This is a genomic window from Streptomyces sp. NPDC002787, assembly GCF_053592095.1.
This window is the reverse complement of record NZ_JBSFVC010000014.1, coordinates 57672-114571: the sequence shown is the minus strand read 5'-3', so window position 1 is coordinate 114571 and position 56900 is coordinate 57672. Positions and strand designations below refer to the sequence as shown.

Genomic DNA, 56900 nt, shown 5'->3' with positions numbered 1-56900 from the left:
TGCATGCCACTCGCAACGATCTCCTGCTCGTCCTCGGTGTCACCACCCAGGCCGTCGTCCTCGCCCTGGTCACCGACCCGGCTCGGTGACCGGACGCGCTTGGCTGCTGCTGCTCGCCGCACAGATCCCGATCATGTGGCGGCGGCGCCATCCGCTGCCGATGCTGGTCGCGGAGACCGCCCTGCTTTTGCCGTACCACGCCCTTGACAACAATCACACCGCCCCGCTGCCCGTCTCGGTCGTCACGGTGTATGGCGTCGCCGTCACCTGCCGGCCCCTGTCCACCCTGCTCACCAGCGGCATGGCCTTGGCCGTGGCGCTGAGCACCATGATGGTGGTCAACAGGCAACAGGCAACAGGCCGCGGAGGCGCTGCAGGCCGCCGGCTGGGTGATCTCCGTGGTCTTCATCGGAATCACGTTGCGCTTCTACCGGCAGTACGTCGCCGCCGTTGTCGAGCGCGCCGAACACGCCGAACGCACACGCGAACATGAGGCCCGCCGACGGGTCGCCGAGGAACGGCTGCGCATCGCCCGCGACCTCCACGATCTGCTCGCGCACAGCATCACCCTGATCGGCGTGCAGACCTCTGTCGCCGCGCACATTCTGCACGCAAACCCCGAACGCCTGGACCGCGCGGCCGTCGCCAAGTCCCTCGACGACATCGCCGAGACCTGCCGCACCGCCCGCGGTGAACTGCGCACCACCTTGGAGGTGCTGCGCGCGCACGGCGCCCAAGATGTCCGTGGCCTGCTGCCCGACCTGCACGGACTGGAAGGCCTCGCAAATGCCGCCCGGAGCTCCGGGGCCGAGGTGGATCTGACGGTTACCACCGACGACGTACCGCCCGACGTCGGAGCGGCCGCCTATCGGATCGTGCAGGAGGCCCTCACCAACGCCGTACGGCACGGCGGCCGGCAGAACGTCGGTATCCGGATCGAGGCGCGTGCCGCAGGGGGCGCCCTGCGGGTCACCGTTACCGACGACGGGATCGGCACGGGCGGCGGCACGCCCCGCTTCGGGCTCGTCGGCATGCGCGAGCGGGCCCGCGATGTGGGCGGAACGCTGGACGCCGGGAGGCTTCCCGGTAAGGGTTTCGAGGTCAGTGCCGTACTGCCGCTGGAAAGGAACCCGTGACCGTCCGGGTACTGCTCGCCGACGACCGGTCAGGAATCTGAGACGTTGGACGGCAGTTCCCGTGGAAGACGGTCATGGCCAGACGCCCCATGGCGACGGCGTCCCGCCCCCGCGGTTAGGGCGTGTATCGACAGTGCCTGGTGAGGATGGCGGAGAGCCCATTGATGATCCAGAATGATCGGATGGTCACGCTTGAGACTCCTCGTTTGATTCTGCGTCGCTGGCGCGAGGAAGACGTTGCGCCCAGCGTGCAGCGTAGTCGCGGGCCCATGCGCTCGTGAGTCTCGGCCAGAGCGGGAACGACCACGGTGGTTTGGCGACTGGTGAGTTTTACGACCGTGAGGAACCGTGACTTCTGGTCGACCAACGTGGCGACCTGGCTGTTGTTCGAGTCGATCACCAGATCGCCTTCCAAATGCCCGAACTCGCTGCGGTTCTCCGCCGCCTGAGGCCGGTCCTCGATCGGTCGCGCATCGGTGATCTGTGAGCGCCACTGTCCCTTCACCGTGTGGCGCTTGTTCTTCCGGATCGGGCGGCCAGTTCGCAGGCGCTTGGACAACTCGCAGGGGTCACTTTCCATCGGGTGGTGTAGACCGATCGGTAGATCGTCTCGTGGCTGATCTCCATCCCCGGGTCGTCACCATGATGCCGACGCAAGTGGCCGACGATCTATGCCGGCGACCACTCCTCCCTCAGCAAGAAGCAGCACCGTCTCCCTCAGCGCGGGCCTGCGGGCAAGCAGGCACTGCTTCGGCCGCCGGGCGCGGTCAAGTGCACGTTCCTGCGCGGCGATTGCCTGGTAGACGTCGCGTCCGCCGTTGTTGCTGACTTCACGGCCGATCGTCGACACCGCACGGCACAGCAGGCCGGCGGTCGCCCGGCAGGAATCGCCGGCACGTCGCCGACTCCATCGCGCCGCGCTACCGGGTGCTCGTGCTTTTGGCGGCCTTCACCACGCTGCGGTTCGGGGAATTGGCGGCCCTGTGGCGTCGGGACATCGATCAGGAGGGGCTGACTGTCACTGTTCGCCAAGCTCAGGCTGAGTCGCAGAGCGGTCGGCTCTTCGACAAGGCGCCGAAGTCTGCGGCCGGGGTGCGTACTGTCTTCTTCCCGGCCGAGCTGCTCGACGAGGTCACGCGTCATCTGGAGCAGTTCGCCGCTCCTGGCCCTGACGGTCACGTCTTCGTCGGGCCGCAGGGCGGGCAGCTACGGCGGAGCAACTTCCGGGATGACTGGGTCAAGGCGAGGACGGCGGCCGGTGTCACGTCTGAACTGCACTTCCATGATCTTCGGCATACGGGCAACACGCTGGCCTCGACGGCTGGTGCCAGTACGCGGGAGCTGATGACGCGGATGGGGCACAGCAGCTCCCGGGCCGCGTTGATCTACCAGCACATGACCAGAGACCGTGACCGGGCATCGCCGACCGGCTCGGGGCGGTGATCCGCGAGGGCGGGGGAGAGGCTCCCGGCTAGGCGATGTGGACTCTAGTGGCACGCGTGTGGCACGCCCCCGAGAACGACGAAGGGCCAGCCTGGGAGGAAACCCCGCCTGAGCTGGCCCTTCTGGCTGTGCCCCCGGCAGGATTCGAACCTGCTAAACCCGCTTTAAGGAGTTTTCCCCGGGCCGGGCTGTGACCTTCGAAAATATGGACAGCAGCGGGTCCGGCCTGGGGAAACACTCCTTCGTAGTTCTCACGTTTTCGCGGCGCTTCCCGTTCCCGTGTGTGCTGCATACGTGCCGGTGGATGCTGTCCGACGAGGGCACGGGTTGTTCAGGGGGCGGCGAGTGGTCGGAGTGAGGTACAGGCGGCGTCTCGTCATCGTCAGACCTTCTCGACTCGCACGGCGTGCCCCGCGAGGAGTTGATTCATGTCGTCGGTATCGGAGGTGAAGACGGTCGCCTGAGTCCCCTCCACGGCTTCCCGCCCTGCTACGGCCGCCAGAATGGCGTCGATGGCGTACTTGTGCCCATGCAGGCCTGCTGCCTTCAGCATGTCGCGTGCCATGGCGATCACCTGGTCGTCTGTGTGCACGATGCGGATCCGGGACAGCGTCCAGTTCCACAGTGCCTGCCTCGACGTTTCGCGAGGGTCCCACGCCTCCAAGGTCGTGAGCGCCGAGGTGACGATCGGGATGTCCAGCCGCGGAGCCGTCTTGATCAGTGCAGCCATCTCCCGGTCGCCCTGAACCGCCTTGGAGAGAGCCTCGGAGTCGAACACGAAGACGCGCTGCCGCGGCCGGTGCAGTTTCGCTCGGGCGGTGCGGCTCACGCGGCCTCGTCCGAGTGTGATCGCTGTTCGTCATGCCAGCCGTCAATCGCGGCGATGCGGTCCAGCGCTGCTTGCTGCTCGTCGTCCGTCACGGCGCCGTGCTCTTCTTCGATACGTTCGGCAAGCTCGCGCAGTCGGTCCATGGCGTCCTGATGAGCGGCAGCGGCTGCGATGTAGCCGGACACCCCGCGCGCGTCGACGCGTTCCTTGATTGATTCCACCAGCTCTTCCGGCACGGTGATGGTGATCTTCCGAGTTGCCATACTTCAAGTATGTCAGATCTCGTCCGGCGCGGCTGGCCTCCTGGGGTCCTCGCCTGCCCGGGCCGCCCGGCCGCCCTACCGACGGATACCGCGCAGGTCTGCGAGAGGCGCGTCTGGGGTTCGCATGGGGATGTGGACTCTCTGTGGAATCCCGGCGCGAGGAAGGCCCCCCGTTCGAATGGAACGAGGGGCCGGGATCTCTCTTACCTGTGGTGCAGGTGGTGCCCCCGGCAGGATTCGAACCTGCGACACCCGCTTTAGGAGTTTTCCCTGGGCGGGGCCGTGACCTGCGGAAACGTCGACGGCAGGGTGCGTGGCCTGGGAAAACACCGCTCCGTAGTTCTCACGTGTTCACGGGGTTTCCCGGCCTCATGTGTGCTGAATCCGTTCCAGATGACCAGGTAATGCCTGCGGGCAGGTAGCGCCGGACGGCCGTAACGGTAGTCGTCGTCGATGGAGGGGACGCTCAGCTACTCGCGCCGGGATGGTCTCTGGATGTTCACCCTGATATGGATGCTGCCGACCAAGGATGCTCCGCCAGCGATCGCGGCGACTGCTGCGGCAGCGGTAGTGGCGCCAGCCCATGCAAGGATCGATGCAGCGATGATAGCGATGAGACCGGTGAGCGCGGTGATCCAGTTCAGGGCTGCGGATGCGGTCATACGTCGATTGCGCGTTTCAGTCGATGGCACGGTAAAAAACCGGTCCTTCCGCATCGCAGCTCCCAGCCCGACAGCATTGGGCTACGCCTGTCTGACGTTCCTCCTTGCTGACGTAGCGCTTCAGTCGTGGCACGAGATCCTGCTCATTGAGTAGATAGCGCGCCTCCTCAGAGGGGAGGACCCGACATGGACGGGCAACTTCATCGTTTCCGTTCGTGAAGGCCGCGAGGTCCAGCAGGAGTTGCTGTGGAGTCGGAACGCTTGCGCGCGGTGCCAGGTCGAAACGGTTGGGTAGATGGAAACGCGGCTGCGGCTCCTGTTGCTCGCGTCCAGCCGGGATCAGGTGCATTTCCCAGCCGCTGCGATCAGACGGCGAATAGACCCTGTTGCTCCAATAGAGCTGGTGGAAATCACAGCCATGCTCGTCACGGAAGCTGCCATCGAACCAGATGCCGCCCCATCGATCTCCTGCCGTTCCGCCGGCCCTCCAGCCAATGACGGGGACGCCGTGCTTCGCCCAGTGGGTGGCAACGGATCGAATGTAGGGGTGGTGGAGTGCGTTCCGCTGCCCATTGGCTGGGGACGGCCTGCCCGCCCTGCGAGCGACGGAGTACGGCTGGGTCTGCTCAGCCTGCATACGTCGCGCAGCGCGCTTCCTGGTGGCGTGTCTGACCATCAGTTTCCGAACCGGCAGTTACCCACACCCTGCCTGCACTGAGCGCCAACCAGTGTTGCGCGATCCACTAAGGATTTTGGCCAGGATGATACGACGTGGTGTGGGCACGACGTATTGGCTCGGGCGGCGCTGCTGCCAGGGCACCAGAGTAGCAACAGTCCGCGGTGGGCGTAGGTGACTTCCAAGCAACTGCCCTTTGAGAGAGGGCTGCCCGTTGTTTCTGTCTCGACGACCTGGGGAACTTGATCGAGTTCAAGCTCCTGAGGCTCCGGCCTTGACTACGAAGGTCCTCCTGTCCGTCGGACGGAAGGATTTATGACCAGGTGTTTCTCTGTGCCCCCGGCAGGATTCGAACCTGCGACACCCGCTTTAGGAGTGGGATCGAATCCTTGCCGGGGGGGGGCCTGGCGCTGCCGCGCGGTGCTGTTTTCCCTGGTCAGAACCGCGCGGCGAGCCACTTGATCCGGCTCATGCCGCCCTGTGCCGGACCGTCCGCTCACGCATTGCTCACGCGCTGTTGGCTGCCGAGCAGCGCCTGGTCAGACCTGCCCGAGGTCGATCTCCACCGGGAACGGGGCCACTACCTTGAGGACGCCGGTGAACACGTCTCCGTCCCGGTAGGTCTTCGTCGCGGGGTCGAGAACGTAGGTGTACACGAGAGGAACGCCTGTCGCGGCCTGCTCGATCCGCCAGTAGAAGCCGATGCCTGCCTTGGCGTACTGGTCAACCTTCACGATCCGGTCGGTGGTCTCCGAACCTGGCGACACCACCTCCGCGACCAGCAGCACGTGCTCGGGGCGGGTTGGGGTGATGTCAATGGTGTCTGCTTGGTACACGACGACGTCGGGGCGGCGATTGGTGAGCGGGACGTCCTGAAGCCGGACGTCGAAATCGGTGTCGGCGTTCCACTCCGGGCCCGCGGCGGCATCCAGGGCGTTCGCCAGAATCCGGGCCAGACGGTTGTGCCGCTTGGACGCACTCGGACTCACGACGACCATCCCGTCCACGATCTCGATACCGGCGCACTGCTCCTCGGACCACGACTCGTACTCCTCCGCCGTGATCTGCTCATGCATCCACGCCGGGGCCATCATCTCGGCCGTCATGAAGCACCTCCCGGACACTGTGCCGCGGGCCCGATCCCGCTGGATTCAGCGTACTGTCTGCCGTCCGCGCGGCATGCTGATCTCGCTCACGCCCACTCTCCGTCGACCGGCAACGACGCGAGCCTCCGACAGTCAGGAACCGGCCGGTCGACTTGTCATCAGGAGATCGGAGCAGACCAGCGGTGCCACTGATCTGGTGGCCACACCGGTGAACGCCGCACCACTCGGCGACGTGAACCGTCGCGGAACCCCGGACCGCGGGAGGCACCGAACGCCGAAGCGCGGTCGGATTCGACGGTTCTGGCGTGAACGGATCAGGCTGACTGGAGGACTGGGCCGAGATCCGTTGGCTGCACCGGGCCCAGAAGACACCGAGCCCAGAAGATGCCGCTCGCCGCCGTGATGGCGGCGCGAGAGCCACTCTTACGGCGTCGCCGAGGTGCCTGGGCCGTCCGATGCCGCGCACCCACTTCGCTGGCGCGCGGCTGCAGCTTCTGGATCTGGGACTCGTCCAGTGTGTTGCGCACGATGCGCCAGGGAGCGGACAGGTTGAGGTCCGGCATTGCCTCCTCCTTCGGGAGGGTCGGCACTTCACCTCGTCCGGCGAACTGTCCTGTCGTGCGATCCCCGGCTCCACACTCCACCACCACTGGGCCATCGCAATCGCCCGAGCCGTCCCCGCCGACTACCGCATCCGCTACGTCCAACTGGCGCCCCGGACATGCAACGTCGCCTCCTCCCCCCCCCGCCTGGCGGCGGGGGAGGACATTGGTCTTCTGCCTCACCGACGTGGCCCCCCGTCCGCCCGACCGTCAGTCCAGGCAGCTCTCCACACCTTCCAGCAACGCAAGTAACCGTCCCCGAGCTGCTTCGACGCAACACCGAACCAGCAGGCCACGATCGGCCCACACCAGGCTGCGGAGCGGACGACGAGTTGAGCGCTCGGAGTGCCTCAGCCATGCAGCATCAGCGGCCTCCGTATCGACCTTCTTGTCATAGTGACAGGAATTGAAGTAGCTTAAGCCGTATGCAAGTTGACGTGTGGTCACCCACACCCGTACTACTGACGGTCGATCTCGTGATCCTGACGCTGCGGGAGGGGCGACTGTGCGTCCTGCTCGTGGAGCGGGGCGAAGATCCTTTCCAGGGCATGCAGGCTCTGCCTGGCGGATTCCTCAATCACGCTGGTGAGGAGATCCTGGACGCCGCCCACCGTGAGTTGAGTGAGGAAACCGCTCTGGGTGCCGGGTCGGTGCATCTTGAGCAGTTGGCCATCTACGGGGATGCAGCCCGTGATCCACGGGGACGAGTCGTTTCCGTGGCCCACTTGGCGATCGCACCGGGACTCCCCGAACCGGTCGCGGGAACGGATGCCGTGGATGCCGCGTGGGTTCCCGCGGAAGCCGTCCTGTCCGGCGAGGTGGAACTGGCCTTCGATCACTGCCGGATCGTGACGGACGGAGTCGAACGCGCGCGTACCAAGCTCGAATTCTCGGCGCTGGCCACGGCATTCTGCGGAGAACTCTTCACCATAGCCGAGTTGCAGAAGGTGTACGAGGCGGTTTGGGGCACCGAACTCGACACCCGTAATTTCTACCGGAAAGTCCAGGCTGTAAAGGGATTCATCATCCCCGCCGGTTCGGGACGCAGGACCACTGGAGGACGGCCCGCTCGGCTGTACCGGGCCGGGCCGAAGACGGTGCTATCCCCACCGCTGATCCGACCTGTGCCGTCTGGGTCGGAAGAGGACACGGGAGAGGAAGGGGAATAGATGTCGAATGACCTGGTGGTGATTCTCACCGCCCTCAATCTCGAGTACGAGGCTGTGCGCCGGAAACTGGCCGGTCCACAGCTTCACCGTCATGAGCGTGGGACGCGGTTCGAGGTGGGAACCGTGCAGGGCACTTCATGTCGTGTCGCGCTCGGTCTGGCGAACAAGGGGAATCATTCCGCCGCGGTGATCGCTGAGCGTGCGATTCAGGAGTTTTCGCCGGTGGCCGTGTTGTTCGTCGGCGTCGCAGGTGCCCTGTGGGACACCGCCAGGCTGGGCGACGTGGTGATGGCGACGCACGTGTACGCCTACCACGGCGGGACCAGCGAGGACGACGGACTCAAGGCCCGTCCCCGGGTGTGGGAGACGGCGCACGGTATCAGCCAACTCGCCTCGCATCTGGCTCGCGTGAACGACTGGGCAGACTACACACCCGGTCATGGGCGCGCGCCGCAAGTGCACTTCGGCGCGATCGCCGCCGGCGAGGTCGTGCAGAACTCGACGATCTCGGCCGAGGCGCGGTGGATCCGGCGGCACTACAACGACGCGCTCGCGATCGAGATGGAGGCCGCCGGTGTGGCGCAGGCCGGCCATCTCAACGGGGCACCGGTGGCCATCATCCGGGGAATCAGCGACTGGGCGGACGGTACGAAGGGCAGCGCGGAGGACCGTAATTGGCAGCCACGGGCGGCGGCGAGCGCGGCGGCATTCGCTACACGACTGGCCGTGGAACTGGTGGGAGAACAGGAGCAGATCGCGATGTCCCAGGCAGACAGGGCCCGTACGGCCGACGGACTCAAGGAGCACGTCAGCAATACCGCGCACAACAGCACCGTTGGCATCATGGCCGGCTCGGTCACCGGGAGCAGCGTCTATGTGAACGCGGACCCGAAGGTGACCAGCCCGGCGGACTTGGTCGCGGAACTGGACGGATTCCGGGAGCATTTGAAGCGTCACCACGCCGAGGGCGCCCCCGACGACGACACCTACCGAGAGGCACTGGCCGAACTGGGCTTTGCCCGCCGGGCGGCAAGGGAGAACACGCCCGAATCGTCCAAGAGAGCGACCATGGCACTCAAGAGGTTACGCGGTCTGATCGCGGAGTTTCCCGAGCTGGTGGCCAGGCTGGCACCACTGGTTGTCGCGGCGGGTGACTTGTCATGATCGACGGCAGCGGTGTCACGCACAATTCGGCCAGCCACTCCACCGTCGGAATCCAGGCCGAGACCGTACACGATTCCAACATCTACTTCGTCCATCCTGATGCGTCGCCTCAGGAGAAGTGCAGCGTCGGTGTGCGGTTCCTGGAGGATGGCATCCCCAGCCGTGCCCGCGACATGATCAGTGACGCGATCGCCCACGGATACGACAACGCGGAGGTCCGTTTCCACTGGGTGCTCGCCATGCTCAGTGGACGCGCCTACCACGACCTCAGCACCGAAGAACTCCATCGGCTGCACCATGCTTCCGGGCTCGTACGGAACTACGCCGACGGAGAGTGGAAAGACGCTCTGCGCATCGCTTTCGAACTGCTGGCGATGCTCAGCACCGCGGATGGCGAGACAAGACGCGTACTGGAGCGGCTGCGGGCCCTGTCACCTCGTCGGCGTGACGTGATCCTCCGCCACTTCGACCTCGTACTCACCGGAGGGCTGAAGGACGGCCTGTGGGCCGAGAACCGCGAGCGGGCCGAGACAGATCGCTTCGCCAACGAACGGGTCAAACGGGTCTGGGCCTATTTCGAACCCGACCCGATCGGGGCACGGGCCATGCCGCCCCGTCCGAGCACCGCCGCTGCCGCCCGAGCAGCCCTTCCGATCCGAGCCGGACTGTTCGCCGTCAGCAGCGCATTCCTCTGGATCCTGGCGCTGATCGCGAATCCGGCCGCGGCCGTCATCGAGTTGCTGGTGGCGCTCGGCGCGGGCCTGGCCGCGGCTCTCTTCGGCAGCCGGTGGTGGTACCAGGAGCATCAGCTGAAGGCCAAGAACGCTCAGCCCCACATCCCGCACACACGCGATGCCGCCTCTCCCGGGGACGGGTTCACCAACCGCGTCCGTCATTCGTTCGACCATTACTTCAGTGTCCGCGCGCCCCATGGATTCGCCCCGCAGGAATGGCTCGGTCATACCGTCCACATCCGTAATAGCCTCGTCGCCGAGATCGCGCCTCTACCGCGAGAGCCGAATCAGCGTGGACCGGGTCAACTGGCTGATCCGCTATCTCGCCGAGGATGCCCGAGACCGCCACAACAGAGGAACTCTGTTCGATCAACGCCACCAGAACCAGACGGCTGCGGTGGCGCAAGGGCTGTGCGTGATTGCCCTCATCGCTCTCGGCGTCACGACTCTGGGCCTGCTCGGAACAGTGGCCGCAGGTTCCGGTGAATCGCTGCTGCTGGCTGTCCTGGCCGTAGTCGGTGCGGTCTGGTCCGGACGCGCGGCCGCTTTCTCGTGGCTGGAGGCCCGAGGCGAAGAGCGCCGAATGGCCGAGGAAGCCCAGCAATATCAAGAGCAGTTGACCGCGCGGCAAGTCGCGTACCAGAACTGGAAGTCGTTCCTGGACACCACGCGACCCAGTGAGCTGGAAATGGAGAACTGGCTCACCTGCGACAAGACGCTGTTCGTCGACGAAGCACTCCGCCACCACCAGCTCACCTGGCGCGACCTGATCACCCACGCCATCCTGATGACACCCGCACGCCCCTACAAGCGAGGGCGTGTGAAGGGCGGCCCTTGGCGATACTCGCGCTACAACTTCCGTCTTTTCCTGGTCACTCAGGATGGCGTTCGTGAAATCAGCACGGAATTCGATTTCACCGACGCAAAACGCGAGAAAGAGCAGCGAAGCAACTACCGGTTCGACGCGTTTTCCTCCGTGCAGGTCACGGAACGCACCGATGTCGGCTACGACCTGGAGCTCATCCTCACCAACGGGCCGGCCAGGAACATTCGTGTCAAGGACGCCGACACCCATCAACTGGCACCGGACGAAAACGCCCGGGAAATCGCCGAGATCAACCTCGCTTCGGCTGGTTTCACCCACACCTTCCGTCTCTTGGAAGGAATCGCGGCGGACGGAAAGGGTTGGCTCGAACGAAACAACCCCAACAACCTGCCGCCCTTCCGTGCTGCCGACTGAGTCTTCCGGGCCCTCAGGGCGGGCAGGGGCCGGAGCGCCGGAGCCCTGCCCGCCCACTCATCAGCCCAGCCGGCACCCGAGCTTAGGAATGGCCGTGGCCGCACCAGAAGACGTCACCGAGAGCAGACTGCTGCTGGCCGAGTACGACCGCATCAAGGAGGAGCAGAAAACCCGGATAGGATTCCGTGACAACCTGCTCTACTTCACGCTCGCCGCGTCCACCGCGGTCCTGGCGATCACCGTCCAGAGCAGGCAGGCTCAACTACTGCTCGCCATCCCTGTGATCTGCCTGGTCCTGGGCTGGACCTACCTGGTCAACGACGAGAAGATCTCGGCGGTCGGCCGCTACATCCGCGACCAGCTGGGACCGCGGCTGGCCGAGCTCAGCGGCGCTCACGGCGCAGTGTTCGGCTGGGAGATCTACCACCGCGACGATGCGAGCCGCAGCACGCGCAAGCGACTACAGACCGCTGTGGATCTGTTCACGTACTTGGCCTTGCCGATGATCTGCGTGACCGCATTCTGGTGCTCTCCCGCCGTCCAGCCTTTACTCGTGATCGTCTCCCTCGCACAGACACTTGCCCTGGCCGTACTGGGTTGGCAGTTCCTTCGCTATGCGGAGCGGTAGTGCTGCACTGTGGCCCCGCTTCACGTTCAATTCGCCTTCCCGACCGGCACGGCCGAGTACGGTAACCGCCTCCGCGGGCGCTGAGCTGCCCGTTGTGTGGCCCGGACCGTGCACCAGCTGCCGGCACCAGGTAGTACGAGGCCCGGATACAGCCGGCTGGGGGCGCGTGTGCTGGGTGTCCGTCGGCAGAATCACCGCCGTGGTCGGCTTCCCGACCGAGAGGCGTGCCAGCCCGAAGCTTGCAGCAGCGCGAGCATGGTCTGGATGTCTGTGTTGGCAGGGATGTTGCTCAGCCTCACCGGACAGCCGAGGGCGGCCGCAGCGGCCACCAGCGGGAGCGCTACGTTCTTGGAGCCGTCGACTGTCACGGTGCCGGTGAGTGGTGTGCCCGGACGACGGCGATCACCTCGGCGGCCACGCCGGGGCGAGAGTGGTCGGCATCAGCAACCCCTCTGTGAAACAAGGGAGGAACACGATCTGCTGGTCAGGGCTGGCGGGCAGTGCAATCTCGGCCCAGCAGCACTTCCCGACTGCCGTCGGCTCGACGGTACCGGTCTGCGACAAGGGGGACGAGAAACAGACCCCGGCCGCTCTCGCTGTACCGATCCGGGAGACCTGGCCGGGCCAGCTCCGGGCAGTCGTCGCAAACTTCGATCCGCAGTGCCTGCTCCCCGAAGCGGACCTGGCGATCGCCGAGGCCGCGGCCCGGCTCGTACCGCGAGGCCCGCCTCCGAGAACACCGCTCCCGAAGCGAGCCCGAGCCCTCCGGGGCCGGAGCACCCCGACACGGAATCCGTGCCGAACGGTGCTGATCCGTTGGGAGACGCTCGGGAGATCAACTCCCCGTCCGCTCACGCAAACGGCCCCGGACGAGGAGTCCGAGGCCGAATAGAGTGCTTCCCTGGGGGAGGAACCCCAGGTCAGCGGCGTAACGCGCTGTGCCCCCGGCAGGATTCGAACCTGCGACACCCGCTTTAGGAGAGCGGTGCTCTATCCCCTGAGCTACGAAGGCGGGGATCTGTCGGAAGCTACAGCTGTCGGTCGACCAAGCATGCGAGTTCGAGCGTGCAGCTTTCCCACAGAGTGGTGGTGGCGCAGCTGAAGAGGGCTGAGCCGCCGCGGACAGTGTAGCGGGTGGGTTGCGGTCCGCACTTGGGGTTGTCGCGGTGGCGGTTTCAGGCTCCCCGTAGCGGACCCGCGGTGGCTCGTGCCTCCGCCGCCCGGTTCGTTTACGACTCACTCACGCACCCCCGAACCGGCCCGACTCCGGTCGGTGGAAACGGGAAGCCCGCTCTTTCAGGGACGGGCGGACCGGTGAGGACAGGCCGGGGAACGGCGTCGGGGGGCGTCCGCTCCTCGGGTGGCCGGCTGGGGTCGGCAGGTGGTGCCGGGGAAGGTGTTGTTCGTCGCCGTCGCCCAGACCGTGGCCAGCGGGAGCCACTGGGCGAGGGTCTGGGCGGCTCCGGTGCCGGAGTTCAGGGAGAACCGGTACCGGGCGTAGCGGTCCGCAGAGGCAGAGGCAGAGGCAGAGGCAGAGGCAGAGGCAGGAGGGGATACCGATGCCGGTGTGGATGCCGGAGCCGGAGCCGGAGCCGGAGCCGCAGCGGAAGCCGGTACCGGAGCCGATGTGGGCGTCGCCGTTGCGGCCGGTGTCTGAGTGGGCGGGGTCGGCACCTGGTGCTGCCTTTCGTCGGGGGTGCCCCACGCCCCCGCCGGGTCGGGCAGGGGCGCTGGGCGGGAAGGGTCAGCCGTGGACCGGGCGTACGGCCGGCCACAGCAGGGCCGCCGAACCCCAGGTCAGGCCGCCGCCGAAGGCGGTGAGGAGTACCCGGTCGCCGGGCGTGAGCCGGCCCCGGTCCGCCGCCCAGGCCAGGGCCAGCGGGATGGACGCGGCGGCCGTGTTGCCGACGTCCTCGATGTTGGCGATCACGCGTTCGGGCGGCAGGCCGAGCCGTTTGGCCACCGACTCCAGGATCCGGAGGTTGGCCTGGTGGCCGACGAACGCGTCGATGTCTTCGGGCTGCCAGCCGACCGCTTCCGCGACCCGGCGGGCCGACTCGACCATCGTCGGGACGGCCCGGGTGTAGACCTCGCGTCCTTCCATCCGCAGGTACCGCTCGCCGGGTGGCACGGTGATCAGTTCGCCGCCGGTACCGTCGCTGCCCAACTCGGTGTGCAGGACCGCGCCTCGCAGGACCGTGCCCTGGCCGTCCGGTTCCCCGTCGCGGTCGTGCAGGACCGCGCCCCGGCCGTCCGGCCTCCCCTCGTCTTCGTGCGGCACCGCGCCCCGGCTGTCCGGCCTCCCGCCGCGTTCGAGCAGCACCGCGCCCGCGCCGTCTCCGAAGATGACGGCGGTGCCGCGGTCCTGGGGGTCGATGATCGCCGAGTAGCGTTCCGCGCCGATAACGAGGGCGCTGTCGCACGTACCGGCGCCGATCATGGCCGCGGCGACGGACAGCCCGTAGACGAAGCCGGAGCAGACGGCCGACAGGTCGAAGGCGGCTGCGCCGGTCAGGCCCATGGCCGAGGCCGCCTGCGGGGCGGTCGCGGGGCAGGCCCGGTCCGGGGTGGTCGTGGCGAGGAGGACCAGGTCGCAGGAGGACCGGCCGGCCGACTTCAGGGCCGCCGCCCCGGCGGCCGCCGCCAGGTCGGCGGTGCCCGTGCCGGCGTCCACGACGTGGCGGCGGGCGATTCCGGTACGGCTGTGGATCCACTCGTGCGAGGTGTCCAGCCGCTGTGCCAGGTCGTCGTTGGTGACCGTCCGGCCGGGCAGGCAGGTGCCCAGGCCGGTCAGTACGGCGGGGATCCGGCTGTCGCTCATGTGCCCATCACCAGTACGCAGTTGGAACCGCCGAAACCGAAGGAGTGGCTGACCGCGACCGCCGGGTTCTGGTGCCGTTCCTTGCCCACCACCAGGTCCAGGTCCGCGAGTTCCGGGTCCACCGCCGGGGTGTGCGCGGTCGGCGGCACGATGCCCGTGGTCAGGGTCCTCAGGGTCAGTACGGCCTCGATGGCTCCCGCCGCGCCCAGGCTGTGCCCGAGCAGTCCCTTGTTGGCCGTGACGCTCGGCCGGTGCGGGAAGAGGCGGTTGATCAGCATCCCCTCGCTACGGTCGTTGTACGGGGTCGAGGTGCCGTGCGCGTTGACGTGGTCCACGTCCGACGGGGTGAGCCCGGCGTCCGCCAGCGCGGTCCGTACCGCCGCCTCAGCGCCGGCGGCGTCGGGGTGCGGGGCGACCGGGTGGTGCGCGTCGGTGGTGAAGGCGTACCCGAGGACGCGGCCCCGGGAGGTCGCGCCGCGCTCCCGTGCGGCGTCCTCGCGCTCCAGTACGAGGGCGGCGGCGCCCTCGGAGAGCACGAAGCCGGAGCGGTCCGCGGCGAACGGGCGCGAGGCGTCGTCCGCCGCGCTGTCGGTGAGCGCGCCCATCGTGGCGAAGCCCGCGGCGATCACGGGCACCACGCCGGCGTCCGTACCGACGGCGATCACGAGGTCGCAGGTGCCGGCGCGGATCAGGTCGCGGCCCACACCGACGGCCACCGCGCCGGAGGCGCAGGCCGCGACGACGGTGTGGCCGGGGCCGGTGACATGGTGGCGGATGGCGATCATCCCGGCGGCCATGTTGATGAGCGAACGGGGATGGAGGTACGGCGAGACGGCGTCGGGGCCGCGTTCGGCCAGGCGGCTGTGTGCCGTGCTCAGGGTGGCCGCGCCGCCGAGCCCGCAGCCTACGACGATGCCGACCCGGCTGCCTTCCCAGGCGGCGGAGTCGAGACCGGCCTCGGCGATGGCCTGGTCGGCCGCGACGAGCGCGAACCGGATGAAGGGGTCCAGGTTCGCGGTGCCGCGGCCGGGCAGCAGCTCGGTGCCGAACGGTGCCACGGTGCGGCACCGGAGGTCCCGGGAGACCCCCGGGGTGGGGGCGAGCCCGGCGCGGGACTCGCCGCGCCGGATCGCGGTCCAGGTCGAGTCCGTGTCGGTGCCGACCGGCGTGATCATGCCGGTACCGGTCACGACGACGGCCGGTGCGCTCATGCGGACGTCTCGCCGTCCAGCGTCGTGGTCACCAGCTGTGCGAGAGCGGGGATGGTCAGCTCACCGAGGCTGGTCTCCTCGTTGCCGAGGTCGGCGCCCGTCTCCTCCTTGATACGGATGACCAGCTCCGCGATGGCGAGGGAGTCCAGGTCGAGGGCGGCGAGGGTGGACTCGTCGGTCAGACCGTCGGCGTCGGCCTCCAGGTCCTCGACGACGATCCGGGTCAGGGTGGCGTGTAGGGATGCGGTCATGGTGTTCCTCCGTCAGGTGGATCGGTGGGCGAAAGGGGCGGATGGGGCGGGATGGGGCCCCACCGACCCCGGGGTGGGCGGGACGGGCCCGGCCGGCTTGGGTCGATCCGCCGGGTGTCTGTCGGGCCGCTGGGGTCGGCTTGGGTCGTATCCGCCGGGTGTCCGTCGGGCCGCTGGGGCGGGCCTGGGTCGTACGCGCCGGGTGTCCGTCGGGCGGCTGGCGCCGGGCCGGGGCGGGCCCGCCGGGCGTCTGTCGGGCCGCTGGCAGCGGGCCGGGTCGTACCCGCCGGGTGTCCTCAGACAGTCGGCGCCGGCTCGGGTCGGACCCTCGGGCGTCCGTCGGGCGGCCGGCGCCAGCCCGGGCTGGGCCCGCCGGGTGTCCGTCGGGCCGCGGCCGGCCCGAGTCGGATCGGGTGTTCGTCAGGCCGCCGGTGCCAGGCCGGGGGAGTGCTGGCGCGTGGTGATCGCGTTGTGGCTGCGGCCCTCGCCGAGGTCGTCGAGGACCGGCCGCAGGTCGGCCAGTGCAAAGGAGCGGCGCAGCCAGCGGTCCGCGCCGTCGTAGCGCGGGGTGAAGTCCGTGCGCCCATGCACCGTGCGGCGGTTGTCGAGGATGATCAGTTCGCCGGGTTCCAGCACGATGCCGCGCAGGCAGCCGAGTACGGCGTCTTCCAGCGCGGCGAGCGCCGCCCGCGCCGCGGGAGTCGTGCCGACCGTGCCGTGGAAGTCCACCCGCAGGTCCGGGTTGGCCTCCGCACCGGAGAGCACCGGTACCGGCGGGGCCAGCACCTCCTCGTCGGTGTCGTGGACGAAGGACGTGCTGAACTTCGTACGGAACTCCGGCCGGCGCAGCGCGGCGACCGTCTCCCCGTCCAGGTACGGCAGCACGTCGCCGATGCCGCCGGTCACGGTGGCGGCGAGCCCGTCCCGGTCGCCGCGCAGGCAGATCAGGCTCAGGAAGTGCGGGGCGGCGGGGTGGAAGCCGTCCTCCGTGTGGAGTTCCAGCAGGATGGAGCCGCTGTTCTCCTGACGGTTCTCGGCGCCGCGCTTGGGGCTGACGTCCTGGACCAGGTTGCCGTTCTTCTCGTCGCTGTACGAGATCGCGCGGCCCAGGACCGACATCACCATCAGCTGGCTGAGAGTCGCCACTGGTACGGCGGTCCAGTCCGGCTCGTCCTCGGGCCGGTCGGGGGTGGCCGGCAGGGTGCCCAGCGGGAGTCCGCGCAGCAGGAGGGTGCCGCTCGTGTTGCCCTCGTCGCGGAAGGAGATGAGCGCGCGGCGCACCTCGCTCGGCAGCGCTGCCGCCGCGAGTTCCACGGTGTGGAGGAGGTCCGTACTGTGCAGCGAGTATTCCGCGTACTGCGCGGCTATCTTCAGTGCGGCGGCTTCGATGATCTCGGACTCGGTCTCGCTCAGCACGATTCCGGTCGTGCGCGCGTCGGCGTACGCGAATTCTTTTCTCATGTGGGGGCTTCCTTTCTGCGGTTCGTGCCGCGCGCTCTGGAGCCGCCGTCGAACGGCGGTCGGTGGGTCGGGCGGTCGAGCGGCGAGGAACGGGGCATGGTCATGCGGCCGGTGCGGGACGGGTCATGGTCATGCGGTCGGTGTCGGACGGGCCATGGTCATGCGGCCGGTGTGGAACGGCGGCCGAGCCGGTACACGGGGGCGGGGCTGAATCCGCGCCAGGCCTGCTCGCGCGGGAGGTGGTTCAGGAAGCGGGCCCTCTCCCAGTGGCGGGTGACCCGGTCCAGGACCCGGCGCCCGGGCGTCAGGGCGATGTGGTGGACGTCGACGGCGACCGTGCGCGGCACGTCCTCGCCCGCCACCAGCTGGTTGACCATGTGGACCGCGAGCGAGCCGAACTGGGTCGCCGCCTCGGTGAGTTGCGGCACGCTGTAGTCGGGGCGGCCAAGGCCTCGGCGGAGCTCGCGGTACATCTCGCCCGGGATGTGCGACCGGGGCGCGATGCGGAAGATCACTTCCCAGGTGCTGAGCACGTCGACGTCCTCGGCCAGCAGCTGGCCGTCGAAGATCCGCCGGACCAGCCGGTAGTCGAAGCACTGGGCCGCCAGCATGCCCGCCATGTCCCAGCCGGTGACCAGCGGCTTGCGCTGGCGGCACGCCTCCTGGTGCAGGGCGATCTTCGCGCGCAGCCCGGACGGGGTGGTCACGTCGACCCCGTCCACGACGACCTCGGCCCGCCGGACCAGTTCCCGGACGTTGTCCCGCGTGATGCCCACCGGCACCACCTCGGCCCGGACGTGCGGGTTGATGGCGCGCAGGGCGTCGGCGCCCACCTCGGCCTTGTTGCGGCCCAGGTCGTCGACGGTGGCGTGCTGGCGGTTGAGGTTGTTCAGCTCGTAGGTGCCGACGTCCGCGAGGACGAAGTCCCGGTATCCCATGCGGCCCAGCGGCTGCACGGTGGCACCGCCGATGGAGCCGCAGCCCGCGATGAGCAGGGGGGTGTGCCGGATCTGCTCCTGGAGCGCCGCGGGGATCAGGCCGCGGTTGCGCTGGGTGAGGGAGGCGTAGTAGAGCTCCTCGTCCAGCTCGCGGGCTTCCGCGGGCGTGCCGACGTCCGGAGGGCTGACGTCGGACGTGTCTACGTTGGGCGGGCTGACGTCGGGCAGGCCGACGTCGGGCGGGCCGCTCCGGTCCGTGCTCCGGCTCATGCCCTGGCCTCCTTGAACGCGGTCAGCCGGGCCGCGACCGACCCGGTCTCCCCGGACGCGAGGATCGCGTCGAGGTGGGTCAGGGTGGGGCGCAGCGCGTTGTCGTCGGTGAGGACGAAGGGGTACGACCGCTGCTGCTGGTCCCACATCGGTGCGAACAGGTCGGCGGGGTCCGGCTCGCGTGCGGGCACGTCGAGGGTCCGGGCGCGGAAACCGAGCAGGGACAGCTGGAGGATGGCCCCGTTCGGCTTGCCGTCGCCGACGATCGCGGCCCCGTCCTCGGCCAGGGCGCGCAGGCAGCCTTCGGCCCAGCCCCGGTAGACCCACCAGGGAACGGACACGGCGGCCTGTGAGCGGTCCATGGCGTAGTCGCGCATGAGCCGCTTGCCCTCCCACACCCGGTTCGCCGGGGTGGTCGTGCCGAGCTCGTCGGCGAGCCGCAGGCCGTAGTCGCGTTCGACGACGAACGGCAGGTGGGCGTCGTCCCCGAGCAGGGTGTGTTCGGGGCTGCGGGTGTGGGCCAGCGTGCCGTAGCCGCGCAGCCGCCCGGTCTCCTCCTCGACGACCAGGGTGTGCTGGTCGTGGAGGGCGTGGGCGTCGTAGGGCTCGGCGGTGATGTCCGCCGCGGCGGCGAGCTCTTCGTTGAGCCAGCCGCGCTTGAGGTACTGGGCCAGCCGGAAGCGGTAGACGTCGTGGAGGTAGGCGGCGGGCAGCTGCGCTCCGCGCACGGTGAAGGTCAGCAGACCCTCGGGACTGGCGGAGCGGAACAGCGGCTCGCCGTCCACGTGGCTGTCCAGGTCGGGCAGCCTGATCCCGGCGGTGTCCCGCAGCACGCGCTCCCGGTAGGCGCTGGTGGCGGCGGGGGTTTTGGCGGGGGCGGGGGCGTTGGTGGGGGCGGCGGCGGTCACCGGACCTCCGGGACGCCGAACAGCTCGCCGGTGATGACCAGCGCGAGCGCCTCCGGGCTGCCTTCGTAGATCCGGGGGCCGTAGGCGTCGCGCAGGACCCGGTCCATTCCGTCCTCCCGCTGGAAGGCGGCGGCGCCGATGAGGCTCATGGCGGCGTCGGCGTTGTCGATGGCGGCGCGGTCGGCGACCATCTTGGCGACGGCGGGCTCGTAGGCCGGGGTCGGGATGACGGTGTCGGCCTTCAGCACGGCGTCCAGGTACAGGGCGCGCGCGGCGGACACCCGGGCGGACATGTCGGCGAGCTTGCGGGCGGACATCTGGTGCTCGAAGAGCAGCCGGCCGCCCTGCCGGCGGGTGCCGGCCCACGCGACCGCGCGGTCCAGGGCGTGCCGTGCGATACCGGTGGCGACGGCCGCGCAGGTGACGCGGGTGAGGTTGCCGATGGCGACGTTGAGGTCCCAGCCGCCGCGCTCGTCACCGATGACGTTCTCCTCGGGCACCCGGGCGTTGTCGAGGATCAGCTCGCCGGCGGGGGCGGTGCGGTAGCCCACCTTGTCGTGGATCTCGCCGCGGGTGACGCCGTCCTGCTCCAGCTCGGTGACGAAGCAGGTCAGGCCGGTCGAGCCGGGGGCGTCGGCCAGGTTGGCCATGACCGTGGCGTAGGTGGCGACCGGGGCATTGGTGATGTAGCGCTTGGTGCCGGTGAGCAGGTATTCGCCACCGGAGCGGCGGGCGACCGTCATGTCCTGCGCGTAGGGCGCCTGCTGCGGCAGCACCAGGTCGGTTCCGTTGCGCTCCTCGGCGACCGCGTTGCAGGCGAGGACCGGCTCCGGGCCGAGGAAGGCGGGGAGGTACTTCTCCTGGAGGCGCGGGTTCTCGCAGATCAGCAGCGGGGTCTGGAACAGGCCGGTGGCCCCGAAGATCAGCGCCATGCCCGGGTCGGCGGCGGCCAGTTCCTCCAGGGTCAGCGCGAGGGCGAGCTGGCTCAGGCCGAGTCCGCCGAAGTCGCGGGGGATGGCCATTCGCAGCAGGCCGAGCGTGTGGCCCTTGCGGACGGTGTCCCAGTCGACCTGGCCCTTCTCGATCCCGTCGCGCTCGGCGGCACCGGGGGCGACCTCCTCGCGGGCGAAGGCGACGACGTCGTTCAGGAAGCCGGACTCGAAGGAGTCGAGCAGCGGGTGGGCGGCCGGGTTGTGCGTGTACGTCATGGTGGGTCCTTGTCTGGGCGTTCAGCGCTGGAGGGCGAAGGTCGTCAGGGCCTGCCCGACGGCGAACGTCTGCATGACCGGGCCGTGGGAGGAGACACGGCGGCTGGTGACGGTGCGCAGGAAGGTGCGGCGGCCCGCGGTGAGGTCGGCGAGGTCCGCGTGGCTGATGCGGAACACGTGGGTGGGTTCGGCGTCGGTCAGGGCGCCCTGGGGGTCCAGCGTGAGCTCGGTATCGGGCTCGGAGATCACGAAGCGGACGGTGGCACCCGCGGCCTGCCAGGCGGGGGCGGCCTTCGCGGCGGCGGACAGCGTGTTCGAGAGCTCTTCGGGTGAAATGGCCATGCGAATTCCTTCGCGTTTGAGGGTGGGGTCGCGTAATGAATACCGGTCGCAGGGCAGGCGGTGAATTGCGTGCGAACTCTTGGTGAATTACCGACGGGAACAGGGTGCGGGCGGAATCGGGAGCCGATCTGAATACGGTCCGGACAGCTCCTGCCGGGGTTTTTATTTCTCGGCACCGGGCAACCGGTCGGTAATTAAGCTACCGATATTCGAGCGGCCCTGTCCATGAATTCAACTGCCCCTCCACGGGAGTGGAACGCGCGCTCCAGCGGGCGGTAATCGGCCGTCCATTGGGGGACGATACGGGCTGGTCGGAGCCGGGTGGACAGGCGACCGAAGCCGGTTCGAGGGGCCGACCGGAGCGGAGTGGACGGGCGACCGAAGCCGGTTCGAGGGGCCGAGTGGATGGGCTGGCCGGAACTGGGTGGAGGGCCGGTCTGCGGGTCCGCCGGGCCGGCCCGTAGGTCCGCCGGCTGTCGTGCGCACGGTTCGGTGGGTGGGCCTGTGGGGTGCGCGGGCTGTCGTGCGCACGGTCCGCTGGGTCGGCCTGTGGGTCCGCCGGGCCGGCCCGTGGGGTCCGCCGACTGTTGCGCGCAGGGCCCGCCCGGCATGCCCGTAGGGTCCGTCGGCTGTCGCGCGCACGGCCCGGACAACGCGAAGTGGGCTTGCAGTCGGGGGAGGCTGCAAGCCCACGTTCAGGGGGGACCAAGTGGTTTCGCGGGGCGGACCCGGACGCCTGGCCCGGCCGTTCGGCGATGCCGTCGCCCGGCCTCAAGGGCCCGCCGACGGTCGGTTCGCGGGCGGACCCGGACGCCTGGCCCGGTCGTCGGCGGCGCTGCCCGTAGCCCGGTCTCACGGGCCCGGCGAGTGCCCCCGGCGCTGCCCGTAGCCCGGTCTCACGGGCCTGCCGAGTGCCCCCGGCGCTGCCCGTAGCCCGGTCTCACGGGCCTGCCGAGTGCCCCCGGCGGTGCCGTCGCCCCGCCTCACGAGCCCGGCGACGGCCGGGAACCGTCAGGCGTCGGCGCCCTGGGGCGCACGGGCCAGCGACCGCAGCACGAGGGCGATCACGATGGCGATGCCGGAGCACACGGCCAGGGCGAGGAAGCCGTCGCCGACACCCGTGGTGGTCGCGTCCGCGACCGAACCGCCGTCGTCGAGACGGCTGTCGACCGAGGTCGCGAGGATGGTGCCGATGACGGCGATGCCGAGGGCCGCGCCGGTCTCGTTGAAGGTGTTCAGCAGACCGGAGCCGACGCCGGACTCCTCCAGCTTGACGTGCGAGGTGCCGATGCCGAACAACGGGACGAAGCAGGCGGGCAGACCGGCGCCGATGACGGCCAGGGCGACGATGGTCAGCGGAACGCTGTCCGTACCGGTCGCCAGGATGCCGGTGCCGACCAGCTGCAGCGCGGCGCCGACCGCGTACATGCCGCCCAGGCCCAGGGCATTGGCCAGGGCAGGCGCGACCAGCGCGACGACGAGGGCGGCCAGGCCCATGGGGAGCAGTGAGAGCCCGGTGACGAAGGCGCTCATCTCGTGGACCCGCTGGAAGTACATGCTGGCCAGGAACGAGCTGCTGATCATCACGCTGGCCACCAGGAGCAGGCCGATGCTGGACAGCCAGTAGGTGGGCTTGCGCAGCAGGTGCAGCGGAAGCAGCGGGTCGGCCTGGCCGATCTCCATGAAGGTCACCGCGGCGAGCAGGACCACGGCGGCACCGATGCTGATCCAGGCGTTCCGGTCGCCGAATCCCTCGTGCAGCCGGATCAGGCCGAAGGACAGGGCGGCGAGTCCGGCGGTGGACACGACCGCCGACGGCAGCCGCAGCTTGCGGCCGCTGCTGGTGCGCAGGGCGGGCATGCTGCGCAGGGCGCCGATGAAGGCGGCGATGCTGACCGGGATGTTGATCAGGAAGGCCCAGCGCCAGCTGATCGCCGTGACGATCAGACCGCCGAGGACCACACCGATGGTGGCGCCGATCACACCGAGGCCGCTCCAGGCGGTCAGCGCGATCTTGCGCTGCTCCTCGTCCTGGTAGACCGCCAGGATGATGGACAGCGCCGCCGCGGAGAGCAGCGCGGCCCCGGCGCCCTGGATGGCGCGGCCCGCGACGAGCAGCTCCTGGTTGCCCGCGACGCCGCAGAGCACGGAGGCGACGGCGAAGACGGAGAGGCCGGTGAGGAAGGTGCGCCGACGGCCGAAGACGTCGGAGACGCGGCCACCGAAGAGCAGCAGGCTGCCGAGCATCAGGACGTACGCGCTGATGGTCCACTGCAGGGCGGTCTGATCGGCGGGCAGCTGGGTCCCGATCGAGGGGAGGGCCACGTTCACGACCGTCGAATCCAGCATGACCATCAGCTGGGCGACGCCGACCACGACCAGGGTGGTCCAGGGGGCCTTGCCGGGGGCCTGCGCGGGCGCTTGTTCCGCGTCCCGCTCGGCGGGCTGGGGTGCCAGCGTCTGCTCGGTCACCACGTCTCCTTCGTCTGAACGAATGCGTCTACGTAACTATGCATGTGAATGAATCAACTCAGGCGGCACACTACATGCATGTGTATGCATCGACAAGCGGCGGCGGCGAACCTACGATGAGGGGCGTGACAGAAACAGCTCTGACCGATCGATGGGTGGCCGTGACCCGCGCTTGTGCGCAGATCAACCAGGCCGCTGAGCGCGTGCTGGCCGAGAACCACGGCCTGTGCGCCAGCGCCTTCGAGATCATGGATGTGATGGCGCACACGGATGGCTGGATCCGTGCGGGTGACCTCAGCGCTCGCGTGTCCCGCAGCCAGCCGCAGGTCTCACGGCTGCTCGCGCAGATGGTCGGCGCCGGCTATGTCGAGCGCAGGCCGTGCTCCAACGATCGCCGGGGCTTCGATGTTCAGCTCACCCCGTCCGGCCGGCAACTCTTCTCGCAGTCCGCCACCACCATGGAGGCGGTGCTGCGGGAAATGGCCGAAAACAGCGCAGGCGTAAGGGACGTCATGGGGCTGGCCGCTACTCACCAGTAGAACTACCTGCTGGTGCCATTGACCTGTCTGATAGCGTCCCAGGTAATTCACGGTTTCTTTGACTGCCCATGCATTCCTTGCAGGCAAGCAAAGGTGGCTGACCAGGGGGGCGGCCGCGCAATCGCGATAGCGGGCTCCGCGCGCCTGCGTGCCGGGCCGTCCCCCCTGATGGCAGTCGGATACGGGGGGAAACATGCTCAACCAGACGGTGCCGCGAATAAGTACCCACGGCCTGGCGATCCGCCGACCACGTACGGCGCCGCAGTCCGGCTCAGGGATCGCGGGGCCCACACGCGCCAGTTCCGGTCCGCTCGGTGAGGTCCGGCCGGCGACCCCCGCCCACCCGGGCGTGTCCTTCCGGCTCCTCGGGCCACTGGAGATCGTCACCGCGACCGGACCGCTCCCGCTGCGGGGCATGAACCAGCGCGCCATCCTCGCCTTCCTCCTGCTCCACGCCAACCAGGTGGTCGCCACCAGCGACCTCATGCAGGTCCTCTGGCCCGACGGGGACGCTCCGGCAACAGCCCGCAAGGTGCTCCAGAACACCATCTCGGCGCTGCGCGGCGTGCTGGCACGCGGGGGCATACCCGCCCCTGTCGCCTCCCTGGTCAGCCAGGCCCCGGGCTACATGCTGCGGATGGCGCCCGAAACCCTGGACCTGGCCCGGTTCCGGATCCTCGCCGATCAGGGACGCAACGCGCTGGCCGCCGGACAGCCCGAGAGCGCCGCCCGCTTCCTGCGCGCCGCGCTGGGCCTGTGGCGGGGCCGGGCCGGGCAGGAACTCGCCGAATCCGGTATCGACTGGCCCCAGCTGGCGGTGGTGGACAGCGCCCGGACCGCCGCCCTGGAAGACTATTGCGACGCTGAACTCCGCAACGGACGGCACCGCGAGGTGATCGACTGCCTGGAGGCCGCGTCGGCCGCCGAGCCCTCCCGGGAACGGTCCTGCCACCTCCTCATGCTCGCCCTCTACCGGGCCGGCCACCAGGCGGAGGCCTTGCGGGCGTACGAACGGCTCCAGCAGCAGCTGAGCGACGACTTCGGGGTCCAACCCAGCCGCGAGGTACGGGACCTGCACCAGGCGATCATCAACCAGGACCCCGCCCTGCTCCCCTCCGAGGGGCCTGACATCCGCGACATCGACTTCAGTTCCCAGTCCGACGCCGAACTGGATCTGCTGTTCGCGCTGCTGGCCCTGGTGCAGCGCCGGCGGCGCCCGCACGTCGTGACGCTCGCCGGAGGCACGGGCGGAGACCAGGGCCGGCTCCTCTCCGAACTCACGCGCAGGCTCCGCCAGGACGGCCAGGTCACCGTCTGGCACGTCCGCACCGGGCCGGACGGCGCCGCACTCGGCGACGAGCTGCGCGCCGCCCTGCGCCGCGCCACCCCGCACGGCCCGCTGGTCGTGGTCGCCGAGAACCTGCACGACGTCAGGGGCGCGGTCCCGGACTGCGTCGGCGAGGTGCTCCGCGCGGCGGGCCGCACCCCGCTGCTCGTGGTGCTGACCGCCCGCGCCGAACCCGAAAGCCTCTGGCCCGGCTGGAACGCCGCCGTGCCCTGGTCGACCACCGTCCTGGTCTGACACCCGCCGCGTCACACGTACTCTGACACCCGCCGCGCCACATGTACGGGGAGCGGCGCCGCCCTCGGCCGGCGATGCGCGGCGCCGGGCCGGGCCCCGCACCGACCGATGCGCAAGCCCCGTACGCCGCCGATGCCCCTCCGCCACCAGAAGGAGGGGCATCGCCGTGACGCGGCCGCCGTGACGCGCCCGGAGGAGACCCTTCCGGCGGCGCGCTGGTGCCGGGGTGGCACTGCCGGCGCAGGGCCACGGGGAAGCGGAGAGCGGGCCCGCCGGGGCCGCCATATTCGTTTCTCCCGGCTGCCTCGCGGCCCCTAGCATGGCCGCCGTTGTGTCGAATGATGTTCGGAATCCCGAACCCGAGGGGTGCGATGCCATTGACTGCGGTGATCGAGGCGCGCGGGCTGTCCAAGGTGTTCCAGACGACCGTTCGGCGACCTGGTTTCGCGGGGGCGCTCAGGTCGCTCGTCAGTCCGCAGCGCGTCGCCAAGGTCGCGGTGCAGGACGTCGAGTTCAGCGTGGGAGAAGGGGAGTTGCTCGCGCTGCTCGGTCCCAACGGGGCCGGGAAGTCCACCACGATCAAGATGCTCACCGGCATTCTGACCCCCACCTCCGGCGAGGCGCTCGTCGCGGGCGTCGTCCCGCACCGGGACCGGGAGCGCAACGCCCACAACATCGGGGCCGTGTTCGGGCAGCGGACGCAGCTGTGGTGGGACCTGCCCGCCCGCGAGTCGTTCGAGATCCTCCGGGACATCTACGGCGTTCCCGAGTCCCAGTTCCGGGCCAGGATCGAGGAGTTCGACGGACTGCTCGAACTCTCCGGGTTCTGGGACACCCGCGTCCGGCATCTCTCGCTCGGCCAGCGGGTCCGCTGCGATCTCGCCGCCTCGCTGTTGCACGACCCGCCCGTCGTCTTCCTCGACGAGCCCACCATCGGCATGGACGTGGTCGTGAAGGAGCAGGTACGACGGTTCCTGCGGCACCAGGTCGAGGAGCGCGCCCGTACCGTCCTGCTCACCACGCACGACATGACCGAGGTGGAACGGCTCGCCGAACGGGTCGTGCTGATCAACCACGGCCGGATCGTGCTCGACGGCCCGCTCCAGGAGATCCGGCGCCGCTTCGGCGGCACCTGGCAGGTCCGTGCCACCCTCGCCGACACGGCCGACGTCGAGGAGATCGAGCGCGCTGAGGGGGCGGGAACGGCGGGGGTCCCCGTGCAGCTGCCCGGTCTCGCCGGTATCGGAGTGCTGCGCCGCGAGGGGCCGAGCGTCGTGCTCGGGCCGGTCGGCGAGGACGCCCCCACCGTGCACGAGGCACTGAAGGTGATCATCGGGCGGTTCCGGGTCGCGGACATCGCGCTGGAGGAGAACGACCTGGAGGACGTCATGCGCGCCGCGTACCTCAGCGACATCCCGGCACAGGAGCCGGCTACCGTCACCTCCACCGCCGCGCAAGGCGGTTGAGCCGTGGCCGCCACGACCGGGACACCCGCCCCCACCGCTCCCGCAGCCCCTACGCCTCCCGCAGCCTCCACCCTCGCCGCCGCCCTCTCCCGCACCCGCCGCGTCGCCTGGATCACGCCCCGGGGCGAGCTGCTCGCCCCGCCCCGGATGACCGCCACCGCCATACGGCTCTTCGTCCAGGTCTGCCTGGTCGTCTACCTCTGGCGGGGGCTGTACGCGAACACCGACTCCAGCGCCGGACTGAACGAGACCCAGGCCGTCGGCTACGCCGTACTCGCCGTCCTCGCCAACCGCATCCGCGGCCTCGACCGGAGCGCGGGCCGCGACACGGTGATCCAGCATCTGCACTTCGGGACGATCGTCTACTGGTACCTGCGGCCGATGAAACCCCAGCGGTACTACGCGCTGCGCGCTCTCGGCGACCAGCTGTACGGCTTCGGCTGGGTCCTCGCCGGATACGTGCTGTGTCTCGCCGTCGGAGTCGTCCCCCCGCCCGCCTCCCCCTCGGTGGCCGGGGTCTTCGTGGTGAGCATGCTGCTCGGCCAACTGGTCCTGTACTACGTGATGATGCTGGTCGACCTGCTCTGCTTCTGGACCCTGCGCAACGAGGCGGCCCTGCTGATCCTCGTCTTCGCACAGAACCTGCTCTCCGGTGTGTACGCGCCGCTGTGGTACTTCCCCGACTGGTTCATCACCCTCAGCGCGTTCCTGCCGTTCCAGGCGACCCTCGGCGTGCCGCTCTCCATCTACGTCGGACGGATCGGCGTCGACGACGCCTTCGGGCAGATGGCGGTCCAGGCCGTCTGGATCGTGCTGCTCGCCCTGCTCACCCGCCGGCTCTGGGACCGGGCCGGCCGACGTGTCGTGGCCCAGGGAGGATGACCATGACGACTTCACCGAGCACAGCGCCGGCGCCTGCCCCGGCCGCCTCCCCGCCCGCCCCGTCGCACGGGCCCGCGCACGCCTGGCGGGTCGTCTGGCGGATCACCCGGCTCAACTTCAAGGCCCAACTGGAGTACCGGGGCGAGTTCCTGATGAGCGTCGCCGTCGGGGCGATCTGGCAGGTCTCGATCGTCGTCTTCGCCTCGGTGCTGCTCACCCGGTTCCCCGGACTCGGCGGCTGGTCCAGCTCCGACGTGCTGCTGATCGCCAGCATGCGCATGCTGGCCCACGGGCTGTACGTGCTGTTCCTGGGCCGCGTCCAGTACATGAACATCCTCGTCCAGGAGGGGGTCGTCGACCCCTGCCTGATCCGGCCGATGCCGGTCTACCGGCAGATCCAGCTGACCTTCTTCCCGGTCAACGCCATCGGCGACCTGGTCGTCGCGGTCGGCCTGTTCGTCGCCGCCCTCCAGCGCAGCTCGCTCGACTGGACGGCGGGCCGGATCGCGTACGTGGTGGCGGGCGTCCTCGGCGGGATGCTGGTCGAGGCCGCGCTCTTCACGGCCCTGGCCGCCGCCGCGCTCCACTTCCCCGCCACCTCGTACTGGAGCCAGTGGCTGGAGGAGCTGATGGGCACGTTCGGCAGTTACCCGCTGAGCATCCTGCCGAAGGCGGCCTCCGCCGCGTTCACCTTCGTCGTGCCGCTCGCCTTCATCGCCTACTTCCCGGCCGGCGTACTGACCGGGCACGGCGACGCGATGGGCGTACCGGAGGCGCTCGCGGCGGCCTCACCGTTCATCGGCCTGGCGGCCTTCGTGCTGTCCCGCCTGCTGTGGAACTGGAGCCTGAGCCGGTACACGGGCGTCAATGGGTAGGGCGGCAGGGCTAGTTGGAGACGCGCACCGGCTGACGCCGGTTCACTTCAGGCGCGTCTCCAACCCGTCCAGCACCCGGTCGAGCCCGTACTGGAACCCCTCCTCCCGGGCCGCCCGCGGATCCACCCCTCGCTGGTCGGCGTAGCCCTCGCGCAGCAGCGGGTAGTCCTGGGCGGCCTCCTCGGCGGCCGGCCACAGCCGCTCGACCATGGTCTGCTCGTCCTGGCCGCTGCGGGCGAGGACGTTGAGCCAGGCGGCCTCGCTGGTGGCCATGCCGGTGACGTAGGCGACGACGGTGGTGAGCGCCCGGTCGGCCTCGTCGGCCGGGAAGCCGGCGGTGGTCAGCAGGCGCAGCATGGCCTCGGAGATCCGCATCCAGTTCGGGCCGAGGTAGGACATGCCCATCTCGCCGAGCACGGAGGCCAGCCACGGGTGACGCAGGATCGTGGCGCGCAGGCTATGGGCACAACGGGCCGTGTCGGTACGCCAGTTCGCCGGGTCGGGGGCGGTGGGGACCTCGATCTCGGCGTAGATCTCGTCGACGACCAGTTCCAGCAGTTCGTCCTTGTTGGCGACATGGCGGTAGAGCGAGGTGGCGCCGGCGCCCAGCCGACCGCCGAGCTTGCGCATGCTCAGCGCGTCGATGCCCTCCTCGTCGAGCAGCCGCAGCGCCTGGGCCACGATGTGCTCCCGGCTCAGCACGGGCTGCTCGCGCCCGACCCGGGGCCGGGTCCACACGGACTGAAAACCCTGCTTCTCGGCGGCCATGGGACGCTCCTCCTCTACCTTGCGCACGTCTGACGCGCCCAGCGTACGTCTGACGCGCCAGCGTACACTGTTCGCGCGGACGTACGGTGTTGGCGCGTGCCGGTCGCGCAGGACGGCTACAGGACGGAGCACACCCGGAGGCGGACGGGGCGTCACACCCCCGCCACGCGCCGAAACCTCCCCGCCACCCGCAACTCCCCCTCGATGCGCGCCACCGCCGCCCGCAACTCCGGCAGGACTTCCCCCACACACTCCTCAACAGACCGCCGACTGCTGTGCATCGCCACGTTCACCGCGGCCACCACCCGCCCACCCCGCCCCCGCACCGGCACCGCGATGGACCGCAACCCCTCCTCCAACTCCCCGTCGACAAGGGCGTACCCCTCCCCGCGAACCCGCTCCAGCACGGCCAGCAACTCCCGCCGGTCCGTGACCGTGTGCGGCGTCAGCCGGACGAGCCGCTCCGGCAGGGAGACCTCGGGCAGCAGATCGGCGAGCATCACCCGCCCCAGAGACGTCGCGTACGCCGGCAGCCGCGTCCCGAGCGTGATGTTGACGCTCATGATGCGGCTGGTGGCGACCCGCGCCGTGTACTGCACCTCCTCCCCGTCCCCCGTGAGGATCGCGAGCGACGCCGAGTCATGCACCCGCTCGGAGAGCTCGGCGAGGTGCGGCGCGGCGATCCGGGGCAACGCGAGCATCGACAGCGGCGGAAACCCCAGCCCCAGCACCCGGGGCGTGAGGCGGAAGACCCGGTCGTACGACTCGACGTACCCGAGGTGTTCGAGCGTGATCAGCGCCCGCCGGGCCGTCGCCCGGGCGAGCCCGGTGGCCCGGGCGACCTCGGTGAGGGTCAGCTCGGCCCGCCCCTCCCCGAACGAGGTGATGACCGTGAGCCCCCGCGCGAGCGACTCGACGAACTCCCGGCCCAGTTCCTGCTTGGAGGCACCCGTCCAGGCGGCCAGCCCGGACGGCACCGAGGAGCCGTCGGCCGCGGCGGCGACCGCGGCGGGCTCGCGCAGCTCCCGCTCCATCTCCGCCACGGTCGCCCGCAACCGTGGCAACAGCACCGACCGCAGCGACGTGGCCGTGTGCCGACTGGTGTGGCTGACGACGCTCGCCACACACGCGACCCGCCCCGTACGGGGATCCCGCACGGGTACGGACACGGCCACCAGCCCCGGTTCGATCAACTGGTCGTCCAGCGCCCACCCTTGGGCGCCCGCCTCGGCCGTACGCGCCTCGAAGTCGTCGTACGCGCCGTCGCGCGGCGGTACGGCGGGGAAGCCGCGCGCCTCGGGATCGGCCGCGCGCCGTGCCCGCCACCGTGCCCAGTCCGCCGGCCCCCACTCGGTGGCGAACAGCGGGCCGGGCGCGGTGCGTTCGGCGGGGAGGAGGTCGCCGATGCGGAAGCTGAGGGACATCGCGCGACGGCGGGTGGCCTGGTGGATGAAACGGATGCCGTCCCGGTCGCCGACCGCGAGGGACACCGACTCGTCGAGCTCGTCGGCGAGGGCGTCCGCGTGGGAGTCGAGGAGGCGGGGGAGGCGGATGGCGGCCAGGTAGGCGTTGCCGAGCTCCATCAGACGGGGGGCGAGGACCGCGTCCCGGCCGTCCAGCCGTACGTAGCCCATGCGGGCCAGCGTCGCCGTGATCCGGTCGACCGTGGAGCGCGCGAGCCCGGTGGCCTTCTCCAGCCCGCTCAGACTCAGCGTCCCGTCCGCCTCGGTGAGCCGGCACAACACGGTGATCCCCCGCATGAGGGGTGCGACGGCCTCGGCGGGCGCGGGAGCGGAGGCGGCGCTCGTGACGTTCGGGAGCATGGGCCCACGGTAATGCTGCGCAGCTGGGCCGGGCGCCTGGGAGCTCGGGGGCTTCTGTTGGTCGGCGGGTGCGGCCCGGTGGGGCTTCTCGCGCAGTTCCTCGCGCCCCCAAAAAAGCACGGCCCTGCGGGCCGATGAAAAGCAAGGGGCGCAGCCCCTGCTTTTCAGGGGCGCGGGGAACTGCGCGAACAACCCCCACCCCACTTTTCAGGGGCGCGGGGAACTGCGCGAACAACCCCCACCCACCCGCACAAACCCACCCACCCAAGCCACCCCACCCCTCACCCCTCACCCCTCACCGCCCACCGCCCACCGCCCCCGGAACCCGTCACCGCCGACTCACCACCACCCGATGGTTCCCCCCGCCATCCACCCCCACCACCGCTATCTCCACCCCCGCCCGCGCATCCTCGAACGACTCCCCGGCCACGAACGGCGCGTCGGAAAGCTCCGCGTGCACGTTGGGGCTGCGCGTGCACCCCCCGCTGTCCCGCCGCGCGTCATGGACCTTGATCGGCCCGTTCCCGGTGTCCACGGTGGCGTCGACCCGGTAGACGAGCACCCCCGGCCGGCACACGACCGCGTCGTTGCCGGCCCGCGTACGCAACTCGACCGCGTACGCCGTACGGGAACTGAGCGGGACGACGACCAGCTTCGCGCCGCCGGGCGTGGCGAGCGGGGTCAGCGTGTACTCGCTCCTGCCGGCCTCCGCCACGCAGCCGACCTGGGTCTCGTCGAGCCAGCCGAGCTTCCACTTGTGCCAGCCGAGCAGATCGTTGTCGACGCCCCAGTCCTCGCTCATGATGTCCCAGTGCCCGACCGAGCCCCCGCCCTCGTGGGTGTAGAGGTCGGGCAGCCCGAAGACATGGCCGTTCTCGTGGGGGAGGACCCGGTAGCCGGTCTCGTCGTACGAGCCGGAGCCGTCGTCCTGGCGGCTGTAGACGAAGGACGCGTTGGCGACCGTGACCCCGTCCGCGACCGGTGCCTCACGGTTGCCCGCGAAGGTCACCGACAGCACGGTGTCGAGGGCGGAGGGGCCCGCGTTCGGGGTGACGAGGACGTTGACGAGGTCGTACGCCCCGAAGTCCACCAGTGGATCCGCGACCCGCACCATGTCCTGGACCAGCCGGCGGTAGCCGGGCTCGAAGGGGGCGCCGCGCTCTATGCCGTACGAGCGGAAGGATCTCGGCATCCGCAGCCACTCGGTGAGCGGGGCCTCGGGGCGGTAGTCGATACGGCCGTAACTGCTGGTCCGGAACCACTTCTGGGTCTGCGGGGCGAACTCCGCGAAGCGGTCCATCGCGCTGCCCTCACCGGGCGCGTCGGAAAAGTCGATCATCAGGTTGAGGGCGCGGACCGTGCCGGTGGAGCGGGAGTAGCCGGGCGGGGTCGGGATGCCCTCGGACATCTGGATGCCGAGCGGGCCGCGGATCATGCAGGGGTCGAGCGTCGAACCCCCGGGCGGGGCGGTGGCTCCCGCAGCCGTCGTCCGCTCCTTCGCCATCAGATGCCCCGTGCCGGCGGAGGTGCTGACCGCGAGCGTGAGGGCGGTGACCGAGGCGAGCGCGACGACGCGACGCGGGCATATCCGGCGCGGAGGTATCCCGTTTCTGCGGAACGGCTGCTGCATGCACGCGCCCTTCGCTCCACGGCAGCCGCCCGGTGACGAGGCTGCACCCTTCCGATCACCCTGTGTCGAGGGGTGCGCGGGCGCGCGCTGGAAGGTCCGAACGTGGGTTTCACGTTCGGGTACGGCACTGCCGCCGGGCACCCGGGGCGCGGCGTGACCCAGGTCACAGGAAAAGACCTCCGGGTCGGGAAATAACCGGGGATCGTTTCCCCGTTTAGCCATGTGTCCGAGCGAAACGGGGACTCCATCCCCGGATAGTCACCGGCGCCCCCACAGACCACTGGATCCACACGACGAGGAGTACGCCGTGGAGACCGCCACCCCCGTACGCCGCAAGGTGACCCGCCCCCGGGCAGACGCCCTGCGCAACCGGGAGCGGATCGTCACCGCCGCCCGGGAGATGTTCGTGGAGTTCGGCTCCGAGGTGCCGCTCGACGAGATCGCCCGCCGGGCCGGCGTCGGCAACGCCACGCTGTACCGCAACTTCCCGGACCGCGACGCACTGGTCCGTGAGGTCGTCTGCTCGGTCATGGACCGTACGGCCCTCGCGGCGGAGGTCGCGCTCACCGAGACCGGTGACGCGTTCGAGGCGCTCTCGCGCTTCGCGCACACCTCCGCCGACGAACGGGTCAGCGCGCTCTGCCCGATGATCCAGAGCGCGTTCGACAAGCACCACCCCGATCTGGAGGCGGCGCGCGAGCGCCTGGAGGAGCAGGTCGAGGGGATCATGAAGCGCGCCCGGGACGCCGGGCAGCTCCGCGCCGACGTGGGCGTGGGCGACCTGATGATCGCCGTCAGCCAGCTCAGCAGGCCCCCGGCCGGCACCCAGTGCGCGGGCGTCGACCGCTTCACCCACCGCCACCTGCAACTGTTCCTGGACGGCCTGCGCGCGCCGGCCCCGTCCGAACTGCCCGGCAAGCCCGTGACCGTGGAGGACCTGCGGAGGCCGTGCCCGTCCTGACCTGACGTACCCGACGTACCTGAGGCGCTGACCCGCTGACCCGCTGATGCGCCGGCTCCCGGCTGTCGACGACGACAAGCCGCTACCCCCTGACGCCGTTTTTCGCCACCCGATACCGATATTTCCGTCACGAAGTCCCGAAGTGGGTATCCCCATGTCTGAAACAGTCCGCAGCGCCCCTGGATCGGGGAGCGCCCCCGGAGCGGTGAACGATCCGCACAACGACGCTCATGCGAGCCGCTGGAAAGCGCTCGTCTTCATCGCCCTCGCCCAGCTGATGGTCGTGCTCGACGCGACCATCGTGAACATCGCGCTCCCGTCCGCCCAGCAGGACCTGGGGATATCGGACGGCAACCGCCAGTGGGTCATCACGGCGTACGCGCTGGCCTTCGGCGGTCTGCTCCTCTTCGGTGGCCGTATCTCCGACCTGTGGGGCCGCAAGCGCACCTTCGTCACCGGTCTGATCGGCTTCGCCGGCGCCTCCGCACTGGGTGGCGCGGCCACCGGTGAGGCGATGATGCTGGGCGCCCGCGCGCTCCAGGGCGCCTTCGGCGCGCTGCTCGCGCCCGCCGCGCTCTCCCTGCTCGCCGTGATGTTCACCGATGCCAAGGAGCGCGCCAAGGCGTTCGGCATCTACGGCGCGATCGCCGGTGGCGGCGGCGCCGTGGGCCTGATCCTCGGCGGTTTCCTGACCGAGTACCTGGACTGGCGCTGGACGTTCTTCGTCAACATCCCGTTCGCGGTGATCGCGGCGGTCGGCGCGTACTTCGTCATCCGTGAGCCGGCGGGCGGCCGCAACCGCTCCCCGCTCGACATCCCCGGCGTGGTCCTGTCCACCCTGGGCCTGGTCTCGCTGGTCTACGGCTTCACGCGGGCCGAGTCCGACGGCTGGGGCGACTCGATGACCGTCACCCTGTTCGTCGCCTCGGCGGTGCTGCTCGCGGCCTTCGTGCTGGTCGAGTCCAGGGTCAAGGCCCCGCTGCTGCCGCTGCGCGTGATCACCGAGCGCAACCGCGGCGGTGTCTACCTGTCCCTCGGCCTCGCGATCATCGCGATGTTCGGCCTGTTCCTCTTCCTGACCTACTACCTGCAGATCGTGAAGGGGTACTCCCCGGTCAAGACCGGCTTCGCCTTCCTGCCCATGATCACCGGCATGATCATCGGCTCGACCCAGATCGGCACCCGCCTGATGACCCGGGTCGCGCCGCGCCTGCTGATGGCCCCGGGCTTCCTGGTCGCCGGCCTCGGCATGCTCCTGCTGACCCAGATGGAGGTCGACTCCTCGTTCGCCGGTCTGCTCCTGCCGGCCCAGCTGCTGCTCGGCCTCGGTATGGGTACGGCGTTCATGCCGGCGATGTCGCTCGCGACCCACGGCGTCGAACCGCGCGACGCGGGCGTGGCCTCCGCCATGGTCAACACCTCACAGCAGGTCGGCGGCGCCATCGGCACGGCCCTGCTGAACACGATCGCCGCCTCCGCCACCACGTCCTACGTCAAGGACCACATCGGCACGGCCACCTCCAAGCCGGCCGCCCAGCTCGTCGAGCTCCAGGGCATGGTCAACGGCTACACCAGCGCCATCTGGTTCGCCGTGGGCATCCTCGTCGCCTCGGCCGCCATCGCCTTCACGCTCGTCACGACGGGCAAGCCGGACATGACGGCGACGACCGGAGCGGGCGAGGACGCGCTGGACGAGGTGAAGGTCCCGGTGATCGCCCACTGACGGTTGGGCCGACACCCTGGTAGGGGGGGGAAGCCCCCTCTACCAGGGCGGGCGGAGCCCCCTCCTCCAGGGGCGCGGGGAACTGCTCGACCAGCCCCCGCTCACCACCCGCACGGATCCACGACCGAAACCACTCCTACCGGAGCCAGGGCAGATCCGCGCCCGCCTCCGTCGGCTGAAGTCCCTCCGCGATGATCCCCATGATCTCGCCGAGGGACTTCAGCTGTTCCGGCGTCAACCGGTCGAACAGTGCCTGCCGCACCGCGGCCACATGCCCCGGCGCGCTCTTCGACAGCATCTCGAAGCCCGCGTCCGTCAGCACCGCGAACTGCCCCCGCTTGTCCGCCGGGCAGTCCTCGCGGCGGACCCAGCCGTTCTTCTCCAGCCGGGCCACCGCGTGCGACAGCCGCGACCGCGTGATCTTCGTCCGCATCGCCAACTCGGTCATCCGCAGCCGCCGCTGCGGTGCCGAGGACAGCACCACGAGCAGGTGGTAGTAGAGGTGCGGCATGCCCGCGTCGCGCTGCAGCTGACGGTCGAGATGGTCCTCGAGAAGGGTCGTGGCGTGCACGTATGCGAGCCAGGTGCGCTGCTCCTCGTCGGTGAGCCAGCGGTGTTCTTCCTCAGCGGATGCGGTCTTCATACACCCACTGTACGAGGCCCCTCCTTGAAGTTTGAACTATAGAGATGTAAGGTGAAACAAAAAATATTGAGACCTCAACTACTGGGGAGTTGGAGGGGGTCTCAAGCGCCTGAAGTTCCAAAAGCTTCGAAAGCAATGAATCTTCCGGAACCTCCAGGTGAAACCAAGGAGACAAAAGCGACCACCGCCCCCGCCGAGGCGTGTGAGGTACACGGTGAGTGTCGTGTGCGTCGCGTGTGCATCGAGGGAGTCACCCCTATGTCCGCCGCCATCGCCGAACGCATGCCCACGCTCTATCTGAGCCACGGGGCGCCGCCGCTCGCCGACGACCCGATCTGGCCCGGCGAACTCGCCGCCTGGTCCGCGACCCTGCCCCGCCCCAAGGCGATCCTCATGGTCTCCGCCCACTGGGAGGAGGCCCCCCTCGCCCTCGGCGCGATCGACCCGGTCCCCCTGGTCTACGACTTCTGGGGCTTCCCGGAGCACTACTACACGGTCCAGTACGCCGCCCCCGGCGCCCCCGAACTGGCGGCCTCGGTCCGCAAGCTCCTGCAGGCCCCCGGCACCCCGGTCCAGGACATCCCGGACCGAGGCCTGGACCACGGCGCGTACGTCCCGTTGGTGGAGATGTACCCCGAGGCCGACATCCCCGTCCTCCAGATCTCCATGCCGACGCTGGACCCGCTGAAGCTGATGGACATCGGCCGCAAGCTGGCCCCCCTGCGCGACGAGGGAGTCCTGATCATCGGCTCCGGCTTCTTCACCCACAACCTCGCCGCCCTCCGCCAGCCCGGCACGCCCACCTGGTCCACCGAGTTCGACGACTGGGGCCACCGCGCACTGGAGTCCCGCGACTGGGACGCCCTCCTGGACTTCCTCCACAAGTCCCCGGCGGGCCAACTGGCCCACCCCCGCACCGAACACTTCGCCCCCCTCTTCGTCACGATGGGCGCGGCGGAGGCCTCCGGCGAACTGGACGCCCAGAAGTCGGTCATCGACGGCTTCTGGCTGGGGTTGGCGAAGCGGTCGGTGCAGTTCGGATAGCCGCCCGGCCTGACCGGGCTGGAGCTGGACCGGACCGGACCGGCCTAGAGTTCCTTCTCGTACCAGGCCACATCCCAGTACCGCCCGAACTTCCGCCCGACCTCGCGATACGTGCCGACGTACCGGAACCCGAACCGCTCGTGCAGCCGGGTCGACGCCTCGTTCGGCTGGGCGATGCCGGCGTAGGCGCGGTGGACGTCCTCTTCGGTGAGGGCCTCGAACAGGGCCTTGTACAGGAGGGTGCCGACGCCCCGGCCGCCCGCGTCGGGGGCGAGGTACACCGAGACCTCCACCGACGTGTCGTACGCCGCCTTCGGGCGAAACGCGCTGCTCGTGGCGTATCCAAGAATCCGCTGTGAGTCGGAGGAGACGGCAACCATCAGGCGGTGCGGGCCGTCTTCAGGGTGGGAGAGGAGCCAAGGGCGGCGCTCTTCCGGAGTGAAGACGGCGGTATCGAATGTGATGGGCGTCTCACGGACGTAGTGGTTGTAGATGTCGGTGAGGGCGCCGAGGTCGGCCTCGACTCCTGGTCTGACCTGCACCTCTACGGGCTCCGCCGACATCACGCCCCCTCCTGTGGCGGCACAGGGTACTGCAAGATCAGAAAAATAGTGGAACGGGTTGGGAATTCTGTCCTGATTCCAGTCGTTGTTTCCTTCGGAAGCAGGGCACTCGGGAGAGTGTCCGAGCGGCCGCATCAAGACACACGTAGGACCAGATACGACCCTGCCAGCCCACCATCGCAAGGGAGCACGCATGGCAACCCGTGCCGTCGCCGCTCGTCGTTCGTCCGCCTCCGGCCGGACCGACGCGGCTCGCAGCGTTCGCGCCTCTGGCGGCGAGATCGCCGACCGCGACCTGGTCGGCATGTACCTCGACGAGATCGCGCGTACGCCGCTGCTCGACGCCGCCAAGGAAGTCGAGCTGTCCCAGATCATCGAGGCGGGTGTGTTCGCGCAGCAGATCCTCGACGGCGAGGAGGAGGCCAAGGCGGACGCCACCCGTGAGGAGCTCGAAGCCCTCGTCGCCGACAGCGAGCGGGCCAAGGACATCTTCATCCGGTCGAACCTGCGCCTCGTCGTGGCGGTCGCCCGGCGGTACCCGCGCAGCGGCCTCCCCCTGCTCGACCTCATCCAGGAGGGCAACGCCGGCCTGGTCCGCGCGGTGGAGAAGTTCGACTACCGCAAGGGCTTCAAGTTCTCCACCTACGCCACCTGGTGGATCCGTCAGGCCATCACCCGTTCGATAGCCGACCAGTCGCGCACCATCCGGCTGCCCGTCCACCTCGTGGAGGAGCTGGGCCGGATCCGCCGCGTGCAGCGCGAGTTCAACCGCGAGCACGGGCGCGACCCCGAGCCCGCCGAGATCGCCGCCGAGCTCGGTTCCAACGCGGACCGCGTCAGCGACGTCCTCGACTGGGCCCGCGACCCGGTCTCGCTGAACATGTCGGTGGACGACGACGGCGACACCCAGTTCGGCGACCTGCTGGAGGACACCTCCGCGGTCTCGCCCGAGCAGTCCGTGCTCACGCTGCTGCGCAGCGAGGAGCTGGACAGCCTCATCGGGCGCCTCGACCAGCGCACCGCCTCCATCATCAAGATGCGGTACGGCATCGAGGACGGCCGCGAGCGCACCCTCACCGAGGTCGGCAAGGAACACGGGCTCACCCGCGAGCGGATCCGCCAGATCGAGAAGCACGCCCTTCTCGAACTGAAGAAGCTCGCCCGCGACACGGGCTTCGACGCGGCCGCCTGACCCGACCGGTCCGACCGGAAGTTGGTCGGTACGGACGACCCGGGCGCGCCGGTACAGACCAAGGCCCCCCGCGGCCCGACCCCCTCGGGGCCGCCGCGGGGGCCTGGCCCGGCCACCGCCGTACGTCGGGGCCACGCCCAGCCCGTGCTTCGCGCCTCGGCCGTACTACGCCGCCACTCGGCCGTCGAAGGCTGAGCACAAGTGAGCCCCGCTCAGCCGCCCGCCCCGAACGGTCTTGAGCGTGCTGGTCCCCGGTGTTCTCGACCCCGAGGCAGCGACACGCATCCTGTGCGTGGTCCGATCCCGGGAGGCCGGTTCCCTGGGCGACCTGGCCAGGTGGGCGCGGCCAGTGGCGACGGAGAGGCCCCGAACCATCTCTCCGGTGGAGCGGGGCCCCGGCCCGGCGCACTGCAAGCCTGGAAGCCGACCATCACACGATCGAGTTAAAGCGACCTCATGCGCAGTCCTTGGCGAGCGGTTATAAACCCCCGTTCCCGGGGCACAAGACTTCCGGGCCCACGACTCACCGGGCCCGGAGCCGCCAGGCCCGGGACCCCCAGTCCGACCCTCAGCTCCACGACCGTCCCGACCGAGAAGCTTTCCGAAGTCACGAGAAGCCTTCCGAAGCCCAGTCCCGACGCTCTCCCCCCAGCGCCGGGACTCTCCGAGAGCCGGGCTCCGGCGCCTCCCCCCGGCGCCGGAGCCCGGCTTCATTTCCGTAGGGCAGGACGGCCGGCCTGAGGAGTCCCCGGGCAGCACAAAGGGCCACCCCGGACCTGAACCCCGGGGTGACCCGAACGGCAGATTGTGCCACAGGGGACAAACCCGCCGTAGCGGCGACGGCACCACACGCGCCCGTACAGGGTGCCGTCGGCCCGCGCCTCACGCCTCGGTGCCGCCCGCCGCCCGGGCCAGCCGGGCGCTCAACTCCCTTAGGTACTCGACCAGTTCCGGCGGCTCGTGCACCGTGAAGTCGCAGTCGACGACGGCGAGCCGTACCGCCAGCCACTCCACGGAGTCGCCGACGGAGGCCCGCAGCCGGCAGCTCTGCTCGTCGACGGGCTCCGGCGTGCCGACCCAGCGCGGCAGCCGGGCCGCGATGAACTCGGCGGGCGCGGCGAAGGTGACATCGAACTCGTACGTCTCCTGCCGCCGGTACATCGACTGCTTCAGATATTCCTCCGCACTCCCCGTCGGCAGCTCGCGCGGCGCGAACCGGGCGCCCGTGGCGAAGGGTTCCTCGACCCGGTCGACCCGGAAGGTGCGCCAGTCGGCCCGGTCGAGGTCGTAGGCGACGAGGTACCAGCGGCGGCCGGTCGAGACGAGCCGGTACGGCTCGCAGTGGCGGCGCGAGTCCGTGCCGTCGCCGGAGCGGTAGGCGAAACGCAGCCGCTCCTGGCCCGCCACCGCCGAGGCCATCACGGTCAATGTCTCGGGTGTGACGGTCGCACCGTCGCCGCTGGTCAGGGGAGTGGTGGCGGCCTGCAGCGTGGAGACCCGGTGGCGCAGCCGCGACGGCAACACCTGTTCGAGCTTGGCGAGGGCCCGTACGGAGGCCTCGTCCACCCCCTCCACCGCGTGCCCGGCCCCGGCCCGCAGCCCCACCGCGATCGCCACGGCCTCCTCGTCGTCCAGTACGAGCGGGGGCATGGCCTTCCCGGCCACCAGCCGGTACCCGCCGTCGGCCCCCTTGGTCGCCTGCACGGGATAGCCGAGCTCCCTCAGCCGGTCGATGTCCCGCCGGACCGTACGACGGGACACCCCGAGCCGGCCGGCGAGTTCACCGCCGGGCCACTCGCGGGGCGTCTGGAGGAGGGAGAGGAGTTGGAGGAGCCGCGCCGGCGTGTCAGTGGTCATGCCCCGAGCATGCCGGAGAACTAGGACATGACCTGACCTACTGGCCCCCTAGGTTTCCAGGCATGACCTCCACCACGAGCGCCCCCAAGGGGCGCGGGGCTGTTCCATCCGCGACTCCGTCACGTGGGCGCGACCAGCCACCAACACCCCGCACCGACCCCCCGGCAGACACCCGAACGGCGCTCCCCACACCCCCCGAGGCGGACCGCCGCCGATGGATCGCCCTCGCCGTCGTCATGACGGCCGCCTTCATGGACCTCGTCGACGTCACCATCGTCAACATCGCCGTCCCCTCCATCCAGCGAGGCGAACACGCCACATTCAGCCAGATCCAGTGGATCACCGCCGGGTACGCCCTCGCCTTCGCCGCGGGCCTCGTCACCGGCGGCCGGCTCGGCGACATCCACGGCCGCAGGCGGATCTTCCTCCTCGGCATCGGCGGCTTCACGCTCGCCTCCGCGCTGTGCGGTCTCGCCGCGAACCCGGAGATGCTGGTGGCGGCGAGGATCGCGCAGGGCGCGACCGCCGCGCTGATGGTGCCGCAGGTGCTGTCGATCGTGCACGCGACCTTCCCGGCGCACGAACGCGGCAAGGTGTTCGGGCTGTTCGGCGCGATCGTGGGCCTCGGCGCGGTCTCCGGCCCGCTGCTCGGCGCGCTGCTCATCGAGTGGAACCCGCTCGGCCTCGAATGGCGGGCCATCTTCCTGATCAACCTCCCGGTCGGTGTCGCGGGCCTGATCCTGGGCCGCCGTTTCATCACCGAGTCGAAGGCCCCGCACGCCCTGAAGCTGGACCTCGTCGGCGTCGCCCTCGTCACCGGCGGGCTGTTGATGCTGCTCTACCCGCTCACCCGGGGCCATGAGACGGGCTGGCCGCTGTGGGGGTACGTCTCGATGGCCGGCTCGCTGGTCGTGTTCGCGGCGCTGGTGGTGTACGAGCGGCGCAAGGGCGCGCGCGACGGCTCTCCGCTGATCGAGCTGTCGCTGTTCAGGGTGAAGAGCTTCGCGGCGGGCATCGCCGTACAGACCGTCTTCGGGATCGCCCTCGGCGTTTTCTTCCTCGTCTGGACCCTCTATCTGCAGACCGGCCTCGGCTGGAGCGTCCTGAAGGCCGGCCTCACCGGCATCCCGTTCTCCCTCGCCGTCTCGGTCGCGGCCGGGGTCTCGGTCCAGAAGCTCGTCCCGCGCTTCGGCCGCAAGGTCCTCCAGGCGGGCGCGCTGCTGATGGCGGCCGGAGTGCTGCTGTACCTGCTGGAGTCCGACCGCTACGGCCTCGCCATCACCCCCTGGCAGATGACGCTCCCGCTGGTAGTGATGGGCGCGGGCATGGGGCTCATCGTCGCCCCGCTGACCGACGCCATCCTCTCCGGGGTGCCGCGTGAGCACGCCGGTTCCGCGTCCGGGCTGATCAGCACGGTCCAGCAGATGGGCAACGCGCTGGGGCTCGGCCTGGTCGCCGTGGTCTTCTTCGGCGTCATGGAGGACCACCTCCTCCCCGCCGAGATCGGCCCCGCCTTCGTGGACGCCTTCGAGTACGCGCTCGGCTGGGTGGCCGCCGTACTGGTCGCGATCTTCCTGCTGATGTTCGCCCTGCCGGCCCGGTCCTCCGTGGTGGACCACGGGACGGCCGAGGCGGGGGAAGACGTCGAGCGGGAGCCGCAGTCGGCGCCATGACCGGCGGCCACGGGGGCGGGGCCCGGCACCTCAGGTGCGGGGTCCCGCCCCGCCCTCGTCATAGCCCGATTGTGTCCGAGTCGCGCCCGAACCTGTTTACTTTTCGGAAATCCGGGCGTAGCCTCCCGATCGAAACCACAGAATCGGGCATCGGTCGGAGGTGGACGGACATGTACGCACCGGAGCGGCAGCAGGAGATCCTCCGGCTCGCCCGTGACGGCGGCCGGGTGGACGTGGTGTCGCTGGCCGAGGAGTTCCAGGTCACGGCGGAGACGATCCGCCGGGACCTGAAGGCTCTGGACCGCGCCGGCCTCGTCCAGCGGGTGCACGGCGGAGCGATCCCCGCCGGACGGCTGGACTTCGAGCCCGACCTCGCCGAGCGCGAGGGCACGGCCGCCGACGAGAAGGACCGCATCGCGCAGGCCGCCCTCGCCGAGCTGCCGAACGACGGCACGGTGATCCTCGACGCCGGTACGACGGTCGCGCGCCTCGCCGCCGCCATCCCGCTGGAGGCCGCGCTCACCGCGGTCACGCACAGCCTCCCGATCGCGGCCCGCCTCGCCGACCACCCGGGCATCCAGCTCCACCTGGTCGGCGGCCGAGTCCGCCACCGTACGCGCGCCGCCGTGGACGCCTGGGCGCTCCGGGCGTACGGCGAGATCCGCGCCGACGTCCTCTTCGTCGCGGCCAACGGCTTCTCCGCCGACCACGGCCTGACCACCCCCGACCTCGCCGAGGCCGCCGTCAAGCGGGCCGCGGTGACCGCCGCCCGGCGCGTGGTGCTGCTCGCCGACTCCTCCAAGCACGGCCAGGAACACTTCGCCCGCTTCGGCGACCTGAGCGATGTGGACCTGCTGATCACCGACAGCGGGCTGAGCCCCGAAGACGCCTTCGCCATCGAACGCAAGGGCACCGAGGTGCTGCGCGTCCCGGGCACCGAGCCCGCCGGCGGCTCCGCCGCGGGCCGGACCGGCGACCCCCAAACCGGCGACCCCCGGACCAACGGCCGGAAAGACCGCTCATGATCCTCACCGTCACCCCGAACCCGTCCCTCGACCGCACCTACGAGGTCCCCTCCCTCGATCGCGGTGAAGTCATCCGGGCCACCGGCGAACGCATGGACCCGGGCGGCAAGGGCGTCAACGTCTCCCGGGCGGTCGCCGCCGCCGGGCGCCGCACCGTGGCCGTACTGCCGCTGGGCGGAGCGCCGGGCGCGCTGGTCGCGGACCTGCTCGACGCGCAGGGCATCGAGGTCGCGCGGGTGACGGTGGCCGGGGCGACCCGCTCCAACATCGCCCTCGCCGAGGCCGACGGTGTCCTGACGAAGATCAACGCGCCCGGTCCCGAGCTGACGGCCGCCGAGGAGGAACTCCTCCTGGAGACCGTCCGCGCCCAGTCCGCCGACGCCTCCTGGATCGCCTGCTGCGGCAGCCTCCCGCGCGGCCTCGACCCCTCCTGGTACGCCGAACTCGTCGCCCGCGCCCACGCGGCCGGCGCCCGCATCGCGCTCGACACCTCCGGCCCGGCCCTGCTGGCCGCGCTCCGCGAACGCCCCGACGTGGTCAAGCCCAACGCCGAGGAACTCGCCGAAGCCGTGGGCCGCCCCCTCGCCACCGTCGGCGACGCCGTCAAGGCCGCGGAGGAACTGCGCGAGATGGGTGCCGGCGCGGTCCTCGCCAGCCTCGGCGCCGACGGCCAGATCCTCGTCGACGCCTCGGGTGCCTGGTTCGGCAGTGCCCGCGTCGACGTCGTCCGCAGCAACGTCGGCGCCGGCGACGCCTCCCTCGCCGGCTTCCTCATCGCGGGCGGCAACGGCCCCGAGGCCCTCGCCTCCGCCGTCGCCCACGGCGCAGCCGCCGTGCAACTCCCCGGCAGCGTGATGCCGACCCCGTCCGACCTCGACCCGGCCGCGGTCACGGTGACGCCGGAGGTCCCGGTGGACCGGGCACTGAGGGAGCCGGCGTCATGAGCGGGCGAACAGGGGCGAACGTCCGTTTCCCCTTACCCGCCGCCCCAGCCCTCTCTCCCTCCTGCTCTTCCCCCTCCTGGTCGGCCCTGGTGGCCCGCGCCCCCCACACTTCCGTCCCCACCCCCGCCCGCCACACCCCCCGGGCGATACGCGTGCGAAGGAGCCCGCGATGAGCGAGATGATCACCGCGGACCTGGTCGACCTCGACCTGTCCGCCGATACGAAGGAAGCGGCGGCGCGTGCCCTCGCCGAGCGCATGGTGGCGAAGGGCCGGGTCACCGACCTGGACGGCTTCCTCGCCGATGTCGCGGCGCGTGAGGCGCAGATGCCGACCGGCCTCGACGGCGGCATCGGCATCCCCCACTGCCGCAGTGAGCACGTCACCGAGCCGACCCTCGCCTTCGGGCGCAGCGCGGCCGGTATCGACTTCGGCGCCGCCGACGGCCCCGCCGACCTGATCTTCCTGATCGCCGCCCCGGCGGGCGCGGACGACGCCCACCTCACGATCCTCTCCTCCCTCGCCCGTCAGCTGATGAACACCGAGTTCACCGACGCGCTGCGCGCGGTCGACGACGCGGCCCGCGCCGCCGCGCTCATCCGGGGCGAGGACATCAGCGAGGGCACCGAAGACTCCGCGGCGGCGTCGGGCGGAACGGCCTCCCCCGACGCCGTCGCGGTCAGCACGACCAAGGACGAGCCGGTCGCGCAGGAGCCCGCCCGCCCCTTCCGTATCGTCGCCGTCACCTCCTGCCCCACCGGCATCGCGCACACCTACATGGCCGCCGAGTCGCTGGAGAACGCGGGCCGGGACGCCGACGACGTCGAGATCGTCGTCGAGACGCAGGGCTCGGCCGGGTTCACCCGCCTCGACCCGGCGGTCATCGCGGCCGCCGACGGCGTGATCTTCGCCCACGACGTCCCCGTACGGGAGAAGGACCGGTTCGCCGGGAAGCCCACCGTCGACGTCGGCGTGAAGGCGGGCATCAACCGCCCGGCCGAACTGATCGCCGAGGTCCGCGGCAAGGCAGAGCGCGGCGAGGTCACGGCCGCTCGCCCCGGCGGAGGCACACCCGTCGACCGCGCGGGCGACTCCGGTGACGGCTACGGCACCAAGCTGCGCAAGTGGCTGATGTCCGGCGTCAGTTACATGGTCCCGTTCGTCGCGGCCGGCGGTCTCCTCATCGCCCTCGGCTTCGCGATCGGCGGCTGGGAGATCAACCAGGCCAAGCCGGTCACCGAGCACTTCGACTGGCTCCAGGTCGACAGCTGGGCAGCGCTGATGTTCCAGATCGGCGCCGTCGCCTTCGGCTTCCTGATCCCCGTCCTCGCCGGTTACATCGCGTACGGCATGGCGGACCGGCCCGGACTCGTCCCCGGCTTCGTCGGCGGCATGATCGCCGCCAACATCAACGCCGGTTTCCTCGGCGGTCTGGCCGCAGGTCTGATCGCCGGTGCCGTCGTCCTCGGCATCCAGCGGATCAAGATCCCGCCGGTGCTGCGTGGCGTCATGCCGGTGGTCGTGATCCCGCTGATCTCCTCGCTGATCGTCGGCTTCCTGATGCTGGTGGTGATCGGCAAGCCCATCGCCGAGGCGCAGAAGGGCATGACGGACTGGCTGAGCGGCCTCTCCGGCTCCAACGCGATCCTGCTCGGTGTCCTCCTCGGCCTGATGATGTGCTTCGACCTCGGCGGCCCTGTCAACAAGGTCGCCTACGCCTTCGCCACCGCCGGTATCGCCGTGCAGGACCCCAGCGACTCCGCGATGAAGATCATGGCCGCGGTCATGGCGGCCGGTATGGTCCCGCCCCTGGGCATGGCCCTCGCCACCACGATCCGCAAGAAGCTGTTCACCACCACCGAGCGCGAGAACGGCAAGGCGGCCTGGGTGCTCGGCGCCTCGTTCATCTCCGAGGGCGCGATCCCGTTCGCGGCAGCCGACCCGCTGCGCGTGATCCCCGCCTCCATGGCGGGCGGCGCGGTCACCGGTGCGCTGGCCATGGCCTTCGGCTCGACCCTGCGCGCCCCGCACGGCGGCATCTGGGTCACCCCGCTGATCGGCAAGCCGTTCCTCTACCTGCTGGCCATCGCGATCGGTATGGCGGTCACGGCCGGTCTGGTCATCGTCCTGAAGGGCATGCGCAAGCCCCGGCCCGGCACCGCGCCCGACCCCGCCCCCGCCACCGCCGAGGCGGAGACGAAGGAGCCGATCGCGGCCTGAACACCACCCCGGGGAACGCCCGTCGCGGCGCGTACACCACCCCGGGAACGCCGGTCGCGACCTGAACCCGTGACCGTACGTCGGCCGTGGCCCCCTCGTGAGAGGGGGCCACGGCCGTATCCGTGCCCCAGCGAGCCCCGTGCGCCCCTTTGGGCGCCTTTACAACCCCTGTGACTTGTACGCCGTACCTGCGAGATACGTCACGGTCCGGGCTCAAAGTCCCATCCGGTGGTGTCTACTGGAGGGCATGCCTGAGCACGTGTCGATCCTCCAGTTGGTGGGCGTAGCCGCCCTCGCCCTCGCGGCGGTCATCTGGGTCGCAGTGCTCGTCCGCGTCCTGCGCCGGGACCGTGAGATCCACCGAGGCCGCTTCACCGATCTGACCCGCCGCCGTGGGCAGCGCCTGCGCGCCCTGCCCCACCAGCGCCGCAAGGGCCCGCACGTGGAGCATGTGGAGCTGACCCCGGCGGAACAGGACGCTTTCGCGTTCCTGGCGCGCCAGTTCAGCGACGACCGCCTGGCCTGAACCCTCTTCGCGGCGGGAGGCCGCTCCGCCCGGGGTTACCCGAGCGTCCCCGCCCGTCGTTCCATAGCGTCCCGGGCCGCGTCCTCCGTCGCGTACACCTCGCACATGTGGCGGCCGTCCGGTGTGGCCGTGTGCTCGACCTCCCAGAGGGAGATCTCCTGCCCGTCGGTGAGCAGGAACGCGTGCTCGTAGAGCGAGAAGTTCAAGCCGGGCCGGCCGCGCCGTGCCGGGCGGTGCGGCCGGCCGAAGGCCTGGGTGATCGCGTGCGCGAACGCCGTCCGCAGCAGCAGCGTGGCGAGCTCGTCCCCGGGAGGGTCCGGGTTCTCCGCGCGCCGCAGCAGCCGACGGGCGTGGTCCGCCGAGTCGTCCGGTACGTAGTCGTGGCGCGGCTCGGGGAACGCGGCCAGCTCCACCAGGGTCGGCAGCTCGAAGTCGGGCGCGTCCGGGGGCAGCGGCAGGCGCGCGGTGGCGGCCCGCAGCTCCTCGTCGTCCGTGTACACCTCGTGCTGGGTGTCGCTGCCGGGCGCCGTGTTGTGCACCAGCTCCCACAGGGTGACGGCGGAGCCGTCGGCGAGCAGCCAGGTGTGCCGGTACGTCGCCCGGTGCAGCCCCGAACTGTAGTGCGCGGAGTGCAGCGAGCTGTCGTGCGCGAGGGCGCAGTCGAGCTGCCGTATCGTCTCGTCGGGCAGTTCGAAGGAGTTCAGGGCGCGGCCGAGGAGTCGCGCGAGGTGCTCCTCAGGAGACTCGGGCGACTCAGGTGGCTCGTACGCTGCCGTCTCGTACGGAACGCTCAAGGCTTCTCCCGGCGTTGCTGCATGTCACCTTGTGGGTGCATACCGTAGCCCCTCGGTCGGACATCATGTCCGGGAACCGAGAAAACGTACGTTCCTAAAACGACGGGGCCGCGCGTTTGGTTCCCGCGCGGCCCGACGAACTCCCGGAAGCCTCAGGTCAGATGGTGCCGGTCACCATCAGTCGGCGCTGCCCGCCGTCCACTCGCTCCACGGCATGTTCCAGCCGTTGAGGCCGTTGTCCGGCGCGACCGTCTCGTCGGGGGAGTTCTTGACGACCACCACGTCACCGATCAGCGAGTTGTCGAAGAACCACTTGCCGAGCGTGTCGCCCTGCGCCCCCTGGGCGTCCGCGAGACCGACGCAACCATGGCTGGTGCCCTGCCGCCCGAACGGCGGGTTGGACCTGCTGTACCAGTAGTTGCCGTGGACGAAGGTGCCCGACGTCGTCAGCCGCATCGCGTGCGGCACGTCCGGGATGTCGTACTCCCCGCCGAACCCGACCGTCGACCCGTTCATCCGCGTCTGCGTGAACTTCTCCGAGATCACCATCTGACCGTTGTACGTCGGGGTCTTGGCGCTGCCCGCCGAGATCGGCACGGTCTTGATCGTCTTGCCGTCCCGGACGACCGTCATGGTCTGCGTGTTCACATCGACCGTGGAGACCTGCGAGCGCCCGACCGTGAAGGTGACGGTCTTGTCCTGCACGCCGTAGACGCCGTTCGCCCCCTCCACACCGTCCAGGTCGATCTTCATCGTGACCTTGGAACCGGCCTTCCAGTATTCCTCGGGCCGGAAGTCGAGCCGCTGCGCCCCGAACCAGTGCCCCACCACCTCCTGCCCGCTGCTCGACGTCACCGTGATGTGCGACTGCACGGCCTTGCGGTCCGTGATCGCCTTGTCGAAGGTGAACGACACCGGCATCCCGGCCCCGACCGTGGTGCCGTTGTCCGGTGTGTACGTCCCGATGAAGCTGTTCGCCGTCGACACGGTCGTGAAGATGGAGTTGGCGGCCGACGTCTTCCCCTCGGCGTTCTTCGCGGTCGCGGAGATCTGGTACTTCGTCCCGCGCTCCAACTGCTCCTTGGGCTTCCAGGAACGCCCGTCCGCGGCTATCTCGCCCGGCACGACCGCGCCGCCCTCCGACACGGTCATCTTCACCTCGGTCAGCTTGCCGCCGCTGACCTTCACCCCGGTCGCGTTGATGGACGCCGCCGTCGAACCGTCCTCGGCCGAGATCGTGATCCGCGCCGCCGAGTCCTTCGCCGACGTCTTCTTGCCGCCACTCTTGTCGTCCGCCTTGGCGTCACCGCCACAGCCGGTGAGGGTCAGCGCACCGACCACCAGCACGGCACAGGCCCCCATAGCACGCCGCACAGCAATCTTCGGCCTCGTCACGATCTGCTCCAGCTTCGTCTACGTGATCTACGTGATCCGCTCGGTTACGTGGAGAAGGAGCGAACGACAGCCGCGCGGGTTCCCGCTCCCCCCGCTCGACGGCATCACGTGACAGAACCGGGACAATCGTCTCCCGGGCACACCCGCCGGACCTACCGGCGGTGCGCCCGCCGACCCCGGTGGCGCTTCACGTCCCCCGGGTCTCCCCGTACAACTCCCCGTACGAGGGCCACACTCCGCCCGGCCCGTCCACCGACTCGGCCGCCCGCACCGCCCGGACGATCGCCCGCGTCACCAAGTCCGCGCCCGCCGCGAGGAGTTCGTTCAGGGCGAGGGGACCGGCCCGGGGCGGCAGCGGCCGGGCGCCCGTCGCCAGCGTGAAGACCGTGTCCCCGTCGTTCAGCAGATGCACGGGGCGTACGGCGCGGGCGATGCCGTCGTGCGCCGTGCCGGCCAGCTTCTGGGCCTGGGCGCGGGTCAGGTCGGCGTCGGTGGCGACCACGGCGAGGGTGGTGTTCAGCGGGGGAGGCGGGCTCTTCGCGGCGGCCTCGGCGAGCCGCCGGCCCGCGTTCTCATGGACCTCCGGCGCCGGATACGCCGCACGCCCCCGCAACAACTCCCCGTACAACGCCCCCGTCTCCGGATCCATCGCCGATCCCGCGGCGTTGGCCACCACCAGCGCCGCCACCGTGATCCCCGAGCCCAGCACGGTGCTCGCGGTGCCGATGCCGCCCTTGAGCCGCCCGACCGTCGCCCCCGTCCCGGCACCCACGCACCCCTCCGCCACGGGGGCGCCGAGCCCGCTCGCGGCGGCGGCCTCGACCGCCGCCCGGCCGATGGCCGCGTCCGGTCTGGCCTTGAAGTCCCCGCCCCGGCCCAGGTCGAAGACACAGGCGGCCGGGACGACCGGCACCACGTGCGCCGGGTCGAGACCGACCCGCACACCTCGCCCCCGCTCCTCCAGCCAGGCCATCACTCCCGACGCGGAGTCCAGCCCGTACGCGCTCCCACCGGTCAGCACCACCGCCTCGACCTTCTGCACCAGGTTCCGAGGGTCGAGCGCGTCCGTCTCCTTGGTCCCGGGCCCGCCTCCGCGCACATCCACGGCCGCCACCGCGCCACCCTCCGGCGCCAGCACGACCGTGGTGCCGGTGAGCCAGCCCCCGCCGGTCCGGGTGGCGTGACCGACGCGCAGGCCGGGGACATCGGTCAGGGCGTCAACTGCCATGAGTGTCTCGGGCGTTGTGGCTCTCGGCGGTCACGCTGGACCCGCCGGTCTCGCGCTGGACTCGTGGGTCTCGTGGGCGTCGTGGGTGGTGTGGCCGCGGGCGGTGAATGCCACCTCGACCGCCACCGTCACGGCCGCCACGATGCCCGCCGCCAGGACCGCCCAGTGGCCCAGGAACGTGCACACGATCACGGCCAGCGCGGCGAGCGGCAGCACGGTCTGCTGGGCCGTGCCCACCTTGTAGTGGCGGGCATGCAGCGCCCACACCGAGATCAGGTACAGCGCCGTCGGCAGGGTCACCGCGGCGGACGCGGCCAGCGTGGAGATGTGCGCCTTGTGCACCGTCTCCTCCACAGAGACCTCCAGACCGGCGCCGATCGCGGCGGCCGACGCGAAGATCAGGTAGTGGCCGTAACCCCACAGGAAGCTCTGCTTGTTGGAGCGCAGATGACCGTGGATGGGAACGGTGAAGTAGATCCACCACGCGGAGAACACGATCAGCAACCCGCCCACCGCGATCGGCAGCATCTCGCCCAGGGCGTCGTTCTCGTCCGCCGCCGACTTCACGGCGACCGTCGCCGCCAGGATCGTCTCGCCGAGCACGATGATGGTGAACAGGCCGAACCGCTCGGCGATGTGATGCGGATGCCAGGACGTCTGGAAGCCCCTCTCCGCGTACACCGGCACACACAGCTCGGCCAGCGCCATCACCAGGAACAGCCACGGTCTGGCCGACTCCGGCAGCACCAGCAGCCCCAGCCAGCCGATCTGGCACAGCACCACGCCACCCGCGTACCGCAACGCCATGGCCCGCTCGGCGCCCGTCGCCGTGCGCGCGGCCCGCAGCCACTGCGCGGTCATCGCCAGCCGCATGATCACGTAGCCGAGCACGACCAGCAGCCAGTCATGGTCCTCGAAGGCCCGGGCGATCCCGGCGGCGAGCACCAGCACACCGGCTATCTGGACGAGGGTCACCAGCCGGTACGGCACGTCGTCGTTGTCGTACGCCGACGCGAACCAGGTGAAGTTCATCCAGGCCCACCAGATCGCGAAGAAGACCATCGCGTAGTTCACGATGCCCTCGGCCGCGTGTGCCTCCGCGACGGCGTGCACGAGCTGGACGCCCGCCTGGGCCACCGCGACGACGAAGCACAGGTCGAAGAAGAGCTCCAGCGGCGAGGCGACCCGGTGCGCCTCCCTACGTCCCCGCGCGACCAGCCTGCGCACCGGGGCCCGGCCCGCGCCGGAGGGGGCGCCAGAGCCCGGGGTAGGTCCTGGGGCCGAGGGAGTCGATGGCGTGGAACTGGACGTCATGGGGCCAAGCACACCAGAAAATCCGGTGGAATTCTCGCTCAGGTGTTCACAAGTGCCTGGGTGGGCTGAGGGAGTGCGCGGACAGGCCCGGTGCGTGTGCCGCCGGGCCGGAGGCCGGCCTTGCTCGGGGCCGTACTCTGGGGGCATGAGTACCGCTCCTGCCCCCGAACCGCGTGACCCCAAGGCCGCGCTGGTCTTCGACGATCCGCTGAGCCGGCCGTCCTCCGACGACTCGGACCACGGGTGGGGTGAGCGACCCGGCGACGGCGGCGACAGCGCGGCCGACCTCAAGCGCTTCCTCGACGAGAAGCCGCCCCACCACATCTGACACCGGCGACCGAAGGCCTTGAGCCGTCGGCATCGTCTGCCGAAGGCCCTCAGCCGCCGGCATCGTCGGCTGAAGGTCTTGAGTTGTCGGCGTCGTCGGTCAAAGGCCTCGCAGGCCGCTACTCCCGGTCGTGGCCCGAGCCGCGCTGGGCCACCAGGGCGTCGCGGATCTCCTTGAGCACCTCCAGCTCGCTCACCTCGATGACCTCGTGGGTGCCTTCCTTCGCCTTGCGGCGGGCTTCCTGGCGGGCCAGGTACTTGGCCATGGGCAGGACCATCAGGAAGTAGACGACGGCCGCGGTGATGACGAAGCTGAGGGTGGCGCTCAGGACCGTGCCCCACATGATCGGGATGCCGCTCGTGACCGTGCCGTCCGCCGCCACCTCGCAGGGGTCCTTGAGGCACGAGCTGTACCTGTCCAGGTCCTTGGTGCCGAACGCCCCCACCAGCGGGTTGATGACCCCCTTCACCACCGAGTTGACGATGTTGGTGAAGGCCGCGCCGATGACCACGGCGACGGCCAGGTCGACGACGTTCCCCCGCATCAGGAAGGCCTTGAAGCCCTCCCAGATGCTCGGCTCCTTCTTCTCGCTCACCACGAGGCCTCTCTGCGCTGGTTGTGGAACAAACGACTCCGCAACCTACGTCAGGGCGTGACCCGGGTGCCCAATCGGGTCCCTCCAACGTGAGACTTGACGGGTGGAGGTCGGGTTTCGGCGGGCCGAGGGTCACCACAGCGTCACCGCCAGACGGGAGGTGGCGCCCGCGCCGGCCAGTCGGGCCGCCGTGCGGCGGGGCACGGTCAGGACGACCAGGGCTCCGCTCTCGGTGGCGCTCGCGGTCGGCACCTTGGACACGCGGGCGCCGCGGGCGACGACCCGTGCGGCGCCGCCGCCCGTCGAGGACTCCTCGGCGGCGATCACGTCGACGCGGTCGCCGGGGCGTAGCAGCCGTACCGTGGCGCCGTCGGCGATGCGGATCGGTGCGGTCACCGTCTCGGTGGGGCGCTCCCGGACGGGGTCGGCCACCGGGTGGCCCCTGACCCGCTCGGCTTCCCTCGGGCTCGGGCCCACCCCTGTCGCCAGCAGGGCGGCGGCGGTCACGGCGAGGCCTGCGGCCGTGGCTCGCCTTCGGCAGCGGGCGAGGCGGCGGAGGCGGTGTGCGCCGGCGCGTACCCGTAGTGGGGCGAAGTGGGGGATCTCGCAGGTGGGAGGGGTGTCGGTGCCGGGTGGGCCGGCGGCCCAGGTGGGGAGGCGGGTGAATGTGGGGGTGGGGGTGGGCGCGTGCGAGTGAGAGGGCGTGGTTGTGGGTGGGGGCGCGAAGGAGGACGCGGACGAGGACGAGTACGAGGAGGAGGGCGGGTACTTGGACGGGGGCGGGTACGGGGACTTGGGCGGGGATGAGGGACGGGACATGGGGCCACCACCTGCTGTGTGAGATCGGCTTGCGGTCCCACGATGAGGGCTGGCGGCGGTGCGTGTGAGAGCCGGTGGACTACCCACCGGTTGTGGATAACTTCGCCACCCGAACGAGGAGTTCCGCCCCCGCCGCCCCTACCCGTCCCATCCCCAGGGGCGCTGCCCCTTCGACCCCGGCCGTCCCTGGGGGCTGCGCCCCCAGACCCCCTGTCGGCCTCCGGCCTCGTCCTCAAACGCCGGACGGGCTGAATTGTCAGGGCTGCCCTCAAGTGGCGGGCGGGCGGGCTGGGTGGTCGGACTTGCTGTCAGCCAGCGGGCGGGCTAGGTGGTCGGCCTCGTCCTCAAACGCCGGGCGGGCTGCAAATTGCCGGCCTCGTCGTCAAAGGCCAGGCGGGCTGGAATGGCCAGCCTCGCCCTCAGCCCCGGACCGCGGAGGAAATGGTCGGCCGCGCCCTCAGCCCTGGACCGCGGAGGAAATGGTCGGCCGCGTTCTCAGCCCCGCACCGCGGAGGGAATGGCCGGGCCTCGTCCTCCACTTCCCATGCCCGACAAGCTGTGATCGCCCGGCCAACCCTTACGGCAGCTCGAACCCGGGGTCCATGCCGCCCAGGGCCTTCGTGCACAGGCAGTCGCGTGTGTCGTTCGGCGGCAGGGCGGCCACCGTGTCGAAGAGGACGCCTCGGAGGCGGTCGATGTTGGCGGCGAAGACCTGGAGGACTTCCTCGTGGGAGACACCCTCGCCGGTTTCGGCGCCGGCGTCGAGGTCGGTGACGAGGGTCAGGGAGGTGTAGCAGAGCTCGAGTTCGCGGGCGAGGATGGCCTCGGGGTGACCCGTCATGCCGACGACGGACCAGCCCTGGGCCTGGTGCCACAGGGACTCGGCGCGCGTGGAGAAGCGGGGGCCCTCGACCACGACCAGGGTCCCGCCGTCCACCGGTTCCCAGTCCCGCCCGCGCGCCGCTTCGAGCGCGGCCTTGCGTGCGACGGGGCAGTAGGGGTCGGCGAGCGAGACGTGGACGACGTTGGGGACGGTGCCGTCGGGCAGCGGGAGGCCGTCGAAGTAGGTCTGGGTGCGGGACTTCGTGCGGTCCACCAGCTGGTCCGGGACGAGGAGCGTGCCCGGCCCGTACTCCGGTCGCAGGCCGCCCACCGCACACGGGCCGAGCACCTGGCGCGCCCCGACGGAGCGCAGCGCCCACAGGTTGGCGCGGTAGTTGATGCGGTGCGGCGGCAGGTGGTGGCCGCGGCCGTGGCGGGGGAGGAAGGCGACCCGGCGGCCGGCGATCTCGCCGAGGAAGAGGGAGTCGCTGGGCGGCCCGTAGGGGGTGTCGACCTGTATCTCGGTCACATCGTCGAGGAAGGAGTAGAAACCGGAGCCTCCGATGACACCGATCTCCGCCGACCCGGCCTCCGAGGCCCCGGCCGATGCCGGCGCCGGTGCCGCTGCCGGCGCCGGTGTCGACGCCAACCCCGGCCCCGAGACCTCGGCCCCGCCCACGTCATGCGCCCCGGCGCCGCCCCCGCCCGCCCCGCCCACCGGACCCACCCCGTTGTCCACCTGCTCCGTGTTCGCCATGCCCGCACCCTAACCAAGCCGTCCACGCCTCTCGGCCCCGGTCCGGGCCCGGAAACGCCGAAGACCCCGCCGGTCGTCGTACGACGGCAGGGTCCCGGACGGAAGTGCTACGCGGCCGAGGTGCTGCTGGTGGAGGCGGAGCCCGAGGACGACGACTTCGAGTCGGAGGACGACGAAGACGACGAGGATCCGGACGAGGACTTCGCGTCCGACGAGGACGACGAGGACTTCGACGAGGACGACGCCGGGCTGCTGCTCGACGACGAGCCGCGGCTGTCGTTCCGGTAGAAACCGGAGCCCTTGAAGACGATGCCGACCGCCGAGAACACCTTCTTGAGGCGGCCATTGCAGCTGGGGCACTCGGTCAGGGCGTCGTCGGTGAACTTCTGCACCGCTTCGAGGCCCTCACCGCATTCGGTGCACTGGTACTGGTACGTCGGCACTGGTCTTCCTCCTGGCACTCTCACTCGATGAGTGCTAACGACAGTCCATAGTGACCTATTCCCCGGGGATCAGTCCACTGTCACCGGCACTCGGTGACCGACGACACGCGCGACGGTACGGCTCCGGGGCCTGGTCGCCAGCCGTGAACGCAGCGCCAGCAGGGTCGCCAGGGCCAGTGCCGTACCGGCCGCCGGCACCAGGAATCCGGCGCCGGTCCACAGGCGGTCCTCCAGCTGTCCGGCGGCCGTGACGGCGACCGCCTGGCCGAGCGCGACCGCGCCGGTCAGCCAGGTGAAGGCCTCCGTGCGGGCGCCGGCCGGGACGAGGGAGTCGACGAGCGTGTAGCCGGTGATCAGGGTGGGCGCGATGGACATGCCGACGAGCAGGCCGAGCGCGGCGAGGACGAGCACCGAGTCGGCTGTCCACAGGGCGGAGGCCACGAGCGCGAGGGCCGTGTAGCCGATGATCAGGCGCCGCCGCGGGGCCGACTTCCAGGCGATCGCGCCGCAGACGATGCCGGAGAGCATGTTGCCGGCGGCGAAGACGCCGTACAGGACGCCGTTGAGGCCGGGCTCGCCGATCGACTCGGAGAAGGCGGCGAGCGAGACCTGCATACCGCCGAAGACGGAGCCGATGCCCAGGAAGGTGACGATCAGGACGCGCACTCCGGGGACGGACAGGGCGGAGACGTGCTCCACGCGCGCGTGCGCCACGGAGACGACCTCGGGCTGGGTGCCGCGCTGGGCGGCGAACAGCAGGCCGCCGATCAGTGTGAGCGCGGCCTCCGTGAGCAGACCGGCAGCCGGGTGGACGGCGGTGCACAGCGCGGTCGCCACCAGCGGGCCGAGCACGAAGGTCAGCTCGTCGGTGACGGACTCGAAGGCCGCCGCGGTGCCCATCAGGGGCGAGTCCTGGAGCTTGACGCCCCAGCGGGCC

At 70.3% G+C, this 56900-nt stretch carries 48 protein-coding genes, 1 tRNA gene and 3 pseudogenes (2 of these 52 cut by a window edge); 22 read left to right on the top strand and 30 right to left on the bottom strand.

The annotated features are described in order from the left end of the window. A pseudogene (locus ACWD26_RS20850) lies at positions 1-1136 on the top strand (sensor histidine kinase); it begins 133 nt to the left of the window's first position. Positions 1137-1251: 115 nt separating this feature from the next. Here ACWD26_RS20850 and ACWD26_RS20845 read toward each other — a convergent pair. Then, positions 1252-1695, bottom strand: coding sequence for a transposase (locus ACWD26_RS20845; protein ID WP_451272084.1), 444 nt, complete (start codon positions 1693-1695; stop codon positions 1252-1254). Positions 1696-2033: 338 nt separating this feature from the next. On the opposite strand from ACWD26_RS20845, the pseudogene ACWD26_RS20840 reads away from it, so the two are divergent. Continuing rightward, a pseudogene (locus tag ACWD26_RS20840) lies at positions 2034-2611 on the top strand (tyrosine-type recombinase/integrase); the annotation flags it as partial. A 350-nt stretch (positions 2612-2961) separates the two neighbouring features. Here the strand turns inward: ACWD26_RS20840 and ACWD26_RS20835 are convergent. Then, a complete protein-coding gene (locus tag ACWD26_RS20835) occupies positions 2962-3408 on the bottom strand; it encodes a hypothetical protein (protein WP_451272082.1) in 447 nt (148 codons plus the stop codon). After that, entirely contained in the window at positions 3405-3671 is a 267-nt protein-coding gene (locus ACWD26_RS20830; RefSeq protein WP_451272080.1) for a hypothetical protein, read from the bottom strand. Before ACWD26_RS20830 ends, ACWD26_RS20835 begins: the two co-directional genes overlap by 4 nt. 495 nt (positions 3672-4166) lie before the next feature. Here ACWD26_RS20830 and ACWD26_RS20825 point away from each other — a divergent pair, with 495 nt between their 5' ends. Next, positions 4167-4487, top strand: coding sequence for a hypothetical protein (locus ACWD26_RS20825; RefSeq protein ID WP_451272078.1), 321 nt, complete (start codon positions 4167-4169; stop codon positions 4485-4487). A gap of 1061 nt (positions 4488-5548) precedes the next feature. Here the strand turns inward: ACWD26_RS20825 and ACWD26_RS20820 are convergent. Beyond that, the gene (locus ACWD26_RS20820; protein WP_451272076.1) at positions 5549-6115 is read right to left on the bottom strand and encodes a Uma2 family endonuclease; all 567 of its coding nucleotides are present in this window, start codon (positions 6113-6115) and stop codon (positions 5549-5551) included. A gap of 1027 nt (positions 6116-7142) precedes the next feature. On the opposite strand from ACWD26_RS20820, the gene ACWD26_RS20815 reads away from it, so the two are divergent. From ACWD26_RS20815 to ACWD26_RS20800, 4 genes and pseudogenes are all read left to right on the top strand, one after another. After that, positions 7143-7886 carry an NUDIX hydrolase gene (locus ACWD26_RS20815; RefSeq protein ID WP_451272074.1) on the top strand — a complete coding sequence of 248 codons (744 nt, stop codon included), beginning with the start codon at positions 7143-7145 and terminating at the stop codon, positions 7884-7886. Further along, positions 7887-9050: a 5'-methylthioadenosine/S-adenosylhomocysteine nucleosidase family protein gene (locus tag ACWD26_RS20810; RefSeq protein ID WP_451272072.1), complete on the top strand. Its 1164-nt coding sequence runs from the start codon at positions 7887-7889 to the stop codon at positions 9048-9050. It abuts the gene before it with no gap. Further along, positions 9047-11024 (top strand): annotated as a pseudogene (locus tag ACWD26_RS20805) (hypothetical protein). Before ACWD26_RS20810 ends, ACWD26_RS20805 begins: the two are co-directional and overlap by 4 nt. Before the next feature lie 88 nt (positions 11025-11112). Next, a complete protein-coding gene (locus ACWD26_RS20800; RefSeq protein WP_451272070.1) occupies positions 11113-11652 on the top strand; it encodes a hypothetical protein in 540 nt (179 codons plus the stop codon). Positions 11653-11843: 191 nt separating this feature from the next. On the opposite strand, the gene ACWD26_RS20795 is transcribed toward ACWD26_RS20800, so the two are convergent. The 11 genes from ACWD26_RS20795 to ACWD26_RS20745 all read right to left on the bottom strand — a co-directional run bounded on the left by ACWD26_RS20795 (position 11844) and on the right by ACWD26_RS20745 (position 23534). Beyond that, positions 11844-12020, bottom strand: coding sequence for a hypothetical protein (locus ACWD26_RS20795; RefSeq protein ID WP_451272068.1), 177 nt, complete (start codon positions 12018-12020; stop codon positions 11844-11846). Between the two features lie 571 nt (positions 12021-12591). Next, positions 12592-12664 (bottom strand) — tRNA-Arg (locus tag ACWD26_RS20790). A gap of 732 nt (positions 12665-13396) precedes the next feature. Then, complete coding sequence (locus tag ACWD26_RS20785) at positions 13397-14473, bottom strand: beta-ketoacyl-ACP synthase III (RefSeq protein WP_451272066.1); 1077 nt, start codon at positions 14471-14473, stop codon at positions 13397-13399. Next, positions 14470-15684, bottom strand: coding sequence for a beta-ketoacyl-[acyl-carrier-protein] synthase family protein (locus tag ACWD26_RS20780; protein WP_451272064.1), 1215 nt, complete (start codon positions 15682-15684; stop codon positions 14470-14472). Before ACWD26_RS20780 ends, ACWD26_RS20785 begins: the two co-directional genes overlap by 4 nt. Further along, complete coding sequence (locus tag ACWD26_RS20775; RefSeq protein ID WP_451272062.1) at positions 15681-15935, bottom strand: phosphopantetheine-binding protein; 255 nt, start codon at positions 15933-15935, stop codon at positions 15681-15683. The genes ACWD26_RS20780 and ACWD26_RS20775 overlap by 4 nt, the downstream gene beginning before the upstream one ends. A 420-nt stretch (positions 15936-16355) precedes the next feature. Next, positions 16356-17396 (bottom strand): TauD/TfdA family dioxygenase, encoded by a 1041-nt coding sequence (locus ACWD26_RS20770; protein ID WP_451272060.1) that lies wholly within the window; start codon positions 17394-17396, stop codon positions 16356-16358. A 158-nt stretch (positions 17397-17554) separates the two neighbouring features. Next, the gene (locus ACWD26_RS20765) at positions 17555-18604 is read right to left on the bottom strand and encodes a ThiF family adenylyltransferase (protein ID WP_451272058.1); all 1050 of its coding nucleotides are present in this window, start codon (positions 18602-18604) and stop codon (positions 17555-17557) included. Then, positions 18601-19512 carry a hypothetical protein gene (locus ACWD26_RS20760; protein WP_451272056.1) on the bottom strand — a complete coding sequence of 304 codons (912 nt, stop codon included), beginning with the start codon at positions 19510-19512 and terminating at the stop codon, positions 18601-18603. Before ACWD26_RS20760 ends, ACWD26_RS20765 begins: the two co-directional genes overlap by 4 nt. Beyond that, positions 19509-20720 (bottom strand): acyl-CoA dehydrogenase family protein, encoded by a 1212-nt coding sequence (locus ACWD26_RS20755; protein WP_451272054.1) that lies wholly within the window; start codon positions 20718-20720, stop codon positions 19509-19511. The genes ACWD26_RS20760 and ACWD26_RS20755 overlap by 4 nt, the downstream gene beginning before the upstream one ends. Before the next feature lie 21 nt (positions 20721-20741). Continuing rightward, positions 20742-21062, bottom strand: a complete 321-nt coding sequence (locus ACWD26_RS20750; protein WP_451272052.1) for a hypothetical protein — start codon at positions 21060-21062, stop codon at positions 20742-20744. 1011 nt (positions 21063-22073) lie between these two features. Continuing rightward, complete coding sequence (locus tag ACWD26_RS20745) at positions 22074-23534, bottom strand: MFS transporter (protein WP_451272050.1); 1461 nt, start codon at positions 23532-23534, stop codon at positions 22074-22076. 125 nt (positions 23535-23659) lie between these two features. On the opposite strand from ACWD26_RS20745, the gene ACWD26_RS20740 reads away from it, so the two are divergent. The 5 genes from ACWD26_RS20740 to ACWD26_RS20720 all read left to right on the top strand — a co-directional run bounded on the left by ACWD26_RS20740 (position 23660) and on the right by ACWD26_RS20720 (position 28878). Then, positions 23660-24073, top strand: a complete 414-nt coding sequence (locus ACWD26_RS20740) for a MarR family winged helix-turn-helix transcriptional regulator (protein ID WP_451272048.1) — start codon at positions 23660-23662, stop codon at positions 24071-24073. A 193-nt stretch (positions 24074-24266) separates the two neighbouring features. Beyond that, complete coding sequence (locus tag ACWD26_RS20735; protein WP_451272046.1) at positions 24267-25655, top strand: AfsR/SARP family transcriptional regulator; 1389 nt, start codon at positions 24267-24269, stop codon at positions 25653-25655. Between the two features lie 371 nt (positions 25656-26026). Next, complete coding sequence (locus ACWD26_RS20730) at positions 26027-27121, top strand: ABC transporter ATP-binding protein (RefSeq protein ID WP_451272044.1); 1095 nt, start codon at positions 26027-26029, stop codon at positions 27119-27121. A gap of 147 nt (positions 27122-27268) precedes the next feature. Beyond that, on the top strand, positions 27269-28003 hold the full coding sequence (locus tag ACWD26_RS20725) for an ABC transporter permease (RefSeq protein WP_451272334.1): 735 nt from the start codon (positions 27269-27271) through the stop codon (positions 28001-28003). A 2-nt stretch (positions 28004-28005) separates the two neighbouring features. After that, positions 28006-28878 carry an ABC transporter permease gene (locus ACWD26_RS20720; protein ID WP_451272042.1) on the top strand — a complete coding sequence of 291 codons (873 nt, stop codon included), beginning with the start codon at positions 28006-28008 and terminating at the stop codon, positions 28876-28878. 42 nt (positions 28879-28920) lie between these two features. Here the strand turns inward: ACWD26_RS20720 and ACWD26_RS20715 are convergent, their stop codons facing one another. From ACWD26_RS20715 to ACWD26_RS20705, 3 genes are all read right to left on the bottom strand, one after another. Further along, positions 28921-29646, bottom strand: coding sequence for a TetR/AcrR family transcriptional regulator (locus tag ACWD26_RS20715; RefSeq protein ID WP_451272040.1), 726 nt, complete (start codon positions 29644-29646; stop codon positions 28921-28923). Positions 29647-29798: 152 nt separating this feature from the next. After that, complete coding sequence (locus tag ACWD26_RS20710) at positions 29799-31469, bottom strand: IclR family transcriptional regulator domain-containing protein (RefSeq protein WP_451272038.1); 1671 nt, start codon at positions 31467-31469, stop codon at positions 29799-29801. 328 nt (positions 31470-31797) lie between these two features. After that, positions 31798-33099, bottom strand: a complete 1302-nt coding sequence (locus ACWD26_RS20705; protein ID WP_451272036.1) for a M6 family metalloprotease domain-containing protein — start codon at positions 33097-33099, stop codon at positions 31798-31800. A 307-nt stretch (positions 33100-33406) separates the two neighbouring features. Here ACWD26_RS20705 and ACWD26_RS20700 point away from each other — a divergent pair, with 307 nt between their 5' ends. Both ACWD26_RS20700 and ACWD26_RS20695 read left to right on the top strand, forming a co-directional pair. Next, positions 33407-34060, top strand: a complete 654-nt coding sequence (locus ACWD26_RS20700) for a TetR/AcrR family transcriptional regulator (protein WP_451272034.1) — start codon at positions 33407-33409, stop codon at positions 34058-34060. Positions 34061-34214: 154 nt separating this feature from the next. Then, positions 34215-35783 (top strand): MFS transporter, encoded by a 1569-nt coding sequence (locus ACWD26_RS20695; protein WP_451272032.1) that lies wholly within the window; start codon positions 34215-34217, stop codon positions 35781-35783. A 136-nt stretch (positions 35784-35919) separates the two neighbouring features. Here ACWD26_RS20695 and ACWD26_RS20690 read toward each other — a convergent pair whose 3' ends face one another. Then, positions 35920-36426 (bottom strand): MarR family winged helix-turn-helix transcriptional regulator, encoded by a 507-nt coding sequence (locus ACWD26_RS20690; RefSeq protein WP_451272030.1) that lies wholly within the window; start codon positions 36424-36426, stop codon positions 35920-35922. Positions 36427-36684: 258 nt separating this feature from the next. Here ACWD26_RS20690 and ACWD26_RS20685 point away from each other — a divergent pair, with 258 nt between their 5' ends. Beyond that, entirely contained in the window at positions 36685-37470 is a 786-nt protein-coding gene (locus ACWD26_RS20685) for a dioxygenase family protein (RefSeq protein ID WP_451272028.1), read from the top strand. A 44-nt stretch (positions 37471-37514) separates the two neighbouring features. Here the strand turns inward: ACWD26_RS20685 and ACWD26_RS20680 are convergent, their stop codons facing one another. Further along, complete coding sequence (locus ACWD26_RS20680) at positions 37515-38033, bottom strand: N-acetyltransferase family protein (RefSeq protein ID WP_451272026.1); 519 nt, start codon at positions 38031-38033, stop codon at positions 37515-37517. A gap of 193 nt (positions 38034-38226) precedes the next feature. Here ACWD26_RS20680 and ACWD26_RS20675 point away from each other — a divergent pair, with 193 nt between their 5' ends. Continuing rightward, positions 38227-39225 carry a sigma-70 family RNA polymerase sigma factor gene (locus ACWD26_RS20675; RefSeq protein ID WP_451272024.1) on the top strand — a complete coding sequence of 333 codons (999 nt, stop codon included), beginning with the start codon at positions 38227-38229 and terminating at the stop codon, positions 39223-39225. 882 nt (positions 39226-40107) lie between these two features. On the opposite strand, the gene ACWD26_RS20670 is transcribed toward ACWD26_RS20675, so the two are convergent. Next, complete coding sequence (locus tag ACWD26_RS20670; protein ID WP_451272022.1) at positions 40108-41082, bottom strand: helix-turn-helix transcriptional regulator; 975 nt, start codon at positions 41080-41082, stop codon at positions 40108-40110. A 62-nt stretch (positions 41083-41144) separates the two neighbouring features. Here ACWD26_RS20670 and ACWD26_RS20665 point away from each other — a divergent pair, with 62 nt between their 5' ends. The 5 genes from ACWD26_RS20665 (at position 41145) to ACWD26_RS20645 (ending at position 47468) form a co-directional block, all read left to right on the top strand. Continuing rightward, the gene (locus ACWD26_RS20665) at positions 41145-42755 is read left to right on the top strand and encodes an MFS transporter (protein WP_451272020.1); all 1611 of its coding nucleotides are present in this window, start codon (positions 41145-41147) and stop codon (positions 42753-42755) included. 170 nt (positions 42756-42925) lie between these two features. Then, positions 42926-43780 carry a DeoR/GlpR family DNA-binding transcription regulator gene (locus ACWD26_RS20660; RefSeq protein ID WP_451272018.1) on the top strand — a complete coding sequence of 285 codons (855 nt, stop codon included), beginning with the start codon at positions 42926-42928 and terminating at the stop codon, positions 43778-43780. Further along, a complete protein-coding gene (pfkB, locus tag ACWD26_RS20655) occupies positions 43777-44724 on the top strand; it encodes a 1-phosphofructokinase (protein ID WP_451272016.1) in 948 nt (315 codons plus the stop codon). Before ACWD26_RS20660 ends, pfkB begins: the two co-directional genes overlap by 4 nt. 169 nt (positions 44725-44893) lie before the next feature. Further along, a complete protein-coding gene (locus ACWD26_RS20650) occupies positions 44894-46942 on the top strand; it encodes a PTS fructose transporter subunit IIABC (RefSeq protein ID WP_451272014.1) in 2049 nt (682 codons plus the stop codon). Positions 46943-47189: 247 nt separating this feature from the next. Continuing rightward, positions 47190-47468 carry a hypothetical protein gene (locus tag ACWD26_RS20645; protein WP_451272012.1) on the top strand — a complete coding sequence of 93 codons (279 nt, stop codon included), beginning with the start codon at positions 47190-47192 and terminating at the stop codon, positions 47466-47468. Positions 47469-47503: 35 nt separating this feature from the next. Here the strand turns inward: ACWD26_RS20645 and ACWD26_RS20640 are convergent, their stop codons facing one another. From ACWD26_RS20640 to ACWD26_RS20625, 4 genes are all read right to left on the bottom strand, one after another. Then, complete coding sequence (locus ACWD26_RS20640; RefSeq protein ID WP_451272010.1) at positions 47504-48262, bottom strand: DUF6227 family protein; 759 nt, start codon at positions 48260-48262, stop codon at positions 47504-47506. Positions 48263-48439: 177 nt separating this feature from the next. Further along, positions 48440-49657 (bottom strand): Ig-like domain-containing protein, encoded by a 1218-nt coding sequence (locus ACWD26_RS20635; protein WP_451272008.1) that lies wholly within the window; start codon positions 49655-49657, stop codon positions 48440-48442. Positions 49658-49844: 187 nt separating this feature from the next. After that, the gene (locus tag ACWD26_RS20630; RefSeq protein WP_451272006.1) at positions 49845-50885 is read right to left on the bottom strand and encodes a P1 family peptidase; all 1041 of its coding nucleotides are present in this window, start codon (positions 50883-50885) and stop codon (positions 49845-49847) included. Between the two features lie 30 nt (positions 50886-50915). Continuing rightward, complete coding sequence (locus tag ACWD26_RS20625; RefSeq protein WP_451272004.1) at positions 50916-52199, bottom strand: low temperature requirement protein A; 1284 nt, start codon at positions 52197-52199, stop codon at positions 50916-50918. Positions 52200-52344: 145 nt separating this feature from the next. On the opposite strand from ACWD26_RS20625, the gene ACWD26_RS20620 reads away from it, so the two are divergent. Further along, positions 52345-52527, top strand: coding sequence for a hypothetical protein (locus ACWD26_RS20620; protein ID WP_451272002.1), 183 nt, complete (start codon positions 52345-52347; stop codon positions 52525-52527). Between the two features lie 118 nt (positions 52528-52645). On the opposite strand, the gene mscL is transcribed toward ACWD26_RS20620, so the two are convergent. The 5 genes from mscL to ACWD26_RS20595 all read right to left on the bottom strand — a co-directional run. Continuing rightward, positions 52646-53122 carry a large conductance mechanosensitive channel protein MscL gene (mscL, locus tag ACWD26_RS20615; protein WP_451272000.1) on the bottom strand — a complete coding sequence of 159 codons (477 nt, stop codon included), beginning with the start codon at positions 53120-53122 and terminating at the stop codon, positions 52646-52648. 132 nt (positions 53123-53254) lie between these two features. Continuing rightward, positions 53255-53941 carry a hypothetical protein gene (locus ACWD26_RS20610; RefSeq protein WP_451271998.1) on the bottom strand — a complete coding sequence of 229 codons (687 nt, stop codon included), beginning with the start codon at positions 53939-53941 and terminating at the stop codon, positions 53255-53257. Positions 53942-54518: 577 nt separating this feature from the next. Further along, positions 54519-55520, bottom strand: coding sequence for an S-methyl-5'-thioadenosine phosphorylase (locus tag ACWD26_RS20605; RefSeq protein ID WP_451271996.1), 1002 nt, complete (start codon positions 55518-55520; stop codon positions 54519-54521). A gap of 107 nt (positions 55521-55627) precedes the next feature. Then, positions 55628-55963 (bottom strand): FmdB family zinc ribbon protein, encoded by a 336-nt coding sequence (locus ACWD26_RS20600; protein WP_451271994.1) that lies wholly within the window; start codon positions 55961-55963, stop codon positions 55628-55630. A 69-nt stretch (positions 55964-56032) separates the two neighbouring features. After that, positions 56033-56900, bottom strand: the 3' portion of a protein-coding gene (locus ACWD26_RS20595) for an MFS transporter (protein WP_451271992.1). 422 nt of this gene lie beyond the right edge of the window; only the last 868 of its 1290 coding nucleotides appear in the window; the start codon falls outside the window, past its right edge; the stop codon is at positions 56033-56035.

Excerpts from the sequence above, each read along its gene's own strand:
- ACWD26_RS20830 (WP_451272080.1), bottom strand. The coding sequence starts at position 3,671 with ATGGCAACTCGGAAGATCACCATCACCGTGCCGGAAGAGCTGGTGGAA.
- ACWD26_RS20825 (WP_451272078.1), top strand. The coding sequence starts at position 4,167 with ATGTTCACCCTGATATGGATGCTGCCGACCAAGGATGCTCCGCCAGCG.
- ACWD26_RS20820 (WP_451272076.1), bottom strand. The coding sequence starts at position 6,115 with ATGACGGCCGAGATGATGGCCCCGGCGTGGATGCATGAGCAGATCACG.
- ACWD26_RS20815 (WP_451272074.1), top strand. The coding sequence starts at position 7,143 with ATGCAAGTTGACGTGTGGTCACCCACACCCGTACTACTGACGGTCGAT.
- ACWD26_RS20810 (WP_451272072.1), top strand. The coding sequence starts at position 7,887 with ATGTCGAATGACCTGGTGGTGATTCTCACCGCCCTCAATCTCGAGTAC.
- ACWD26_RS20800 (WP_451272070.1), top strand. The coding sequence starts at position 11,113 with ATGGCCGTGGCCGCACCAGAAGACGTCACCGAGAGCAGACTGCTGCTG.
- ACWD26_RS20785 (WP_451272066.1), bottom strand. The coding sequence starts at position 14,473 with ATGAGCGACAGCCGGATCCCCGCCGTACTGACCGGCCTGGGCACCTGC.
- ACWD26_RS20780 (WP_451272064.1), bottom strand. The coding sequence starts at position 15,684 with ATGAGCGCACCGGCCGTCGTCGTGACCGGTACCGGCATGATCACGCCG.
- ACWD26_RS20775 (WP_451272062.1), bottom strand. The coding sequence starts at position 15,935 with ATGACCGCATCCCTACACGCCACCCTGACCCGGATCGTCGTCGAGGAC.
- ACWD26_RS20770 (WP_451272060.1), bottom strand. The coding sequence starts at position 17,396 with ATGAGAAAAGAATTCGCGTACGCCGACGCGCGCACGACCGGAATCGTG.
- ACWD26_RS20765 (WP_451272058.1), bottom strand. The coding sequence starts at position 18,604 with ATGAGCCGGAGCACGGACCGGAGCGGCCCGCCCGACGTCGGCCTGCCC.
- ACWD26_RS20755 (WP_451272054.1), bottom strand. The coding sequence starts at position 20,720 with ATGACGTACACGCACAACCCGGCCGCCCACCCGCTGCTCGACTCCTTC.
- ACWD26_RS20750 (WP_451272052.1), bottom strand. The coding sequence starts at position 21,062 with ATGGCCATTTCACCCGAAGAGCTCTCGAACACGCTGTCCGCCGCCGCG.
- ACWD26_RS20735 (WP_451272046.1), top strand. The coding sequence starts at position 24,267 with ATGCTCAACCAGACGGTGCCGCGAATAAGTACCCACGGCCTGGCGATC.
- ACWD26_RS20730 (WP_451272044.1), top strand. The coding sequence starts at position 26,027 with ATGCCATTGACTGCGGTGATCGAGGCGCGCGGGCTGTCCAAGGTGTTC.
- ACWD26_RS20725 (WP_451272334.1), top strand. The coding sequence starts at position 27,269 with ATGACCGCCACCGCCATACGGCTCTTCGTCCAGGTCTGCCTGGTCGTC.
- ACWD26_RS20720 (WP_451272042.1), top strand. The coding sequence starts at position 28,006 with ATGACGACTTCACCGAGCACAGCGCCGGCGCCTGCCCCGGCCGCCTCC.
- ACWD26_RS20715 (WP_451272040.1), bottom strand. The coding sequence starts at position 29,646 with ATGGCCGCCGAGAAGCAGGGTTTTCAGTCCGTGTGGACCCGGCCCCGG.
- ACWD26_RS20710 (WP_451272038.1), bottom strand. The coding sequence starts at position 31,469 with ATGCTCCCGAACGTCACGAGCGCCGCCTCCGCTCCCGCGCCCGCCGAG.
- ACWD26_RS20705 (WP_451272036.1), bottom strand. The coding sequence starts at position 33,099 with ATGCAGCAGCCGTTCCGCAGAAACGGGATACCTCCGCGCCGGATATGC.
- ACWD26_RS20695 (WP_451272032.1), top strand. The coding sequence starts at position 34,215 with ATGTCTGAAACAGTCCGCAGCGCCCCTGGATCGGGGAGCGCCCCCGGA.
- ACWD26_RS20690 (WP_451272030.1), bottom strand. The coding sequence starts at position 36,426 with ATGAAGACCGCATCCGCTGAGGAAGAACACCGCTGGCTCACCGACGAG.
- ACWD26_RS20685 (WP_451272028.1), top strand. The coding sequence starts at position 36,685 with ATGTCCGCCGCCATCGCCGAACGCATGCCCACGCTCTATCTGAGCCAC.
- ACWD26_RS20680 (WP_451272026.1), bottom strand. The coding sequence starts at position 38,033 with ATGTCGGCGGAGCCCGTAGAGGTGCAGGTCAGACCAGGAGTCGAGGCC.
- ACWD26_RS20675 (WP_451272024.1), top strand. The coding sequence starts at position 38,227 with ATGGCAACCCGTGCCGTCGCCGCTCGTCGTTCGTCCGCCTCCGGCCGG.
- ACWD26_RS20670 (WP_451272022.1), bottom strand. The coding sequence starts at position 41,082 with ATGACCACTGACACGCCGGCGCGGCTCCTCCAACTCCTCTCCCTCCTC.
- ACWD26_RS20665 (WP_451272020.1), top strand. The coding sequence starts at position 41,145 with ATGACCTCCACCACGAGCGCCCCCAAGGGGCGCGGGGCTGTTCCATCC.
- ACWD26_RS20660 (WP_451272018.1), top strand. The coding sequence starts at position 42,926 with ATGTACGCACCGGAGCGGCAGCAGGAGATCCTCCGGCTCGCCCGTGAC.
- pfkB (WP_451272016.1), top strand. The coding sequence starts at position 43,777 with ATGATCCTCACCGTCACCCCGAACCCGTCCCTCGACCGCACCTACGAG.
- ACWD26_RS20650 (WP_451272014.1), top strand. The coding sequence starts at position 44,894 with ATGAGCGAGATGATCACCGCGGACCTGGTCGACCTCGACCTGTCCGCC.
- ACWD26_RS20645 (WP_451272012.1), top strand. The coding sequence starts at position 47,190 with ATGCCTGAGCACGTGTCGATCCTCCAGTTGGTGGGCGTAGCCGCCCTC.
- ACWD26_RS20630 (WP_451272006.1), bottom strand. The coding sequence starts at position 50,885 with ATGGCAGTTGACGCCCTGACCGATGTCCCCGGCCTGCGCGTCGGTCAC.
- ACWD26_RS20625 (WP_451272004.1), bottom strand. The coding sequence starts at position 52,199 with ATGACGTCCAGTTCCACGCCATCGACTCCCTCGGCCCCAGGACCTACC.
- ACWD26_RS20620 (WP_451272002.1), top strand. The coding sequence starts at position 52,345 with ATGAGTACCGCTCCTGCCCCCGAACCGCGTGACCCCAAGGCCGCGCTG.
- ACWD26_RS20610 (WP_451271998.1), bottom strand. The coding sequence starts at position 53,941 with ATGTCCCGTCCCTCATCCCCGCCCAAGTCCCCGTACCCGCCCCCGTCC.
- ACWD26_RS20605 (WP_451271996.1), bottom strand. The coding sequence starts at position 55,520 with ATGGCGAACACGGAGCAGGTGGACAACGGGGTGGGTCCGGTGGGCGGG.